Source organism: Kitasatospora sp. NPDC048540 (genome assembly GCF_040651175.1).
Classification (GTDB): Bacteria; Actinomycetota; Actinomycetes; order Streptomycetales; family Streptomycetaceae; genus Kitasatospora.
In genome coordinates this window covers 1-47,733 of the sequence record NZ_JBEZIR010000063.1, presented here as the reverse complement: position 1 = coordinate 47,733, position 47,733 = coordinate 1, and the positions used below count along the sequence as shown (strand labels likewise).

Annotated in this window: 37 protein-coding genes and 1 riboswitch; of the genes, 26 read left to right on the top strand and 11 right to left on the bottom strand. The window is 72.7% G+C overall.

Going from position 1 to position 47,733, the window contains the following annotated elements:
- Positions 1-71: 71 nt before the first annotated feature.
- Positions 72-1,394 (bottom strand): LLM class flavin-dependent oxidoreductase, encoded by a 1,323-nt coding sequence (locus AB0D08_RS23615; RefSeq protein ID WP_359891309.1) that lies wholly within the window; start codon positions 1,392-1,394, stop codon positions 72-74.
- A 121-nt stretch (positions 1,395-1,515) separates the two neighbouring features.
- Positions 1,516-2,718 carry an ROK family transcriptional regulator gene (locus tag AB0D08_RS23610; protein ID WP_051811684.1) on the bottom strand — a complete coding sequence of 401 codons (1,203 nt, stop codon included), beginning with the start codon at positions 2,716-2,718 and terminating at the stop codon, positions 1,516-1,518.
- Between the two features lie 193 nt (positions 2,719-2,911).
- Between AB0D08_RS23610 and AB0D08_RS23605 the strand changes: the two genes are divergently transcribed.
- From AB0D08_RS23605 to AB0D08_RS23590, 4 genes are all read left to right on the top strand, one after another.
- Entirely contained in the window at positions 2,912-5,503 is a 2,592-nt protein-coding gene (locus tag AB0D08_RS23605) for a sensor histidine kinase KdpD (RefSeq protein WP_359891307.1), read from the top strand.
- A complete protein-coding gene (locus AB0D08_RS23600) occupies positions 5,500-6,180 on the top strand; it encodes a response regulator (protein WP_033818075.1) in 681 nt (226 codons plus the stop codon). Before AB0D08_RS23605 ends, AB0D08_RS23600 begins: the two co-directional genes overlap by 4 nt.
- A 62-nt stretch (positions 6,181-6,242) precedes the next feature.
- Positions 6,243-6,653, top strand: a complete 411-nt coding sequence (locus tag AB0D08_RS23595; RefSeq protein WP_033818076.1) for an OB-fold nucleic acid binding domain-containing protein — start codon at positions 6,243-6,245, stop codon at positions 6,651-6,653.
- Entirely contained in the window at positions 6,650-7,432 is a 783-nt protein-coding gene (locus AB0D08_RS23590; RefSeq protein WP_233288895.1) for a DUF3159 domain-containing protein, read from the top strand. The genes AB0D08_RS23595 and AB0D08_RS23590 overlap by 4 nt, the downstream gene beginning before the upstream one ends.
- Before the next feature lie 76 nt (positions 7,433-7,508).
- Here the strand turns inward: AB0D08_RS23590 and AB0D08_RS23585 are convergent, their stop codons facing one another.
- Both AB0D08_RS23585 and AB0D08_RS23580 read right to left on the bottom strand, forming a co-directional pair.
- On the bottom strand, positions 7,509-8,180 hold the full coding sequence (locus tag AB0D08_RS23585; protein ID WP_033818077.1) for a TrkA family potassium uptake protein: 672 nt from the start codon (positions 8,178-8,180) through the stop codon (positions 7,509-7,511).
- A complete protein-coding gene (locus tag AB0D08_RS23580) occupies positions 8,180-8,848 on the bottom strand; it encodes a TrkA family potassium uptake protein (RefSeq protein WP_033818078.1) in 669 nt (222 codons plus the stop codon). Before AB0D08_RS23580 ends, AB0D08_RS23585 begins: the two co-directional genes overlap by 1 nt.
- 256 nt (positions 8,849-9,104) lie before the next feature.
- Between AB0D08_RS23580 and AB0D08_RS23575 the strand changes: the two genes are divergently transcribed.
- From AB0D08_RS23575 to AB0D08_RS23540, 8 genes are all read left to right on the top strand, one after another.
- The gene (locus tag AB0D08_RS23575; protein WP_033818079.1) at positions 9,105-11,168 is read left to right on the top strand and encodes an APC family permease; all 2,064 of its coding nucleotides are present in this window, start codon (positions 9,105-9,107) and stop codon (positions 11,166-11,168) included.
- A gap of 471 nt (positions 11,169-11,639) precedes the next feature.
- Positions 11,640-12,971, top strand: a complete 1,332-nt coding sequence (locus AB0D08_RS23570; protein WP_359891318.1) for a class I SAM-dependent RNA methyltransferase — start codon at positions 11,640-11,642, stop codon at positions 12,969-12,971.
- A gap of 574 nt (positions 12,972-13,545) precedes the next feature.
- Positions 13,546-13,788 (top strand): toxin-antitoxin system HicB family antitoxin, encoded by a 243-nt coding sequence (locus AB0D08_RS23565; RefSeq protein WP_033818080.1) that lies wholly within the window; start codon positions 13,546-13,548, stop codon positions 13,786-13,788.
- Positions 13,785-14,204, top strand: coding sequence for a hypothetical protein (locus AB0D08_RS23560; RefSeq protein ID WP_033818081.1), 420 nt, complete (start codon positions 13,785-13,787; stop codon positions 14,202-14,204). Before AB0D08_RS23565 ends, AB0D08_RS23560 begins: the two co-directional genes overlap by 4 nt.
- A 91-nt stretch (positions 14,205-14,295) precedes the next feature.
- Entirely contained in the window at positions 14,296-15,123 is an 828-nt protein-coding gene (locus AB0D08_RS23555; RefSeq protein WP_033818082.1) for a putative RNA methyltransferase, read from the top strand.
- A gap of 141 nt (positions 15,124-15,264) precedes the next feature.
- Positions 15,265-16,533: an ATP-binding protein gene (locus AB0D08_RS23550; RefSeq protein WP_359891299.1), complete on the top strand. Its 1,269-nt coding sequence runs from the start codon at positions 15,265-15,267 to the stop codon at positions 16,531-16,533.
- Between the two features lie 262 nt (positions 16,534-16,795).
- Positions 16,796-17,194 (top strand): nucleotide pyrophosphohydrolase, encoded by a 399-nt coding sequence (locus AB0D08_RS23545; RefSeq protein ID WP_359891315.1) that lies wholly within the window; start codon positions 16,796-16,798, stop codon positions 17,192-17,194.
- Positions 17,195-17,370: 176 nt separating this feature from the next.
- Complete coding sequence (locus tag AB0D08_RS23540; protein WP_359891297.1) at positions 17,371-18,546, top strand: DUF6099 family protein; 1,176 nt, start codon at positions 17,371-17,373, stop codon at positions 18,544-18,546.
- 355 nt (positions 18,547-18,901) lie between these two features.
- Here AB0D08_RS23540 and dapD read toward each other — a convergent pair whose 3' ends face one another.
- Positions 18,902-19,891: a 2,3,4,5-tetrahydropyridine-2,6-dicarboxylate N-succinyltransferase gene (gene dapD, locus AB0D08_RS23535; protein ID WP_033818101.1), complete on the bottom strand. Its 990-nt coding sequence runs from the start codon at positions 19,889-19,891 to the stop codon at positions 18,902-18,904.
- Positions 19,892-20,083: 192 nt separating this feature from the next.
- Between dapD and AB0D08_RS23530 the strand changes: the two genes are divergently transcribed.
- The 3 genes from AB0D08_RS23530 (at position 20,084) to argF (ending at position 25,872) form a co-directional block, all read left to right on the top strand.
- Entirely contained in the window at positions 20,084-21,691 is a 1,608-nt protein-coding gene (locus AB0D08_RS23530; protein WP_359891294.1) for a 3' terminal RNA ribose 2'-O-methyltransferase Hen1, read from the top strand.
- On the top strand, positions 21,688-24,438 hold the full coding sequence (locus AB0D08_RS23525) for a polynucleotide kinase-phosphatase (protein WP_359891291.1): 2,751 nt from the start codon (positions 21,688-21,690) through the stop codon (positions 24,436-24,438). The genes AB0D08_RS23530 and AB0D08_RS23525 overlap by 4 nt, the downstream gene beginning before the upstream one ends.
- A gap of 435 nt (positions 24,439-24,873) precedes the next feature.
- The gene (gene argF, locus AB0D08_RS23520; protein ID WP_033818085.1) at positions 24,874-25,872 is read left to right on the top strand and encodes an ornithine carbamoyltransferase; all 999 of its coding nucleotides are present in this window, start codon (positions 24,874-24,876) and stop codon (positions 25,870-25,872) included.
- 22 nt (positions 25,873-25,894) lie between these two features.
- Here the strand turns inward: argF and AB0D08_RS23515 are convergent, their stop codons facing one another.
- Positions 25,895-26,482 (bottom strand): superoxide dismutase family protein, encoded by a 588-nt coding sequence (locus AB0D08_RS23515; protein ID WP_359891289.1) that lies wholly within the window; start codon positions 26,480-26,482, stop codon positions 25,895-25,897.
- Between the two features lie 166 nt (positions 26,483-26,648).
- Complete coding sequence (locus AB0D08_RS23510; RefSeq protein WP_033818086.1) at positions 26,649-27,065, bottom strand: type II toxin-antitoxin system VapC family toxin; 417 nt, start codon at positions 27,063-27,065, stop codon at positions 26,649-26,651.
- Positions 27,066-27,375: 310 nt separating this feature from the next.
- On the opposite strand from AB0D08_RS23510, the gene acnA reads away from it, so the two are divergent.
- The 5 genes from acnA (at position 27,376) to AB0D08_RS23485 (ending at position 35,279) form a co-directional block, all read left to right on the top strand.
- The gene (gene acnA / locus AB0D08_RS23505; protein ID WP_359891286.1) at positions 27,376-30,024 is read left to right on the top strand and encodes an aconitate hydratase AcnA; all 2,649 of its coding nucleotides are present in this window, start codon (positions 27,376-27,378) and stop codon (positions 30,022-30,024) included.
- 171 nt (positions 30,025-30,195) lie between these two features.
- A complete protein-coding gene (locus AB0D08_RS23500; protein ID WP_033818104.1) occupies positions 30,196-31,518 on the top strand; it encodes a glycoside hydrolase family 18 protein in 1,323 nt (440 codons plus the stop codon).
- 382 nt (positions 31,519-31,900) lie between these two features.
- Positions 31,901-33,310, top strand: a complete 1,410-nt coding sequence (gene ngcE / locus AB0D08_RS23495; RefSeq protein ID WP_033818088.1) for an N-acetylglucosamine/diacetylchitobiose ABC transporter substrate-binding protein — start codon at positions 31,901-31,903, stop codon at positions 33,308-33,310.
- Between the two features lie 77 nt (positions 33,311-33,387).
- Positions 33,388-34,320 (top strand): sugar ABC transporter permease, encoded by a 933-nt coding sequence (locus tag AB0D08_RS23490; RefSeq protein WP_033818089.1) that lies wholly within the window; start codon positions 33,388-33,390, stop codon positions 34,318-34,320.
- Between the two features lie 14 nt (positions 34,321-34,334).
- Complete coding sequence (locus tag AB0D08_RS23485) at positions 34,335-35,279, top strand: carbohydrate ABC transporter permease (RefSeq protein WP_033818090.1); 945 nt, start codon at positions 34,335-34,337, stop codon at positions 35,277-35,279.
- Positions 35,280-35,348: 69 nt separating this feature from the next.
- Here the strand turns inward: AB0D08_RS23485 and pepN are convergent, their stop codons facing one another.
- The gene (pepN, locus tag AB0D08_RS23480; protein WP_359891283.1) at positions 35,349-37,913 is read right to left on the bottom strand and encodes an aminopeptidase N; all 2,565 of its coding nucleotides are present in this window, start codon (positions 37,911-37,913) and stop codon (positions 35,349-35,351) included.
- A 168-nt stretch (positions 37,914-38,081) separates the two neighbouring features.
- Between pepN and AB0D08_RS23475 the strand changes: the two genes are divergently transcribed.
- Positions 38,082-38,717 carry a DsbA family protein gene (locus AB0D08_RS23475; RefSeq protein WP_033818092.1) on the top strand — a complete coding sequence of 212 codons (636 nt, stop codon included), beginning with the start codon at positions 38,082-38,084 and terminating at the stop codon, positions 38,715-38,717.
- A 129-nt stretch (positions 38,718-38,846) separates the two neighbouring features.
- On the opposite strand, the gene AB0D08_RS23470 is transcribed toward AB0D08_RS23475, so the two are convergent.
- Positions 38,847-40,151: an amino acid permease gene (locus AB0D08_RS23470; protein WP_359891312.1), complete on the bottom strand. Its 1,305-nt coding sequence runs from the start codon at positions 40,149-40,151 to the stop codon at positions 38,847-38,849.
- 419 nt (positions 40,152-40,570) lie between these two features.
- On the opposite strand from AB0D08_RS23470, the gene AB0D08_RS23465 reads away from it, so the two are divergent.
- Positions 40,571-41,170 (top strand): biotin transporter BioY, encoded by a 600-nt coding sequence (locus AB0D08_RS23465; RefSeq protein ID WP_033818093.1) that lies wholly within the window; start codon positions 40,571-40,573, stop codon positions 41,168-41,170.
- 74 nt (positions 41,171-41,244) lie between these two features.
- Positions 41,245-41,730 (top strand): ribose-5-phosphate isomerase, encoded by a 486-nt coding sequence (locus tag AB0D08_RS23460; RefSeq protein WP_359891280.1) that lies wholly within the window; start codon positions 41,245-41,247, stop codon positions 41,728-41,730.
- Positions 41,731-41,783: 53 nt separating this feature from the next.
- Here AB0D08_RS23460 and AB0D08_RS23455 read toward each other — a convergent pair whose 3' ends face one another.
- Entirely contained in the window at positions 41,784-43,034 is a 1,251-nt protein-coding gene (locus AB0D08_RS23455) for a GNAT family N-acetyltransferase (RefSeq protein WP_033821845.1), read from the bottom strand.
- A gap of 339 nt (positions 43,035-43,373) precedes the next feature.
- On the opposite strand from AB0D08_RS23455, the gene AB0D08_RS23450 reads away from it, so the two are divergent.
- Positions 43,374-44,516 carry a PP2C family protein-serine/threonine phosphatase gene (locus AB0D08_RS23450; RefSeq protein ID WP_033821857.1) on the top strand — a complete coding sequence of 381 codons (1,143 nt, stop codon included), beginning with the start codon at positions 43,374-43,376 and terminating at the stop codon, positions 44,514-44,516.
- A gap of 462 nt (positions 44,517-44,978) precedes the next feature.
- Complete coding sequence (locus AB0D08_RS23445; RefSeq protein WP_350640734.1) at positions 44,979-45,173, top strand: hypothetical protein; 195 nt, start codon at positions 44,979-44,981, stop codon at positions 45,171-45,173.
- Between the two features lie 92 nt (positions 45,174-45,265).
- Here AB0D08_RS23445 and AB0D08_RS23440 read toward each other — a convergent pair whose 3' ends face one another.
- Positions 45,266-46,042, bottom strand: a complete 777-nt coding sequence (locus AB0D08_RS23440) for a DUF6348 family protein (protein WP_033821846.1) — start codon at positions 46,040-46,042, stop codon at positions 45,266-45,268.
- A gap of 493 nt (positions 46,043-46,535) precedes the next feature.
- Positions 46,536-46,697, top strand: a riboswitch (cyclic di-AMP (ydaO/yuaA leader).
- 5 nt (positions 46,698-46,702) lie between these two features.
- On the opposite strand from AB0D08_RS23440, the gene AB0D08_RS23435 reads away from it, so the two are divergent.
- Positions 46,703-47,653, top strand: a complete 951-nt coding sequence (locus AB0D08_RS23435) for a LysM peptidoglycan-binding domain-containing M23 family metallopeptidase (protein ID WP_033821847.1) — start codon at positions 46,703-46,705, stop codon at positions 47,651-47,653.
- Positions 47,654-47,733 lie beyond the last annotated feature (80 nt).

Below are 47,733 nucleotides of genomic sequence, written 5' to 3'. Positions count from 1 at the left end.
CCGCCTCCGGTGCCCGAACAGCCCAGGAGCACACGCCAGATGGCGATCCGCAAGTCCACCATGCACGCGGGTCAGCGGGCGTGGCGGCCGGCGGGCCGGGGCAGGCCGTAGTGCTCGCGCAGGGTGCGGCCGGTGTAGCCGTCGCGGAACAGGCCGCGCTCGCGCAGGATCGGCAGGACGTGCTCGGTGAAGTGGGTCAGGCCGTCGGGCAGGATCGGCGGCATGATGTTGAAGCCGTCGGCAGCGCCTTCGGTGAACCACTGTTCGATGTGGTCGGCGAGCTGTTCGGGGGTGCCGACGACGACCTGGTGGCCCCGGCCGCCGCCGAGCCGGCCGACCAGTTGGCGCAGGGTCAGGCGGTCGCGTTCGGCGAGGTCGCGGATCAGCTCGAAGCGGCTCTTGGCGCCGTTGATCTCGGTGACCGGGGGCAGCGGGGGCAGGGGGGCGTCCAGGGGGTGGTCGGTGAGGTCGACGCCGAGGACGGTGGACAGGACGCCGATCGCCCGGGCCGGGTCGATCAGGTCGTCGAGTTCCTGGTCGAGCGCCTTGGCCTCGGCCTCGGTGGAGCCGAGCACCGGGACCACGCCGGGGAGCACCTTGAGGCCGGCCGGGTCGCGGCCGGCGTCGGCAGCCTGCCGCTTGAGGGCGGCGTAGAAGGACTGTCCCTCGGCGAGGGTCTGCTGGGCGGTGAACACGGCCTCGGCCCAGCGCGCCGCGAAGGCGCGGCCGTTGTCGGAGGAGCCGGCCTGCACCAGCAGGGGGTGGCCCTGCGGGCTGCGCGGGATGTTCAGCGGGCCGCGGACCTTGAAGTGCTCGCCGACGTGGTCGATCTCGTGCACCCTGGCGGGGTCGGCGAAGGTGCCGCGTTCGCGGTCGAGCAGCAGCGCGCCGTCCTCCCAGCTGTCCCACAGGGCGGTGGCGACCTGGAGGAACTCGTCGGCGCGCCGGTAGCGGACGGCGTGCTCCTGGTTGGCGTCGCGGCCGAAGTTCTGTGCGGCGCGGTCGCCGGCCGAGGTGACGATGTTCCAGCCGGCCCGGCCGTGGCTGATGTGGTCGAGCGAGGCGAACTGGCGGGCCAGGTTGTACGGCTCGGAGAAGCCGGTGGAGGCGGTGCCGATCAGGCCGATCCGCTCGGTCACCACGGCGAGTGCGGTGAGCAGGGTGAACGGCTCGAAGTGGCTGATCAGGCCCCAGCCGCCGGCGGCGCGGGCCTCGACGCCGTCGGCGAGGAAGACCGAGTCGAAGGAGGCGGCCTCGGCGGCCTGGGCGAGGTGCTGGAAGTGCGCGATGTCGGCGGCCCGGCCGGGGTCGGTCCGCGGGTGGCGCCAGGCGGCCTCGTGGTGGCCGACGCCCATCAGGAACAGGTTGAAGTGCAGCTGGCGGTCTTCGGGCATGGCGAAACGGCTCCGGTTCCGGAGGAGTGAAGGGGTCAGCTGCCATCGTCCAGGCGGTCGGCGGGCCGGACAACGATTCGCCGGGCCGTGGAATTAATGCCGCGTTGACGGTGCGGCAGCATCACAGTGCGCGTGCGGTCCGCAGCTCCATCGGGCGCTGGTACGCGCTGTCCAGGACCCCGGCGCAGGCTGCGACGGCGAGGATGTCCCGGCCGAAGGAGGCGCCGGTGACCAGCGGCGGGGGCTGCGCCCTGGTGTGCCGCAGCACGTGTTCCCTGAGGTGGCCGGTGAGGTCGGGCAGCGTCAGCAGGCCGCCCTCGCTGACCACCAGGACGTCGGGGTTGAGCACGTCGATCAGCAGGGCGGCGGCCGGCGCCGTCCGCTCCAGCCGTTCCTCCAGCAGCCGGCGCGCGCCGCGGTCGCCGGTGGCGGCCAGCCGTAGCAGCAGGTCGAAGTCGGGTGCCGGGATCAGCCCGCCGGTGTGGGCGCGGCGGGCCACGGTGTCCTGCGAGACGGTGGCCTCCAGGCAGCCGGTCCGCCCGCAGGTGCAGGGTTCGGTGGAGCCGGGGACCGGCAGGTGGCCGATGTCGCCGGCCCGGGAGCGGTGGCCGCGCAGGACGGTGCCGCCGGTGGCGATGGCGGCGTCGACCACGTTGCCGACGAACAGCTGGACCAGCCCGGTGGCTCCGGTGCCCGCGCCGAACAGCAGCTCGGCCTGGGCGAGTGCGCGGGCGTGCCCGTCGAGGTGGACGGGCAGCCGGGTGGCCCCGGCCAGCAGGTCGCGGACGGGGACGTCGTGCCAGCCCAGCGGTCCGTGCTCGACCACGGTGCCGCGCTCGGAGTCGACCCAGCCGCCGGTGACCACGCCGAGTCCGAGCAGGGAGCGGCCGGCCGCCCGGCGGGCGACGAAGCCGGGCAGGTGGCCGCGGACGGTGCGCAGCACGGCGGCGGCGTCGCCGCGCCGGGGCACCCGCTCGTGGGCGACCACCCGGCCGCGCAGGTCCAGCAGGCCGAAGGTGAGCCAGGGCACCCCGATGTGGACGCCGGCCGCCAGGTGGTGGCGGGTGTCGATGTCCAGCGGGAGCTGGGGGCGGCCGGCCCGGGGCGGGCCTTCCCGGGGCGGGAGTTCGCGCAGCAGGCCGAGTGCGCTCAGGTCGGCGGTGTGCCGGGAGACGGCGGCCGGGCTGAGGCCGGTGGCCCGGCCGAGGGCGGCCCGGGTGAGCGGTCCGTCGGCCAGGACGGTGCGCAGGACGGCGCCGACGCCGCCGCCCTCTACGGGCAGCGGTGCGCGGCCGGCGGGGACGGGGGCGACCAGGGAGAGCATGCGGTCGATTGTCCCGGCGGGGTGTTGCGCGGCCGTGGCGGCGGCGTGAACCGCCGGCCGGGCCGTCAATAACGTGCTAAAACCGCCGTTGAACCGTATCGAACCAGGGAGATTCACTCGAAAAGCCGTAGTCTCGCAGGTGGCGAACAGTTGTCCGGGGTGATGCCCCCCGGGCCGGACCAGAATGGTGCTCATGGCACGTGGCAGGCTGCGGATCTACCTGGGGGCCGCCCCCGGCGTGGGGAAGACGTACGCCATGCTCTCCGAGGCGCACCGGCGGCAGGACCGCGGCACCGACGTGGTGGCCGGTCTGGTCGAGGACCACGACCGTCCGCTGACGGCCGCGCTGGCCGAGGGCCTGGAGACGGTTCCACGGCGGCTGCTGACCCACCGGGGCGCGCGGTTCGCCGAGCTCGACCTGGACGCGCTGCTGGCCCGCCGCCCGCAGGTGGCCCTGGTGGACGAGCTCGCCCACACCAACGTGCCCGGCAGCCGCAACGCCAAGCGCTGGCAGGACGTCGAGGAGCTGCTGGCGGCCGGCATCGACGTGGTGTCGACCGTCAACATCCAGCACCTGGAGTCGCTCGGCGACGTGGTCGAGGGCATCACGGGCGTGCGGCAGCGCGAGACCGTCCCGGACGAGGTGGTCCGCCGGGCCGACCAGATCGAACTGGTCGACATGTCGCCGCAGGCGCTGCGCCGCCGCCTCGCGCACGGCAACGTGTACGCCCCGGAGAAGATCGACGCCGCGCTGGGCAACTACTTCCGTCCCGGCAACCTGACCGCGCTGCGCGAACTGGCCCTGCTCTGGACGGCCGACCGGGTCGACGAGTACCTCCAGCGCTACCGGGCCGAGCAGGGCATCCAGGGCACCTGGCAGGCCCGCGAGCGGATCGTGGTCGGCCTGACCGGCGGGCCCGAGGGCGCCACCTTGATCCGCCGGGCCGCCCGGATCGCCGACCGCGGGGCCGGCGGCGAACTGCTGGCGGTGCACATCGCCCGTTCGGACGGCCTGTCCGGCGAGGGTTCGCCGCACGCGCTGATCGAGCAGCGGGCGCTGGTGGAGAGCCTCGGCGGCAGCTTCCACACCGTGCTCGGCGACGAACCGGCGGCCGGCCTGCTGGCGTTCGCCCGCGGCGTCAACGCCACCCAGATCGTGCTGGGCAGCAGCCGCCGCCGCCCCTGGCAGTACGTGTACGGCCCCGGGGTCGGCTCGACCGTCACCCGGGACTCCGGCGACATCGACGTCCACATGGTCACCCACGAGCACGCGGCGGCGGGCCGCGGCCGGATCCCGGTCCGGCGGATCACCGACCTCGGACGGACCCGCACGGTCGCGGGCTGGCTGATCGGGGTGGCCGGCCCGCCGCTGCTGGCGCTGCTGCTCACCCAGGTGCACTCCTTCGGGCTGCCCACCGACATGCTGCTGTTCCTGTCGCTGACGGTCTGCGCCGCGCTGGTCGGCGGGCTGCTGCCGGCCGTCGCCTCGGCGCTGATCGGCTCCAGCGCGCTGAACTACTTCTTCACCCCGCCGCTGCACACCTTCTCCATCTCCGAGCCGCAGAACATCCTCGCCGTGGCGATCTTCACGGCGGTCGCCATCGCGGTCGCCTCGGTGGTCGACCTGGCCGCCCGCCGCACCCACCAGGCCGCCCGCAGCCAGGCCGAGGCGCAGACCCTGAGCGCCCTGGCCGGCACCGTGCTGCGCGGCGCGCCCGCCGGGGAGGCGCTACCGGGCGGCGACAGCGTGCTGACCGCCCTGCTCGACCAGGTCCGGGAGACTTTCCAGGCCGAGGCGGCCGCGCTGCTGGAGCGCCCGGACCCGCACGGCCCGTGGCAGAGCCTGGCGGCCAGTGGTGTGCGCTCGCCGGCGCGCCCCGAGCAGGCCGACGTGGACGTACCCGTCGGCGACCGGCTGGCGCTGGTGCTGCGCGGCCGGGTGCTGCCCGCCGAGGACCGCCGGCTGCTCGGCGCCTTCGCCGCCCAGGCCGCGGTGCTGCTGGACCGCCGCAGGCTGGCCGGGGAGGCCGCCGCCGCCCGCCGCGAGGCGGAGGGCAACCGGATCCGTACCGCGCTGCTCGCCGCCGTCTCGCACGACCTGCGCACCCCGCTGGCGGGCATCAAGGCCGCCGTCACCTCGCTGCGCTCGGCGGACGTCGAGTGGGACGAGGAGGACGAGGCCGAGCTGCTGGCCGGTATCGAGACCGGCGCCGACCGGCTCGACCACCTGATCAACAACCTGCTCGACATGAGCCGGCTGCAGACCGGCACGGTGACCCCGCTGATCCAGCCCACCGACCTGGACGAGGTGGTGCCGTACGCGCTCGGCGGGGTGCCGCCCGAGGAGGTCCGGCTGGACGTGCCGGAGACCCTGCCGATGATCCACGCCGACGCCGGGCTGCTGGAGCGGGCGCTCGCCAACCTGATCGAGAACGCCGTCAAGTACAGCCCCGACGGCCAACGGGTGCTGGTCAAGGCGGACGCCCTGAAGCCGGCCGGCGCCGACGGCCGGGTGGAGCTGCGGATCGTCGACCGCGGGCCCGGGGTGCCCGAGGAGGCCCGCGAGCGGATCTTCGCGCCGTTCCAGCGCTACGGTGACGCCCCGCGCGGCGCCGGCGTCGGCCTCGGCCTGGCCGTCGCCCGCGGCTTCGTCGAGGCGATGGGCGGCACCGTGGCCGCCGAGGACACCCCGGGCGGCGGGCTCACCATGGTGGTCACCCTGCCCGCCGTCGACCTGCCCGACCACCAGCCGATGCCGACCGACCGAAAGGCGGAGCCCGTATGACCCGGGTCCTCGTCGTGGACGACGAACCGCAGATCGTCCGCGCCCTGGTGATCAACCTGAAGGCCCGGAAGTACGAGGTGGACGCCGCCCACGACGGTGCGAGCGCCCTCGAACTGGCCGCCGCCCGCCACCCCGACGTGGTGGTGCTCGACCTCGGCCTGCCCGACATGGACGGCGTGGACGTGATCCGCGGGCTGCGCGGCTGGACCAGGGTGCCGATCATCGTGCTGTCCGCCCGGCACGCCTCCGACGAGAAGGTCGAGGCGCTGGACGCCGGCGCCGACGACTACGTCACCAAGCCGTTCGGGATGGACGAGCTGCTGGCCCGGATGCGGGCGGCCGTGCGCCGGGCCGAACCGGTGGCCGGCGAGGACGACTCGGTGGTCACCACCGAGACCTTCACCGTCGACCTGGCCGCCAAGAAGGTCAACCGGGACGGCGTCGACATCCGCCTCACCCCGACCGAGTGGCACCTGGTCGAGGTACTGGTCCGCAACTCCGGCCGGCTGGTCAGCCAGACCCAGCTGCTCCAGGAGGTCTGGGGCCCGGCGTACCACAAGGAGACCAACTACCTGCGGGTCTACCTCGCGCAGCTGCGCCGCAAGCTGGAGGCCGACCCTTCGCACCCGCGGCACTTCATCACCGAGCCGGGCATGGGTTACCGCTTCGAGCCGTGACCGCCCGCGGCGCTGACCTGGAGACCCGCCACCGGGGGCGGCGAAACCGGTACCCTTCCGGCATGAGTGGTGACAACAGCAGCGTGCAGCCGCAGGGCCGGTTCCGGCGGATGCTCAGCCGGCTGACCTCCTCCCCGGAAGAGCTCGAGGCCGAGGAGCTGCGGCAGGACACCGCGGAGTCCGGGTGCACGCCGATCGCCAGCTGCGGCGACCGTGAGGTGGTCACCGTGGCCGGGACCCTGCGCACCGTGACGCTCCGGCCCCGGGCCGGGGTGCCCGCGCTGGAGGCGGAGCTCTTCGACGGCAGCGACGCGCTCGACGTGGTCTGGCTGGGCCGCCGTTCGATCGTCGGCATAGAGCCGGGCCGCCGGCTCATCGCCAGCGGCCGGATCAGCCACGCACGCGGCCGCCGCGTGCTCTTCAACCCTCGGTACGAGCTGCGTCCGGTCGGACACGGGAGCGAATCAGCGTGACCAACCTGCCCGGCGGCGAGCCCGCCGCCCGCACCGCCGCCCCCGGCGACGACCTCGCCGGATACGTCGACCACACGCTGACCGAGACGGTGGTGACGTCGGCCGCCGAGCAGTGGGAGCAGTCCGAGGCCGACCGCAGGGCAGCGGACGAAGCGGCCTCCAAGGAGGCCGCCGACACCGTGATGAAGGCCTTCGGCGGGGTCCGGGGAATGATCGACATGACCCTCCCGGGTCTGGTCTTCATCCTCACCTTCAACATCACCCACCAGGTGGCCGCCGCCGCCTGGGCCGCGCTCGGCCTCAGCGCCCTCTTCGTCGTGGTGCGCCTGGCCCGGCGGGAGACCATCCAGCACGCCTTCAGCGGCGTCTTCGGGGTGGCGATCGGCGCCTGGATCGCGATGAAGACCGGCAAGGCCGAGGACTTCTACCTGCCCGGGCTGCTCTACAACGTCGGCTACTGCCTGGTGCTGGCCGTCTCGGCGCTGGTGCGCTGGCCGCTGGTCGGCCTGATGCTCGGCCCGGTCACCGGCGAGATGTTCACCTGGCGCAAGCAGAACCCCGGCCGGCTGGCCGCGTACACCAAGGCCACCTGGGCCTGGGTGGTGATCATGGGCATCAAGCCGGTGATCCTCTTCCCGCTGTACTTCACCCACAACACCTCGCTGCTGGGCTGGCTCAAGACGGCGCTCGGCATCCCGGCCCTGGCGCTGGCGATGTACGTGACCTGGCGGATCCTGCTCAAGGCCCCGGCGCCGATCAAGGCGGAGATCGAGGACTGAGCGGGCCCGACCGACGCGAGGAGGGGCCGTACCCGACCGGGTACGGCCCCTCCGGCGTGTGCGGGGGCAGCAGGAGCTACTTCGCGCCGGTCTCGGCGGACAGCAGGTCCTCCAGCTCCTCCTCGCGCTCCTGGGCGGCCACGAAGAGCAGCTCGTCGCCGCCCTCCAGGGTGTCGTCCTTGGCGGGCACCAGCACCCGGCCCTCGCGGATGATGCTCACCAGCGCGGTGTCCACCGGCCACTCGACGTCCCCGACCCGGGTACCGACCAGCCGGGCGTCGTCCGCCAGGGTCAGCTCGACCAGGTTGGCGTTGCCCTGGCTGAAGCGCATCAGCCGGACCAGGTCGCCGACGCTGACGGCCTCCTCGACCAGGGCCGACATCAGGCGCGGGGTGGAGACGGCGACGTCCACGCCCCAGGACTCGTTGAAGAGCCACTCGTTCTTCGGGTTGTTCACCCGGGCGACCACCCGCGGCACGCCGTACTCGGTCTTGGCCAGCAGCGAGACGACCAGGTTGACCTTGTCGTCGCCGGTGGCGGCGATCACCACGTGGCAGCGCTGCAGGGCGGCCTCGTCCAGCGAGGTGATCTCGCAGGCGTCCGCGAGCAGCCACTCGGCCATCGGGACCCGCTCCACCGAGATGGAGTTCGGGTTCTTGTCGATCAGCAGGACCTCGTGGCCGTTCTCCAGCAGCTCGCCCGCGATCGAGCGGCCGACCGCACCGGCCCCGGCAATGGCGACTCGCATCAGTGACCCTCCTCCTCGGGGCCCTGCGCGAACGCGGCCTCGACCGACGCCAGCTCGGAGCGGCGCAGCATGACGTGGACCAGGTCGCCCTCCTGGACCACCATCGACGGCGTGGGCAGGGTGCCCTCGCCGAGCCGGGTGACGAACGCGACCCGGACGCCCGCGGCCTCCTCCAGCGCGCTCAGCTTGTGCCCGACCCACTCGTGCGCGAACGCGACCTCGGCCAGCTGCACGCTGCCGCTCGGGTCCTGCCACAGCGGCTCGGCGCCGCTGGGCAGCAGCCGGCGCAGCATCTGGTCGGCGGTCCAGCGGACGGTGGCGACGGTCGGGATCCCCAGGCGCTGGTAGACCTCGGCGCGGCGGGGGTCGTAGATCCGGGCGGCGACGTGCTCGACGCCGAAGTTCTCCCGGGCCACCCGGGCGGCGATGATGTTGGAGTTGTCACCGCTGGAGACGGCGGCGAACGCGCCCGCCTCCTCGATGCCGGCCTCGCGCAGGGTGTCCTGGTCGAAGCCCACGCCGGTCACCCGGCGGCCGTTGAATCCGGCACCCAGCCGCCGGAACGCGGTCGGGTCCTGGTCGACCACGGCGACCGAGTGACCCTGTTTCTCGAGTGCTCTGGCGAGGGCCGAGCCCACGCGGCCGCAACCCATGATGACGATGTGCACGGGACTACCTCACCCTGTCCGTTGGGTTAATGACCTGCGCAAACACCGCTCATCGTCCTTCCGCGCCCTGGTTTCGTGGGCGATCCGTCGGTTCCGCCTTCAAGTGCGCGAACCGGGTCTGTGCAGGGGCAACTGGAGTGCTGCCCGCAACCTCATCATCCGACACGCTAGCCGGTCGGCCGAACGCAGGCTCGACCAAGGGGGCACCGGTCGTCGGCTCCGTTGTCGGCAGCCCCTACGATTCCTTGATGTGCCTATGCCTGCTGACCTTCCGAAACGCATCCTGATCGGGCGCGCGCTGCGCAGCGACAAGCTGGGGGAGACCCTGCTGTCCAAGCGGATCGCGCTGCCCGTGTTCGCCTCGGACGCCCTGTCGTCCGTCGCCTACGCCCCCGAGGAGATCCTGCTCACCCTGTCCCTGGCCGGGGCCTCGGCGATCCACTTCTCCTGGCAGATCGGCGTCGTCGTCGCGATCGTGATGCTGGCGGTGGTCGCGTCGTACCGGCAGAACGTGCACGCGTACCCCAGCGGCGGCGGCGACTACGAGGTCGCCACCGTCAACCACGGCCCGAACTCCGGGCTGGTGGTCGCCAGCGCCCTGCTGGTGGACTACATCCTCACGGTGGCGGTCTCCACCACCTCAGGCGTCGCCAACGTGGTCTCCGCCGTGCCGTCGCTGCGCGGCCACGAGCTGGGACTGTCGGTCGTCGTGGTGATCGTGCTGATGGGCATGAACCTGCGCGGCGTCCGGGAGTCCGGCAGCGCGTTCGCGGTCCCGACGTACGCCTTCATGGTCGGCGTGATCGGCATGGTCGTCTACGGTGCGTTCCGTCACTTCGGGCTCGGCCAGGACATGAACGCCGAGAGCTCCGGCTTCCACCTGGAGGCCACCCCGGGCAACGAGTCGCTGGCCGGCTTCGCGATGGTGTTCCTGCTGCTCAAGGCGTTCTCCTCGGGCTGTGCCGCGCTCACCGGTGTGGAGGCGATCTCCAACGGCGTGCCGGCCTTCCGCAAGCCGAAGAGCAAGAACGCCGCCACCACGCTGCTGATGATGGCCTCCATCGCGGTCGTGATGTTCATGGGCATCATCTGGCTGGCCCGCCTGACCGGCGTCCAGATGGCCGAGAACCCCACCGAGCAGCTGATCGGGGCGCCCGGCGACTACCACCAGAAGACCGCGCTGGCGCAGATCTCCGAGTCGGTCTTCTCCAACTTCACGCCCGGCTTCTACTTCGTCGCCGCCGTCACCGGCCTGATCCTGGTGCTGGCCGCCAACACCGCCTTCAACGGCTTCCCGGTGCTCGGCTCGATCCTCGCCCAGGACCGCTACCTGCCGCGGCAGCTGCACACCCGCGGCGACCGGCTGGCGTTCTCCAACGGCATCATCCTGCTGGCCGGCGCGGCGATCCTGTTCATCGTCGCCTTCGACGCCGACCCGACCCGGCTGATCCAGCTGTACATCGTCGGTGTCTTCGTCTCCTTCAACATGAGCCAGTCCGGCATGATCCGGCACTGGACCAGGCTGCTGCGCACCGAGACCGACCCCAAGAAGCGCTCCCACATGCAGCGCAGCCGGGCGATCAACACCTTCGGCCTGGTGATGACCATGGCGGTGCTGATCGTGGTGCTCGCCACCAAGATCAGCCACGCCTGGATCGCCATCGCCACCATGGTGGTGCTGTTCGTGATGATGAAGGCGATCCGCCGCCACTACGAGCGGGTCTCCGCCGAGCTGGTCGCCGCCGAGGAGCCGGACGACGTGGTGCTGCCCACCCGGGTGCACGCCATCGTGCTGGTCTCCAAGCTGCACAAGCCCGCCCTGCGCGCCCTCGCGTACGCCCGCCTCGCCCGGGCGAGCACGCTGGAGGCCGTCACCGTCAACGTCGACCCGGTCGACACCGCGGCGCTGCGCGGCGAGTGGGACGAGCGCGGCATCGAGGTGCCGCTGAAGGTCCTCGACTCGCCGTACCGCGAGATCACCGGCCCGGTGCTGGAGTACGTCAAGAACCTGCGCCGCTCCAGCCCGCGCGACGTGGTCTCGGTGTACATCCCGGAGTACGTGGTCGGGCACTGGTACGAGCACCTGCTGCACAACCAGAGCGCGCTGCGGCTCAAGGGCCGGCTGCTGTTCAAGCCCGGGGTGATGGTGACTTCCGTACCCTGGCAGTTGGAGTCCTCCGAGCGGCGCAAGCCGCAGAAGGCCTGGTCCGCTCCGGGTGCCGTCCGCCGTGGCGAGCCCCGGCACCGGCCCGCGGCCAGCTCCGACGACCAGCAGAGCGTGGGTTCCGGCCCGCGCGACGACTCCGCACCGCTCGCGTAAGGACGCATGCCAGTGACCCGCAACACCCCGCCCCGCTCCTCCGGCCGGCCGAGCCGGCCCGGCGCCAAGACCGGCGCCAAGACCGGCGGCAAGCCGGGGCAGGTGGCCCACCCGCGGTGGAGCAACCGGCCCGCCAGGCCGTCCGCCACCGACCGCGACGGCTTCACGGCCCAGACCGCGCCGCTGGCGCCCGGCGAGTCCGAGCGGTCCGAGGACCGGCCGACGGCCGTGCCGAAGAGCGCGATGAAGGGCGGCCCGAAGTCCGCCTCGAAGGCGAAGGGCGAGGCCGGCAAGGCCACCCCCGCCAAGGGGTCCGCCGCCGCCAAGGGCGCCGCCAAGGGCGCTGGCGCCGGGAAGCCGGCCCGGGGTGCGGCGGGCGACGGCCAGGACCGCCCGGCGGCGCCCAAGGCCCGCCAGCCGCGCAAGCAGGCCGTGCGGCCGCCGAAGGCGCTGCGCACCGCCGAGACCGTGGTGAAGGCCCCGCCCGGCGAGCCGCTGGTCGGCGAGCGCTACGAGGTCGAGGTCGGCCCGGTGGCGCACGGCGGCGGGCACTGCGTGGCCCGGCACGAGGGCCGGGTGCTGTTCGTCCGGCACACCCTGCCCGGGGAGCGGGTGATCGTCGAGATTACCGAGGGCACCACCAAGTCGCGCTTCCTGCGCGGCGACGCGGTGGAGGTGCTGGAGGCCGCGAAGGAGCGGATCGAGGCGCCGTGCCCGTTCGCCGGCCCCGGCAAGTGCGGCGGCTGCGACTGGCAGCACGTCACCCCGGGCGGCCAGCGCAAGCTCAAGGGCCAGGTGCTCACCGAGCAGCTCGCCAAGCTGGCCGGGCTGACGGCGGCGGAGGCGGGCTGGGACGGCAGCGTCGAGCCGGTCGGCGGCAAGCTGCCGCCCGGCGCGGTGCCGGCCTGGCGCACCCGGGTGCAGTACGTGGTCGACCCGGCCAGCGGGTCGGTCGGGCTGCGCAAGCACCGCTCGCACGACATCCAGCCGGTGGACCGCTGCCTGATCGCCGCCGAGGGCGTCAGCGAGCTGGGCGTCGAGGCGCGCAGCTGGCCCGGCGTCGAGTCGGTGGACGTGATCGCGGCGACGGGGTCCTCGGACCGCCAGGTGGTGCTGGTCCCCGAGGTGGGCGCCCAGCTGCCGATCGTCGAGCTGGACCGGCCGGTGTCGATCTCCCGGATCGACGACCACGACAACTTCCACCGGGTGCACGGCCGCACCTTCGTGCGCGAGGTGGCCGCGGGCCGGACCTGGCGGGTCTCCAACGGCGGCTTCTGGCAGATCCACCCGGAGGCGCCGGACACCCTGGTGTCGGCGGTGCTGGAGGGTCTCGACCCGCAGTGGGGCGAGAGCGCGCTCGACCTGTACTGCGGTGTCGGCCTGTTCGCCGGCGCGCTCGCCGAGCGGGTCGGTGACGACGGCGCGGTGCTCGGCATCGAGTCCGGCAAGCAGGCCGTCCTCGACGCCCGGCACAACCTGGCCGCCCTGGAGAACGTCCGGATCGAGTGCGACAAGGTGGAGACCCTGCTGCCGCGCACCGGGATCACCTCCACCGACCTGATCGTCCTGGACCCGCCGCGCGCGGGCGCGGGCCGGGAGACCATCGCGCACCTGTCCGGCCTGGAGGCCCGCCGGATCGCGTACGTGGCCTGCGACCCGGCCGCGCTCGCCCGCGACCTGGCCTACTTCCGCGAGGGCGGCTACCGGCCGGTCTCGCTGCGGGCCTTCGACCTGTTCCCGATGACCCACCACTTCGAGTGCGTGGCGATCCTGGAGCCGGCGCAGGGCGCCCGTACCGCCTGAGCCCGGGGTGTGAAGCAGTGCCCTTCGGGGCGTCCGACCGGCCCGGTCGAGTCCACGGACTCGACCGGGCCGGTCGTTTCGTGCCGTTGCGGGGCGCGGGGCGCGGGGCGCCGGGTACGCGGGTGCCGGGGGACACCGGGGGCGACTTCTGGACATTCCTGCCGACCGCGCTCCAGTGGCGTGCCCCGCACCTGGTCCGTGCGGACGCGGCATCCTGAGCCGGGACACCGGCGCCCCGCCGCGGGCGGCGGCCGGAGCCCCCGGCGCGGACGGGCCGGAGCGGCCCCCGGCCCGGGTCCGGCCGCGGGCGGGCGACGGCGTACGGCCGAGGCAGTCCGGCGGCCGGACGTGCGGTTTCCGGTGGCTCCCGCCATCCGGTCCCCCGTACCGGGTGGCGTCCGCGGACCCGAGCGGGGCGCAGCCCTGATCACCCTTCAACTCGCCTGCGGGGAAAGCGTAGGAACGGTACGCCCGGTGGCTGGTTTCCGGCCGGGCGTGAGCGGACATCTCAGGGGAGCGGGCGGCGACCCCCGTGCGCCCTTGCCGTGCTAGCACCCCAGCGCTAGCTTGAACTATGGCCAAGAAGCAGCTGAACGTCAGGGTGGATGCGACCACCGCCGAGATGGCCCGTGAGCGGGCCGAGCAGCAGGGGATCAGCATGAACCAGTACATCGAGAAGCTCGTCCAGCAGGACATGGGCGAGGCGGGGCGACTGTTCGTCGACACCGCCGCACAGTTCATGAAGGAGTACGAGACGGCCTTCCTGGCCGAATTCGGCGAGCACGGTCCCGGCGAGTCCCAGGGCGGGCGCCGTTGAACCTCGAGGTCGACCTCTCGTGGCTGCTCATGACCGCTGAGCAGTACACCCCCGGTGATCCGCAGGTCATCGACTACGGATCACTGCTGGCCGCGGTCGCCCGCCACCAGGCCGAGATCTTCGACATCGCGGTCTACCCCGAGCCGCAGGACCGCGCCGCCGCCCTGATGCACCAGCTCATCCGGGTCCCCGCGCTGGAGCGCAGCAACGAGCTGTTCGCCACCGCCGTCGCGTACTCCTACCTGGTGGCCAGCGGCTGCAGCGTCGCCACCACCGCACGCGAGGTGCGCAGCCTGGCCCGGGCCATCCGGGAGGGCAAACTCGGTGTCACCGGGGTGGCCGAACGGCTCTCCGCCTGGGTGGTCGACGAGGCCGAGGGCGAGGAGGTCGGCGGCGAGGAGGAGGACGACGACTGACCGGACGGCCACGGCAGGACGGCCACGGCAGGACCGCGGGCGGGACTGAGTAGGCTGGGGCCCCGCCCCGGACCATGAGGAACGAACCACCTTGCTGCAGGACATCGAGCCCCACCTGGCCTGCCCGCACTGCGCGCAGCACCTCGTCCTGCACGGCCGCACCCTGCGCTGCGAAGCCGGGCACAGCTTCGACCAGGCCAGGCAGGGATACGTCAGCCTGCTGCCGGGCGACGCGCACACCGGGACCGGCGACACCGCCGAGATGGTCGCCGCCCGCGCCGACTTCCTGGCGGCGGGCCACTACCGACCGGTCGCCGACGCGCTCGCCGAGGCCGCCCGCGGCGCCGGCCCCGGCCTGGTCGCCGACCTGGGCGCCGGCACCGGCCACTACCTGGCGCACGTCCTCGACCGCCTCGGCGGCGAACGGCCGGGCGCCGCCCTCGACATCTCCAAGTACGCGCTGCGCCGCGCCGCCAAGGCGCACCCGCGGATCGGCGCGGTGGTCTGCGACGCCTGGCGCCCGCTGCCGCTGCTGGACGGCTGCGCCGAGCTGGTGCTCAACGTGTTCGCCCCGCGCAACGGTCCCGAGCTGCGCCGGGTGCTGCGTCCGGGCGGACGCCTGCTGGTGGTCTCGCCGACCTCCCGGCACCTGCGCGAACTGGTCGGCGGCCTCGGCCTGCTCTCGGTCGACGAGGACAAGGAGCGCCGGATCGACGAGAAGCTCGGACCCTGGTTCGACCGCTCGGACCGGGTGGAGGTCGACTTCCGCCTGCGGCTGTCGCACCAGGACGCGGCGGCGGTGGTCGGGATGGGCCCCAGCGCCTGGCACACCGACCCGGCCAGGCTGGCGGCCGCGCTCGCCGCGCTGCCGGAGCCGGTCGAGGTGACCGGCTCGGTGCTGGTGTCGACCTACCGCTGACCCGCGACCCACTGCCGACCCGCCACCCACCGCTGCCCACGACGACTTACCGCCCACCCCGCCACCCACCGCTGACTCATTGGGGTGAATGGCCGCCGGAGGCACGTTTCTGCTGATCAGGCGCGGGCTAGGGTCCTCTGGGTGACCAGCGAAGCCGTCCAGTGTGCGCCCCGTTCCACTCTCCGTCCGACGGTCGAGGAACTCCGGCTCACCTCCTTCAAGTCCTACCGCAGGGCCATACTCCCGCTCTCGCCGCTGACCGTCCTGCACGGACCCTCGGGCGTCGGGAAGTCCAACGCGCTGGACGCCCTCGCGGTGCTCTCCCGGCTCGCCCTCGGCGAGGAGATCAGGCCCTCGCTGGACGGCACCGGCGCGCTCAGCGGCCCGCTCGCCGCCCCCGTCCGGGGCGGGCTGCTCGGCTGCGTCCCGCACGGCCGGAACGCGATCATCCTCGGCTGTACCGTCCGCTCGTACGCCGGACCGATCCGGCTGGAGGTGGTGGTCCGCACCGACGGCCAGGTCCGGATCGCCCGGGAGTGGCTGACGCTCGGCGGCGAGACCCTGGTCGAGACCGGCGAGCAGGACGTGCCGCACGGCCGGGTCAACGTCACCTGGCACAACGACACCCGCCAGGGTGACATCCGGGCCCCCTTCCCGAGCGGCAGCCTGATCACCGCGCAGATCCCGCTGCGGGTCGCCGGTTCCTCGCCCGGCGAGCAGAAGGTGGTGACCGCCGCCGAGCACCTGCTGACCGCCCTGCGGGAGGTCTTCCCGCTGCACCCCGTCCCCGCCGCGATGCGCGGCTGGACCCGGCCCGACCCCCAGGCCCGGCTGATCGGCACCGCCGCCAACATCTCCGCCGTACTGGCCCGGCTCAAGGCCGAGTGCACGCGTCGCTACGGGCGGCTGCTCAAGGCCGTCCAGGCGGCGGCGCCGCACCCCCTGCTCGGCCTCGACATCGCCTTCCGCGGGAGCGAGGCGCAGGAGCGGCTGCTCGCGGTCTTCGACGAGGGCGTGCTCGGCCGGACCGGCGCCGACCAGGCCTCGGACGGCATGCTGCGGCTGCTCGCGTTCGCGGCCGTGCTGCTCACCGGGGCGGGCGTGATCGACGTCGACCCGGCGGCCGAGATCCCGCCGGCACACCGTCAGCTGACCCTGCTCGCCGAGGACCTGGGCGCCGGCCTCGGCACCGAACAGACGGCCTCGCTGCTGCGGCTGGCCAGCGAGGTGTGCGCCAAGGAGGACATCCGCGTGCTGGGTGCGCTGCAGGAGCCGGCCGCCGCCCGCGAGGTGGCCGGGGTGGAGCTGGTCGAGTGCCGCCGGGACCCGGCGACCGGGCACAGCGTGCTGCAGCGGCCGGAGGCCCTGCGGGTGCCGCCGCAGGGGAGCGCGGACGCGCGGCAGCCCTGACGCTGCGGGTCTGGCGCACCTGGCGGGTCTGGTGCACCTGGCGGGCGTGGTGCGTGCGGCTGGCGGGGCGGGCGTGGTGCGCGTGGCTGGTGGGGATGCTTGGCTCGTGGGGATGCTTGGCTCGTGGGGACGCGGGCTGCGTGGGATGGGGTAGACCTGATGGGTGACCGAACGACAGACCCCGGGCCCGGCCGGGTCCCCCCGTGACTCAGCCGCCGACCCCGCTGACCCTGTTCCCGCAGGTGGCGGCGGGGCGCCCTCGCTGGTGGAACTGCAGGAGCGGCTGGCCGCGTTCGCGGCGGCGCGGGCCTGGCAGCCGTTCCACACCCCGAAGAACCTGGCTGCCGCGCTGAGCGTGGAGGCCGGGGAGTTGCTGGAGATCTTCCAGTGGCTGACACCCGAGCAGGCGGCCACGGTGATGACGGATCCCGCCGAAGCCCACCGGGTACGGGACGAAGTGGCCGACGTCCTGGCCTACCTGCTCCAGTTCTGTACATCGGTGGGCGTCGATCCGCTGGCCGCGTTGGCGGCGAAGATCGACCGGAACGAGCTGCGCTTCCCGGTTCCTGGGGCCCGGGCCGACCGGGCCGACCGGGCCGACGGGACCGATCGGACGGGCGGGGCGGATGGGGCCGACGGGCGGGGTGCCACGGACGGCTGACCCTCCATGAGGCTGCTCCGGTACACCCGTGTGGGGGACCTGAGTTATCCACAGGCCCGAGTTGTCCACAGGAATCCGGTGGGGGGCTGACGGAGTCCGGCCCGGCCAGCAGTCTTGCGTCGTGATCCGCCGCCCCCGACGGCGGCGGTCCGACGTGAGCGAAGGGAGCGGCGGGTATGGACGCGCTGCGACTCATCAAGACCGCCCGGCACGCCCTGGCCGAGGCGAGGACGGTCCCGGACGCCCTGTTGGAGGCCTGGCAGGCCGGTCTGCTGACCGAGGCCGTCGGCGCACGGATCGCCGGGCGGGAGGCCGGCGAGCTGGCCGCGCTCGGGCAGCTGCTGTGCGACGCCGGCAGCCATACGGCGGGCTGCCTGGAGCAGCCGCCCGACGCCGAGGCGGAGTGGTCCGCGCAGGTCGAGGGCGAGTGGTGCGGGCCGGACGAGTGGTCCGCGGAGTGGTCGGGGAACGGCCGGGTCGAGCGGATGAGCGAGCTCGGCGAGCTGGAGCCCGTCCTGCTCGCACTCGGCAGCCTGCTGAACGAGGTCGCCGAGACGCTGGTGGTGCTCGCCTGCGGTGCGGAGGCCGAGAGTGTCTACTGGCGCTGCATCGACGGCGTGGACGCCGGGGCCGAGTGCAAGGACCTGGTCGCCGAGCTGCTCCGGACGGTCCGCCGGGAGTCCGGGGCGCCGCCGGGGGAGCAGGAGGGGTCGGAGGGGCCGGAGGACGTCGATGAGCCGCAGGCCGGGCACCTTGCGGACGGCCTCGTGGACGGCCTTGCCGACGGACTGATGGACGCTTCGGCGGCCGACTCGGCGGACCACCCGACGGACGGCTGGGTGGACGGCTGGGTGGACGACGGGCGCCTGCCGGACGAGCTGGACCTGACTGACGTCCTGGACGGGGCACATGCGGCGGCCCTGCCGCCACTGCCTCCTACGTCCCGGGTGACGGGTACGCCCGGCACCGGGGCCAGGGAGCCGGTGGTGGCGGCGGCCGGGCAGCCGGCCGGGCAACCGCTGCCGATACTGGTCGTCCCGCTCGGGCCGCCCGGCGCCGGTGACTACCGACCGGGGGCGGTGGCCTCGGACGAACCCGCGGCGGCCGGGACACCGGAGACCGAACCCTCGGGAGCGGTGGCCTCGTCGGCAGCCCTGGCTCCGGCCGACTGCAGGTCGGCGTTGAGCCCGGCCAGGTCGGTGCTGATGGAGGCGAGCAACTCCTGCATCTGCTCCAACAGGCTCGTGGGCGCCGTCGGAACGGCGGGGGCGGCAGGCCCCTGCGGCGCGGCGGGCGTCTCGGACCAGGGCTCGGACATGAGGGGGCCCCTCCAGCTCGGTAGTGCGGTGTGATGCGACGGATGTCGGTGCCGCCGGTCCAACGAGCCCCGGCGGCGGCCGGTCACCGCAGACCACCCGATGAGGTCCAACCCCCGTCCGGCGTCAGCCCCAGGGGTGAGCCGGGTTTGCGGTCCGCCGCCCCGCTCGGCTAGCGCGCCGGCCGTCCGGTGCACCACGTCGCGCCCACTACGCCGCACCCACCACGCCGTACCCACCACGCCGTGCCCACCACGTCGTATCCACCGAGGGCTGTGACAGCGCCTGTGGCCGTGGCTGTGGCCGTGACGACGGCAGCGGGCCTGCTCTCCCGCTGTCGTCCGACAGCAGGAGAGCAGGCCCGGGGTGGCACAGGAGACAGGAGAGGAGATCAGTTGTGCGCGTGAAGCTCCGCGTTGAGACCGCCCCAGGAGCCGGAGCGGGCGATGACCTCGACCGCGCCGCTCTGCGAGTTCCGGCGGAACAGCAGGTTGTCCTGGCCGGACAGCTCCACCGCCTTGGCGATCTTGCCGTCAGGGGTGGTCACCCGGGTGCCGGCGGTGACGTACAGACCGGCCTCGACCACGCAGTCGCTGCCGAGCGAGATACCGATGCCGGCGTTGGCACCGAGCAGGCAGCGCTCGCCGACCGAGACGACCTGCTTGCCGCCGCCGGAGAGGGTGCCCATGATCGAGGCGCCGCCGCCGATGTCGCTGTGGTCACCGACCACCACGCCCGCGCTGATCCGGCCCTCGACCATCGAGGTGCCGAGGGTGCCCGCGTTGAAGTTCACGAAGCCCTCGTGCATCACGGTGGTGCCCTCGGCCAGGTGGGCACCGAGCCGGACCCGGTCCGCGTGCGCGATCCGCACGCCAGCCGGCGCGACGTAGTCCGTCATCCGCGGGAACTTGTCGATGCCGTACACGGCGAGCTGGCCGCCCTGCGAGCGGACGGCGAGCCGGGCCTGCTCGACCCGGTCCACCGGCACCGGACCGATGCTGGTCCAGGCGACGTTGGCCAGCAGACCGAAGATGCCGTCCAGGTTCTGGCCGTGCGGCTTGACCAGACGGTGGCTGAGCAGGTGGAGCCGGAGGTAGGCGTCGTGCGCGTCGAGCGGCTTGTCGTCCAGCGAGGAGATCACGGTGCGCACCGCGACGATCTCGACGCCGCGGCGGGCGTCGCCGCGCAGCGCCTCGGAGGCACCCGGGCCGATCGCGGCCTCGGCCTCCTCGGCGGTCAGCCGTACGGTGCCGGCCTGGCCGGGCTCGTCGGCCAGCTCCGGCGCGGGGTACCAGGTGTCGAGGATGGTGCCGTCCGCGGTGACGGTGGCCAGACCGGCGGCGACGGCACCGCGTGCGAGGGAGGAGGTTTCAGCAGTCACACGGTGCACGTTAACCAATCCCGGTCACGGTTGCCGAAAGCGCCCATCGTGCGGACGCCGTGCCGGGCCCCGCCCGAGCATCGCCGGAGCACCCTGCCGGGCCGCGGGCAGCACTCCCGGCGGCGCCCGAGCACCGGCGCACCGGCCAAAACCCGGTGACCGGCGAGGCGCCGCTCCGCGATACTCGGACAGGTGTTCATCTCGATCTCCACCACAGGCACGGCCGAACGGCCCGCCACTGACCTGGGATTTCTGCTCCACAAGCACCCCGACAAGGTGCAGCGGTTCTCGACGTCCCACGGCGTGGCCCATGTCCTCTACCCCGAGGCGACCGAGGCGGCGTGCACGGCAGTGCTGCTCCTCGAGGTCGACCCCGTCGCGTTGGTCCGCCAGGGCCGGGGCAAGGGTCGCGGCGGTTCGCCCGACTTCGCCCTGGCCCAGTACGTCAACGACCGGCCCTACGCGGCGTCCTCGCTGCTCGCGGTGGCGCTGCGGACGGTCTTCCGGTCCGCGATGAAGGGCGTCTGCGAGCTGCGTCCCGGTCTCGCCGGGCATCCGCTGCCGCTGCGGATCTCGCTTCCCGCGGTGCCCGCCAACGGTGCCGGTGACGGTGGTGGCGCGGACCTGGTGACCAGGCTGTTCGAACCGCTCGGCTGGCAGGTCGATGCGGCTCAGCTCCCGCTGGACGAGACCTTCCCCGAGTGGGGCGCCTCCCGCTACGTCCGACTCACCCTGACCGGCACGGTCCGGCTGTCCGACGCGCTCCAGCAGCTGTACGTGCTGCTGCCGGTGCTCGACGGGGCCAAGCACTACTGGGTGGCGCCCGACGAGGTCGACAAGCTGCTCGCCGCGGGCGAGGGCTGGCTGGGTACCCACCCCGAGCTGGCCCTGATCACCCGTCGGTACCTGGCCCGCCGCTGGTCGCTCACCCGGCTGGCGCTGGAACGCCTGGCGCTGGCCCGGCTGGCCGAGGCCGACGACCGAGAGGCGGAGGAGGTGGACAACGCGGTCGATGACCTTCCCGAGGACCAGGAGACCGCCGGCACCATCCAGACGCCGCTCACCGAGACGTCGTCCGCCAAGACGCCGCTCACCGAGGCGTCGTCCGCCGAGGCCACGTCCGTCGAGATGCCGCCCGCCGGGGCCAAGGCCGTCCCGCTCGCGGTCCAGCGCCGCGAGGCGATCGTCGCCGCGCTGCACGAGACCGGGGCCGCCCGGGTGCTCGACCTGGGCTGCGGGCAGGGCGAGCTGGTCGGCGCGCTGCTCAAGGACGTCAGGTTCACCGAGGTGCTCGGGGTGGACGTGTCCTCCCGTGCCCTGGCCGCCGCCGCGCGTAAGCTGCGCCTGGACCGGATGACCGAGCGTCAGTCGGCCCGGGTCAAGCTGGTCCAGGGCGCCCTGACCTACACCGACGCGCGCCTCAAGGGCTACGACGCGGCCGTGCTCTCCGAGGTCATCGAGCACCTCGACCTGCCCCGGCTGCCGGCCCTGGAGTACGCGGTGTTCGGCGCCGCCCGCCCGGCTTCCGTCATCGTCACCACACCCAACGTCGAGTACAACGTCCGCTGGGAGACCCTCCCGGCCGGCCACGTCCGGCACGCGGACCACCGCTTCGAGTGGACCCGCGCGGAGTTCGCCTCCTGGGCCGACGAGGTGGCCCGCAAGTACGGCTACACCGTCGGCCTCCGTCCGGTCGGCCCCTGGGACGACGAGGTCGGCGCGCCGACCCAGCTCGCGCTGTTCCGCATCGGCGGGGCAGCGGACACCACCACTTCGCAGGAAGGGAGCGCGACCCGATGACCACCGACGCAGCACAGCCCGCCGAGGCCGCGCAGCCCGGCAACGCCGAAGCCGTGCCCGAGACCGAGATCGTGACGGCACCGCCCGCAACCACGCCCGACACCGTGCCCGACACCGTGCCCGCCGACGCCGACGCCGACGCCGACGCCGACGCCGACGCCGACGCCGACGCCGACGCCGGCACCCCGGCGCACGAGCCGCGCCGCCTGCCCGTCACCGACGTCTCCCTCGTGGTGCTGATCGGGACCACCGGCGCCGGCAAGTCCAGCTTCGCCCGCAGGCACTTCCGGCCCACCGAGGTCGTCTCCTCGGACTTCTGCCGCGGCCTGGTCGCCGACGACGAGAACGACCAGTCAGCCTCCGCCGACGCCTTCGACGTCCTGCACTACATCGTCGGCAAGCGGCTCGCCGCCGGCCGGCTCACCGTCGTGGACGCCACCAACGTGCAGCAGGAGGCCCGCAAGCAGCTAGTCGCGCTCGCCCGCGAGCACGACGTCCTGCCGATCGCCATCGTGCTCGACATCCCCCCGGCCGTCTGCGCCGAGCGCAACCGGCACCGCCCCGACCGGCAGCTCCCGCCGCACGTCATCCCGCGCCAGCAGCGCGAGCTGCGCCGTTCGCTGCGCGGCCTGGAACGCGAGGGCTTCCGCAAGGTCCACATCCTGCGCGGCGAGGCCGAGGTGGCGGCGGCGGAGATCGTGACCGAGAAGCGGTACAACGACCTCCGGCACCTCACCGGCCCGTTCGACATCGTCGGCGACATCCACGGCTGCCGCTCCGAGCTGGAGACCCTGCTCGGGCGCCTCGGCTACACCCTCACCCGGGACGACCAGGGCCGGCCGGTCGACGCCGTGCACCCCGAGGGCCGTACCGCGGTCTTCGTCGGTGACCTGGTCGACCGCGGTCCGGACACCCCCGGCGTCCTGCGCCTGGTGATGGGCATGGTCCGGGCCGGCCACGCGATCTGCGTGCCCGGGAACCACGAGAACAAGCTCGGCCGGCACATGGCCGGCCGCAAGGTCACCGTCTCGCACGGCCTCCAGGAGTCGCTGGACCAGCTGGCCGCCGAGCCGGAGGAGTTCCGCGCCGAGGTCCGCGCCTTCATGCGCGACCTGGTCAGCCACTACCTCCTGGACGGCGGCGGCCTGGTGGTCTGCCACGCCGGCCTGCCCGAGAAGTACCACGGCCGTAACTCCGGCCGGGTGCGCTCGCACGCCCTCTACGGCGACACCACCGGCGAGACCGACGAGTACGGCCTGCCGGTGCGCTACCCGTGGGCCGAGGAGTACCGCGGCAAGGCGCTGGTGGTCTACGGCCACACGCCGGTGCCCGTCGCGAGCTTCGTCAACAACACCATCTGCCTGGACACCGGCTGCGTCTTCGGCGGCAGCCTCACCGCCCTGCGCTACCCCGAGCGCGAGCTGGTCGGCGTGCCCGCCGAGCAGGAGTGGTACGCCCCGGTCCGTCCGATGCACACGGACGCCCCCGGTTCCCGGGAGGGCCGCCCGCTGGACCTCGGCGACGTGGCCGGCCGCCGGATCGTGGAGACCGCCCACCACGGGCGGGTGTCGATCCGGGAGGAGAACGCGGCGGCGGCGCTGGAGGTGATGAGCCGGTTCGCGCTCGACCCCAGGCTGCTCAGCTACCTGCCGCCGACCATGGCGCCCTGCGCGACCTCGCGCCGCGAGGGTTACCTGGAGCACCCCGAGGAGGCGTTCCTCGCCTACGCGCACGACGGGGTGCGGCAGGTGGTGTGCGAGGAGAAGCACATGGGTTCGCGTGCCGTGGTGCTGGTGGCCCGGGACGACGCCGCGCTGGAGAAGCGGTTCGACCTGGCCGGCCCCGGTGCGATCTGGACCAGGACGGGCCGGGCGTTCCTCGGCGACGAGGAGCTGACCGCGGCCGTCCTCGACCGGGTCCGCGCCGCCGCCGAGCGGGCCGGGCTGTTCGACGAGCTGGAGACCGGCTGGCTGCTGCTCGACGCCGAACTGATGCCCTGGTCGCTCAAGGCCGCCGAGCTGCTGCGTCGCCAGTACGCGGCGGTCGGTGCGGCGGCCGGCGCCGCACTGCCGCAGGTGCTCGCGGCGCTTGAGCTGGCCGCCGGCCGCGGCCTGGAGGTCGCCGAACTGACGGCCCAGCAGCGGCAGCGCGCGGCGGACGCGGAGGCGTTCACCGCCGCCTACCGCCGCTACTGCTGGCCGACCGAGGGGCTCTCCGGCATCCGCCTGGCGCCGTTCCAGGTGCTGGCCGCCGAGGGTGCCAACCTCGCCGTGCGCCCGCACGACGAGCACCTCGGCTGGATCGACCGGCTCGTCGACGCGGACGACCCGGCCGCGCCGATCCTCCGGCGCACCGGCCGCCTGGTGGTGGACACCGCGGACGAGGCCTCGGTCGCGGCCGGTGTGGCCTGGTGGGAGGAGCTCACCGCGGCGGGCGGCGAGGGCATGGTGGTCAAGCCGCTGGCCTCGCTGGTCCGCGGTGGTGCGGACGGCCGACTGGTCCAGCCGGGAGTCAAGGTCCGCGGCCGTGAGTACCTGCGGATCATCTACGGCCCGGACTACACCCAGTACCTGGACCAGCTGCGCCAGCGCTTCCTCGGCCACAAGCGCTCGCTCGCGCTGCGCGAGTACGCCCTCGGCCTGGAGGCACTGGACCGGCTGGCGGCCGGGGAACCGCTGTGGCGGGTGCACGAGCCGGTGTTCGCGGTGCTGGCCCTCGAGTCGGAGCCGGTGGACCCGAGGCTGTAGCCGGGGCCGGGTCGCTCTCCCGTAACGGGCGCCGACCCGACCCCGCTCCCTCCGCAGCCCCGCTACCACCCGGCACCGCCACCCGGCACCGCCACCGCCACCCGGCACCGCCACCGCCACCCGGCACCGCCACCGCCACCCGGCACCGCCACCGCCACCCGGCACCGCCGTCGAGCCCCGCCAACCGTCACCGCTCGGCGGCCGCGGCGCCGTCCGGCACCGCCGTCGAGCCCCGCCAACCGTCACCGCTCGGCGGCCGCGGCGCCGTCCGGCCCCACGGCGAACAGCCGGGGCGCCCCGGGAGTTTCCGGGATGTCCCGCGCGCCGTGGGGCCGCCGCCATCCCCGGGATGCATATAAATTCTGCCAGTCGTATACACTTCCCGTCTCGGTCCGCCGAGTCGCCCCGATCCGCCAGACGACCCAGGAGCCCGGCATGGCCTTCAACCTCCGGAACCGGCACTTGCTCAAGGAGCTGGACCTCACGCCCCAGGAGTTCCGGCACCTGGTGGATCTGGCGGCCCAGCTCAAGGCCGCCAAGTACGCGGGCACCGAGCAGCCCCGGCTGCGCGGGAAGAACATCGCGTTGATCTTCGAGAAGACCTCCACCCGGACCCGGTGCGCCTTCGAGGTCGCCGCCCACGACCAGGGCGCGTCCACCACCTACCTCGACCCGGCCGGCTCGCAGCTCGGCCACAAGGAGTCGATCAAGGACTCGGCCCGGGTGCTCGGCCGGATGTTCGACGGCATCGAGTACCGCGGCTACGGCCAGGAGATCGTCGAGGAGCTGGCCGCGCACGCGGGCGTGCCGGTGTGGAACGGCCTCACCGACGAGTGGCACCCCACCCAGATGCTCGCCGACGTCCTCACCATCAGGGAGCACTCCACCAAGCCGCTCGCCGATGTGACGCTGGTCTACCTCGGCGACGCCCGCTTCAACACCGGCAACTCCCTGCTGGTCACCGGCGCCCTGCTCGGCATGGACATCCGGATCGTCGCCCCGCAGCAGCTCTGGCCGTCCGAGGAGGTCCGCAAGGCCGCCGAGGAGCTGGCCGGGCGGACCGGTGCCCGGATCACCCTCACCGAGGACGTCGCGGCCGGGGTGGCGGGCGCGGACTTCCTCTACACCGACGTCTGGGTGTCGATGGGGGAGCCGAAGGAGGTCTGGGCCGACCGGGTCGCGATGCTGAAGCCGTACCAGGTCTCGATGGACACCGTCCGGGCGACCGGCAACCCGGCGGTGCGGTTCCTGCACTGCCTGCCCGCGTACCACGACCTCGGTACCGAGGTCGGCCGGCAGCTGTACGAGGCGACCGGGATGACCGAGCTGGAGGTCACCGACGAGCTCTTCGAGTCGCACCACTCGGTCGTCTTCGACCAGGCCGAGAACCGCCTCCACACCATCAAGGCCGTCCTGGTCGCGACCCTGGGCTGACCGCGGCCGGCGGCCCCGGCGCTCAGAAGTCGACGTTCACGCAGGCCACCCGCTCCGCCGCGGGGTGCGTCCCGGCCGGGTCTCCCGCGTGCAGCACCAGGGAGTGGGCCGCGTCCGCCCGGAAGGCCCAGGGCACGGCCGTCACGGCGCGGCCGGACCCGGCGGCGTCGGTGCGGACGGTGGCGCGGGCCTCGTTGCGGTCGTTGGCGTAGGCGGGGTCGGTGGACGGCTGCACCGGGTCGGTCCGGTCCTGGTAGTGCGGCCCCGAGGCGGCGGGGTCGGCGCCGCACCGCCCGGTGTGGACGTGGGCCGGGAAGAGGTGTCCGGGGGCGACCCCGGCCAGCTCGACCGTGACCACCGTCCGCCCCGCGCCGCGCTCGACGGTGACCCGCGCGTGTGCGCCGTACGGCACGAGGTCCCGGGCGTAGCTGATCGCCACCGGCGGGACGAACGCCGAGGCCGGGTCGAAGTCCGCGTCCACCACCGTGGGCAGCGCCGCGACCGGCCGCGGGAAGGCCGGCAGTCCGGCGGCGGCCGGTGGCAGCGGTGCCGCGGGCAGCAGGGCGAGCGGTGCCAGGGCGGTGGCCAGGGTGGCGAGCGGGACGGTCATCGGGCTGGACCTTTCGGACGGCGGGCCGGGCACCGCCCACCGTGGCGCCTGGACTCCTCGCGCCGCACGCCGCCGTGCCGACACCCGTCCAAGCTCACCCGTACGAGAGCCGGCCCACCCGCATGAGACCGTAGGCGCGCCGCCGCGCCCGGCCCGCCCCGCCCGGTCAGCCCTTCGGCCCGCCCGCCGGTGCGATGCCCCGGATCTCGCAGCGCGGACCGCTCGCCCGCATCAGCCGCAGGTCGGCGGTGACGAGGGGCGCCCCGAGCTGTTCGGCGACGGCCACGTAGGCGGCGTCGTCCGGCGTCAGGTTGTCCTTGAGCTCCCAGATCCGGCCGAGCAGCGCGGTGACCTCGACCCTGCGGATGGCGATCCGGGGGAGTTCCGCGGCCAGCTCGGCGACCCGGCCGGCGTCGACCTGCCGGGCGAGGTAGAGCCCGCGCAGGGACTGCATCACCTCGATCAGGACGTGTTCGGGCGCCGCCCAGTCGGCATCGGCGGCCAGCGCGGCCCGGGCGGCATCGCCCCGTTCGCCCTCGTCCGCCAGGGCCAGGACCAGTGCTGATGCGTCGACAACTATCACCGGGCCGGCCCCCTGCCTGAAGGATCTTCGAACGCCGTCCACGGTAGCGCGGCCACCGCGCCGTCCGCCGCCTCGGCTGCGGTTGCGGCGGGCGGTCGGCAGGTGAAGTTTGGAGAGGATGCCCGGGCATGCCTGCCTTCGTCCCGTCGACGGGCATGCACTATGGTTTATCTCGACGTCGAGATAACTCCACGCTATGATTTATCTTGACATCAAGATACTTGCCGAGAGGCGCACGCCTTCCATCGTGGCGAGGCGGAGCCTAAGTAAGGCTTACCTTACCACTGGGTGGACCTAGAAGGAGTCAGTCGTGTCCGCGAACAGCTTCGACGCCCGCAGCTCGCTGCAGGTGGGCGACGAGTCGTACGAGATCTTCAAGCTCTCCGCCGTCGAGGGTTCCGAGCGGCTGCCCTACAGCCTCAAGGTCCTGCTGGAGAACCTGCTCCGCACCGAGGACGGCGCGAACATCACCGCCGACCACATCCGCGCCCTCGGCGGCTGGGACCCGACGGCCGAGCCGTCCGAGGAGATCCAGTTCACCCCGGCCCGCGTGATCATGCAGGACTTCACCGGTGTCCCGTGCGTCGTCGACCTCGCCACCATGCGCGAGGCCGTCAAGGACCTCGGCGGCGACCCGGCGAAGATCAACCCGCTGGCCCCGGCCGAGCTGGTCATCGACCACTCCGTCATCGCCGACAAGTTCGGCACCCCGGACGCCTTCGTCCAGAACGTCGAGATCGAGTACGGCCGCAACAAGGAGCGCTACCAGTTCCTGCGCTGGGGCCAGACCGCGTTCGACGAGTTCAAGGTCGTCCCGCCCGGCACCGGCATCGTCCACCAGGTCAACATCGAGCACCTGGCCCGCACCGTCATGGTCCGCGGCGGCCAGGCGTACCCCGACACCTGCGTCGGCACCGACTCGCACACCACCATGGTCAACGGCCTGGGCGTGTTGGGCTGGGGCGTCGGCGGCATCGAGGCCGAGGCCGCGATGCTCGGCCAGCCGGTCTCCATGCTGATCCCGCGCGTGGTCGGCTTCAAGCTGAACGGCCAGCTCCCGGCCGGCACCACCGCCACCGACCTGGTGCTCACCATCACCGAGATGCTGCGCAAGCACGGTGTGGTCGGCAAGTTCGTCGAGTTCTACGGCGAGGGCGTCACCTCGATCCCGCTGGCGAACCGCGCCACCATCGGCAACATGTCGCCGGAGTTCGGCTCGACCTGTGCGATCTTCCCGATCGACGCCGAGACCATCAGCTACCTGAAGCTCACCGGCCGCGACGAGCAGCAGCTCGCCCTGGTCGAGGCGTACGCCAAGGAGCAGGGCCTGTGGCACGACCCGTCGGTCGAGCCGGTCTTCTCCGAGTACCTCGAGCTGGACGTCTCCACCGTCGTCCCGTCGATCTCCGGCCCGAAGCGCCCGCAGGACCGCGTGATCCTCTCCGAGGCCGCGCAGAAGTTCGCCGAGGCGCTGCCGACGTACTCCTCCGAGGCGTCGAAGCCGACCACCGTCACCGCCCCTGACGGCACCTCGTACGCGATCGACAACGGCGCGGTCGTGATCGCCTCGATCACCTCCTGCACCAACACCTCCAACCCCTCCGTCATGCTGGGCGCCGCCCTGCTGGCGAAGAAGGCCGTGGAGAAGGGCCTCACGGTCAAGCCGTGGGTCAAGACCACCCTGGCCCCCGGGTCCAAGGTCGTCATGGACTACTACGAGAAGGCCGGCCTGCTCCCGTACATGGAGAAGCTGGGCTTCAACCTGGTCGGCTACGGCTGCGTCACCTGCATCGGCAACTCGGGCCCGCTGCCCGAGGAGGTCTCGGCCGCCGTCAACGAGTCCGACCTCGCGGTCGTCTCGGTGCTCTCCGGCAACCGCAACTTCGAGGGCCGGATCAACCCGGACGTCAAGATGAACTACCTGGCGTCCCCGCCGCTGGTGGTCGCCTACGCGCTGGCCGGCAACATGAACATCGACATCACCCGGGACGCGCTGGGCCAGGACGCCGACGGCAACGACGTCTTCCTCGCCGACATCTGGCCCACCGAGAAGGAGGTCGCCGACACCGTCGCCGGCTCCATCGACGAGGCCATGTTCGACAAGGGCTACCAGGACGTCTTCGCCGGTGACCACCGCTGGCAGTCGCTCCCGATCCCGACCGGCAACACCTTCGAGTGGGACGCCGAGTCCACCTACGTCCGCAAGCCCCCGTACTTCGAGGGCATGGCGCCCACCCCGAGCCCGGTCAGCGACATCGCCGGCGCCCGTGTGCTCGCCAAGCTGGGCGACTCGGTCACCACCGACCACATCTCCCCGGCCGGCAACATCAAGCCGGGCACCCCGGCGGCGCAGTACCTCACCGAGCACGGTGTGGAGAAGCGTGACTTCAACTCCTACGGCTCGCGCCGTGGCAACCACGAGGTCATGATCCGCGGCACCTTCGCCAACATCCGCCTGCGCAACCAGATCGCGCCGGGCACCGAGGGCGGCTACACCCGCGACTTCACCCAGGCCGACGCGCCGGTGTCGTTCATCTACGACGCCTCGCAGAACTACCAGGCCGCCGGCGTCCCGCTGGTCGTCCTGGCCGGCAAGGAGTACGGCTCCGGCTCGTCCCGCGACTGGGCGGCCAAGGGCACCGCGCTGCTCGGCGTCAAGGCCGTCATCGCCGAGTCCTACGAGCGCATCCACCGCTCCAACCTGATCGGCATGGGCGTGCTGCCGCTGCAGTTCCCGGCCGGCCAGAACGCCGAGACCCTGGGCCTGACCGGCGAGGAGACCTTCTCCTTCACCGGTGTCACCGAGCTGAACGAGGGCCGCACCCCCAAGACCGTCAAGGTCACGGCGGGCGACGTCACCTTCGACGCGGTCGTGCGCATCGACACCCCCGGCGAGGCGGACTACTACCGCAACGGCGGCATCCTGCAGTACGTGCTGCGCAGCCTGATCAACGGCTGACCCGTACCCCGTACGGCGACCGGGCCGCACCCCTTCCACGGGGTGCGGCCCGGTCCGCGTTCCGGCACACCCCTTGTGCGGGGTGCCGCTCGTGGACTAAACCTCTTTGTCAGCTTGGTCCAGACCATTTGACGCTGATTCAGAGAAAGCCACGGGTCTTCTCACATGCGCATGTTCAGTCGTACCGCAGCCGCCCTCGCCGCCGCCACGGTGGCCGCCGCCGTCGCCTCCCCCGCCGCCGCCCAGGCCCAGGACCGCGTCCCGCACCTGCAGGGGCAGCGGGTGGGCTACTTCACCCAGTGGGGCATCTACAGCGGCTTCTCCGCCAGGAAGGTGCAGGACTCCGGCCAGGCCGGCCGGCTCACCGTCCTCAACTACGCCTTCGGCAACGTGTCCGCCGACGGTACCTGCTTCGAGGCCAACGCCGCCGGCGTCGGCGACGCCTGGGCCGACTACCAGCGCCCGGTCGGCGCCGAGGAGTCGGTGGACGGCCGGGCCGACACCGCCGAGCAGCCGCTGAAGGGCAACTTCAACCAGCTGCGCAAGCTCAAGGCCGCCAACCCGCAGCTCAAGGCGGTGGTCTCGCTCGGCGGCTGGTCCTGGTCGAAGTACTTCTCCGACGCGGCCCTCACCGACGCCTCCCGCAAGAAGTTCGTCGCCTCCTGCCTCGACCTCTACCTCAAGGGGAACCTGCCGCAGCTCGGTTCCGCCGAGGGCGGCGCCGGCGCGGGCGCCGGGGTCTTCGACGGCATCGACATCGACTGGGAGTACCCGGGCGGCGGCGGTGACCCGGGCAACGTGGTGCGCCCCGAGGACGGTCACAACTACACCCTGCTGATGCAGGAGTTCCGCCGTCAGCTGGACGCGCTCGGCGCGAAGTCCCGGACGCACTACCTGCTCACCGCCGCGGTGCCCGCCAACGAGGCGCGGGCCGACCAGCTGGAGGTCCGCCAGGTCGCCAGGTCGGTCGACTGGCTGAACCTGATGACCTACGACCTGCACGGCACCTGGGAGGCGCAGGGGCCGACCGACCACAACGCCAACCTCTACTCCGACCGCGCCGACCCGGCCACCGACAACCGGGGCTACAGCGCGGACCGGGTGGTCCGGCACTACCTGGAGAAGGGGCTGCCGGCCCGCCAGGCCGTCCTCGGGGTGCCCTTCTACGGCTACGGCTGGACGGGCGTGCCGGCCGGTCCGAAGGCCGGGCTGTACCAGAGCGCCACCGGTCCGGCGCGTGGCGGGAACCTGCCGTACAACCAGATCAAGGACCTGCCGGGCACGGTGCACTACGACCGGCTGCACGGCGCGACCTGGAAGTACGACGGCACCGAGTTCTGGTCGTACGACACCCCCGAACTGCTGGCCCGCAAGGCCCAGTACGCCCGCTGGAACGGGCTTGGGGGCGTGATGATGTGGGCATTGGACAACGATGACGCCCAGGGCGCGCTGGTCAGGGCCCTGGACCGGGGGCTCGGCGGCAGCGGGCGCTGAGCCGGCGCGCCGGCACGCCGGCGGCCGGGACGCGCGGCTTCGCACATCACAGTTCTGGTTCGGTGATGCGCGAAGCTGCGCGTTTCTATGTTCAAACGCGCATGATCGCGCTACATTCTCGGTCATCGACGGGGCGCGAGCGCAATATGCAGGCTCCCTGCACATTGCACATGCTGCACCGCCGACAACGCTTTGACCGTTACCCGGCACATCGGGCGGTCGGACTATTGCCGCCAGATGAACAGTGGACTATACCTTTGCGCATCGAAGAAAACCGCCTCTGACCGGCACCTTTGCCGCTAGGCGCGCCTGACCGAACAGGAATTGACCCTCCGTCAGACCTGTCTGCTTCTTCTCTGGACACCGAGGGGTTTGGGCACTCATGGGCTCTGCAACCGAGTACAACCGTCGTGACATCTTCAAGCGGGCCGCCGGCATCGCCGTGCTCGCGGCCGGCGGCGGCTCGCTGCTCGCCGCCTGCGCCGGTGGCACCGGCGGCAGCAGTGACAAGGGCTCCAAGGGGGCGGGCGGCTTCAACCTGAGCGACGCCAAGAACCCGTTCGGGGTGAAGGAGGCCGACGGCCTCGAGGTCTTCATCTTCGACGGCGGCTACGGCAACGAGTACGCGAAGGCCTTCGAGGCCATCTACTCGAAGAGCTACCCCGGCGCCAAGATCAACCACCAGACCGACAAGGACGTCACCGGCAAGCTGCAGCCGCGCTTCAACGCCGGCTCCCCGCCGGACGTCATCGACGACTCGGGCGCCAAGCAGATCAAGCTGGACGTGCTCGCCGACTCCAACCAGCTGACCGAGCTCACCCCGCTGCTGGACGCGCCGTACATCGACGACCCGTCGAAGAAGGTCCGCGACGTGCTGATGCCGGGCACCATCGACTCCGGCACCATCAAGGGCAAGGTCTACAACCTGTCCTACGTCTACACCGTGTTCGGCTTCTGGTACTCCAACAAGCTGTTCAAGGACCACGGCTGGACCCCGCCGAAGACCTGGGCCGAGTTCATCGAGCTCTGCGGCAAGATCAAGGCCGCCGGTATCGCCCCGGTCGCCCACCAGGGCAAGTACCCGTACTACATCAACGTCGTCATGATGGACATGATCGCCAAGCAGGGCGGCCTGGACCTCATGAAGCGGATCGACGGCCTGGACGCCGCCGCCTGGGACGACCCGGCCGTCAAGACCGCGGTCGAGGCGTTCTACCAGATCGTCTCCAAGGACTTCCTGCTCCCCGGCACCAACGGCATGACCCACACCGAGTCGCAGACCGCGTGGAACCAGTACAAGGCCGCGTTCATCCCGTCCGGCTCCTGGCTGGAGAACGAGCAGCTCGCCTCCACCCCGGCCGACTTCGACATGGCGTTCCTGCCGATGCCGTCGCTGCCGGGTGACAAGCTGCCGTTCGAGGCGATCCGGGCCGGCGCCGGCGAGCCGTTCATCGTCCCGGCCAAGGCCAAGAACGTCGCGGGCGGCCTGGAGTTCCTGCGGATGATGCTGACCAAGGAGGCCTCGGGCAAGTTCGCCCAGACCGCCAACAGCCTCACCTGTCTCAAGGACGGTGTAGGCCCGGAGGTCAAGCTGAAGCCCGGCACCGCGTCCACCGTGGTGGCCCTCAAGGCGGCCGGCGCCAACACCTTCAACTTCCAGTACCCGAACACCGCCAGCAAGTTCGACGAGGACCTGCAGAACGCCTCGGGTGAGCTGATGGCCGCGCGCATCGATCCCGCCGAGTGGATCAAGCGGGCCAAGGAGTCGGCCACCAAGAACAAGACCGCCTGACCAGCGGAGTTTTCAGAGCGCACCGGGGGCCCCGAACCGCCCCCGGTGCCTCTTGCCCGAGGACAGGAGAAGTGGCGATGCGTCACGGCAAGTACCCCTTCATCGTGGGGTTCCTCTTTCTTCCGATCGTGCTGTACGTGGGACTGGTGCTCTGGCCCTACGCGCAGACCTTCGGATACTCCCTGACCGACTGGTCGGGACAGAGCCAGGAGATGAACTTCGTCGGCCTGGACAACTACGCGAAACTCCTCGATGACGAGGTCTTCCTCGGCGCGATCTGGCACAACCTGCTGCTGCTGATCCTGCTGCCGCTGGTCACCATCCTGATCGCGCTGTTCTTCGCCTTCATGCTCAACGTCGGCGGCAAGGGCGGCACCGGCGGCATCCAGGGCGTGCGCGGGGCCTCCTTCTACAAGGTGGTCTTCTTCTTCCCGCAGGTGCTGTCGATCGCGATCCTCGCGGTGCTGTGGGGCGCGGTCTACCGCACCGACGGCGCGGGCCTGGCCAACGGCGTCCTGATCAAGCTCGGCCTGGCCGACGCGGCCCACCCGGTGCAGTGGCTGTCCGACCCGGACATGGTCATGTGGTGCGTCCTGGCGGTGCTGGTCTGGTCCGGCGTCGGCTTCTACCTGGTGCTGTTCTCGGCCGCCATGCAGGGCATCCCGAAGGACATCTACGAGGCGGCCCTGCTCGACGGCGCCAAGCGCGGCCAGACCTTCCTCAAGATCACCCTGCCGCTGCTGTGGGAGACCGTCCAGACCGCCTGGGTGTACCTCGCGATCGTCGCCATGGACGCCTTCGCCCTGGTCTCCAGCATCACGCCCGGTGCCTACTTCGGCGGCGGCCCTGACCACCACAGCGAGTTGATCTCCACCTACCTGATGCGCAGCTTCCTGCGCAACGGTGAGGCCGGCTACGCCTGCGCCATGGGCGTGGTGATCTTCTTCTTCACGCTGATCCTGTCCGTCGTCTCGCTCTGGGCCACCAAGCGTGACCGGATCGAGTACTGAGCGGGGCCATCGACATGAGCACTAGCACCGACACCAACCCGGCCGTCCCCGCCCAGCGGGCGGCGGGGCGCCCGAAGGCCGACCGGACCACCCGGTTCGGCGAGGGCGGCGGCGTCCTCAACGTCTTCTCGCACGGCTTCCTCGCCGTCTGGGCCCTGCTGATCATCTTCCCGCTGGTCTGGGTCGTCCTCGGCTCCTTCAAGACCGACGCGCAGATCAACGGCAGCGCCTGGTCCTGGCCGGCGAGCTGGGGCTTCGACGCCTTCACCCGGGCCTGGTCCAAGGGCATCGGCGGGTTCTTCCTCAACACCCTGATCGTGCTCGCCGGTTCGCTCACGCTGACCATGCTGCTCGGCGGCATGGCCGCCTACGTGCTGGCCCGCTACGAGTTCAAGGGCAACCGGGCGATCTACTACCTGTTCGTGGCCGGCTCGATGTTCCCGGTCTACCTCGCCCTGGTCCCGCTGTTCTTCATGGTCCGCAACCTGGGCGAGATCACCCCGCTGCTCGGCCTCAACAGCTACCTCGGCCTGATCCTGGTGTACGTGGCGTACTCGCTGCCCTTCACCGTGTTCTTCCTGTACTCGTTCTTCCGCACGCTGCCCACCGCCGTGCACGAGGCGGCGATGCTGGACGGCTGCTCGCACACCCGGGCGTTCTTCCAGATCATGGTGCCGATGGCCAAGCCCGGCCTGGTCAGCGTCGCCATCTTCAACGTGCTCGGCCAGTGGAACCAGTACATCCTGCCGGTCACCCTGATGCAGCCCACCACGGCCGGCGAGGCCGACCACTCGATGCTCGCCCAGGGCCTGGTCAACCTGGCCCTGCAGTCCGGGTACAAGAGCGACGCACCGGCCCTGTTCGCCGGTATGACCATCGCGATGCTCCCGGTGCTGGTGGTCTACCTGTCCTTCCAGCGGCAGGTCCAGGCGGGCCTCACCTCCGCCACCCTCAAGTAGCCCGCGCCCCACGCGCAGACGGACGGCCGCCCGGGAACCCCCGGGCGGCCGTCCGCCGTCACCACCCCGTCAGCCGCGGTCGCGGTCCTGCGCGCGCAGCGCCCGGGCCAGGTTGTCCCGGCACTCCAGCACCAGCCGGCGCAGCGCGGGCGCCGCGTGCGGGTGCGCGTCCAGCCAGGCGTCGGTGGCGTCCAGCGTCGAGCGCTCGGTCTGCAGCCGGGGGAAGAAGCCGCCGACGATCCGCATCGCGATCTCGATGCTGCGCTGCGCCCAGACCTGCTCCAGCAGCGCGAAGTAGATGTCGGTGTACCCGGCCGTCAGCTCCCGCTGACCCGGCTGGGCGAAGCCCGCGATCTGCGCCTCCACCAGCGCGTTGGGCAGTTCGTCGGAGTCCACCACCGCCGCCCAGGCGGCCGCCTTGGCCCCCGGGGTCGGCAGCGCCGCCAGGCACTTGACCGCCCGCTGCTTGCCGCTGGCGGTGTTGTCCCGCCGCAGCTCGCCCTCGATCTCCCCGGCGGTGGCCGACCCGGCCGCGGCCAGCGCGAGCCAGAACTCCCAGCGCAGCTCCTGGTCGACCGCCAGGCCGTCGATCCGGGCGGTGCCGTCCAGCAGCCCGGTGAGCAGCTGCAGGTGCTCCGCGCCCTCGGCGACCGTGGCCAGGAAGCGGGCCCAGGCCAGCTGGTGGTCACTGCCGGGCTCGGCGGCGCGCAGCTCGCGCAGCGCGCACTCGGCCAGCAGCCGGCCGCCCTCGGCCCGCCAGGCGGGGTCGGCGTAGTAGTCGAGCGCTGCCCTGGCCTGCTGGTGCAGTGACTGCAGCACCCCGATGTCGGACTCCTGCCCGGCGAAGCGCAGCACCAGGTCGAGGTAGTCGCGGGCGGGCATCAGCGCGTCCCGGGTCAGGTTCCAGGCCGCGGACCAGGCCAGCGCCCGGGCCAGGGGATCGGTCATCGCGCCGAGACCGGAACGCAGGGTGGCCAGCGACACCTCGTCGAAGCGCACCTTGCAGTACGTCAGGTCCTCGTCGTTGACCAGCACCAGCGCCGGGCGCGGCCGGCCCGCCGGGACCTCCACCACGGTCCGGGCCCCGGCGACGTCGGCCTCCACCCGCCCGGTGCGCACCAGCGCGCCGGTCCCGTCCAGGTCGTACAGGCCGATCGCCACCCGGTGCGGGCGCAGGGTGTCGCCGTCCTGCAGCACCGCCAGCTCGGTGATCCGGCCCTCGGCGTCACAGGTCACCTGCGGGGTCAGCGAGTTGACGCCCGAGGTCTCCAGCCAGGAGGCCGACCAGGACTTCAGGTCGCGGCCGCTGGTCTCCTCCAGCGCGCCCAGCAGGTCGCCGAGGACGGTGTTGCCGTAGGCGTGCCGCTGGAAGTAACGGCGGGCGCCCTCGAAGAAGGCGTCCCGGCCGACGTACGCCACCAGCTGCTTGAGCACCGAGGCGCCCTTGGCGTACGTGATGCCGTCGAAGTTGAGCTTGGCGTCCTCCAGGTCCCGGATGTCCGCCGTGATCGGGTGGGTGGTCGGGTACTGGTCCTGCTGGTACGCCCAGGCCTTGCGGCGGTTGGCGAAGGTGATCCAGGCGGCCCGGTAGCGGGTGCCGGCCCCGATCAGGCCGAACGAGCCCATGAAGTCCGCGAAGGACTCCTTCAGCCACAGGTCGTCCCACCACTTCATGGTGACCAGGTCGCCGAACCACATGTGTGCCATCTCGTGCAGGATGACGTTGGCCCGGCCCTCGTACGCGGCCTCGGTGACCTTCGAGCGGAAGACGAACTCCTCCCGGAAGGTGACGCAGCCCGGGTTCTCCATCGCACCGATGTTGTACTCGGGGACGAAGCACTGGTCGTACTTGCCGAACGGGTACGGGTAGTCGAACTCCTGGTGGAAGAAGTCCAGCCCCTGCTTGGTGACGGTGAGGATCTCGTCCGCGTCGAAGTGCTCGGCCAGCGACCGGCGGCAGGTCGCCGCCAGCGGGATCTCCAGGGTGGTGCCGTCGGGCAGCTCCCGGCGGTAGTGGTCGCGCACCACGTGGTACGGGCCGGCGACCACCGCGGTCAGGTAGGTGGAGATCGGCCGGGTGGGGGCGAACCGCCAGACCCGGGCCGCGCCCTGCTCCTGCACCGACTCGTGGACCGCGTTGGCGTACACGTCCCAGGCGGCCGGCGCGGTGACCGTGAAGGAGAACGGCGCCTTCAGGTCGGGCTGCTCGAAGTTGGCGAACACCCGGCGGGCGTCGGCCGGCTCGAAGTGGGTGTACAGGTAGGTCTCGCCGTCGACCGGGTCGGTGAAGCGGTGCAGGCCCTCACCGGTCCGGCTGTAGGCGCAGTCCGCGTCCACCACCAGCACGTTGTGCGCGGCCAGGTCCGGCAGTGCGACCCGGGTGCCGTCGAAGACCTCCGCAGGATCCAGCGTCCGGCCGTTCAGGGTCACCGAGCGCATGCCCGGCGCCAGCAGGTCGGCGAAGCTGTCCGCGCCCGGGGTGGCGGCACGGAAGGTCAGCGTGGTGGTGGAACGGAAGGTCGCGGACGCGGGATCCGGTGCGGAGGCCAGGTCCAGGTGGACGCGGTAGCTCTCCACCTCGATCAGACCGGCCCGCTTCTGGGCTTCCTCGCGGCTCAGGTTCTTGCCCGGCACGGTGGTACTCCTGTCCGTATGAGCCCGGTGGGGCTGGGGTGCCGGGCGCATCCTTTCATGCTCGGCGCCACGTACCATTGCACAGCTCGGGCGGAATCAGCCGCCGATCCGCGGTGTTGAGCGCTAGGTCAGAGCGACCCCGCACCCGTTGACCGAAGGGCACCGTCCGTGACGACCGCAGACTCCCGCAAGATCGCCGACTTCTGGTTCGACCCGATCTGCCCCTGGGCCTGGATGACCTCCCGCTGGATGCTGGAGGTCGAGCAGCTGCGCCCGGTGGACACCAAGTGGCACGTGATGAGCCTCTCGGTGCTCAACGAGAACCGCGACGAGCTGCCGCAGCAGTACAAGGACCTGCTGGCCAAGGGCTGGGGCCCGGTCCGGGTCCTGATCGCCGCCGCCCAGCTCCACGGTGACAAGGTGCTCGGCCCGCTCTACACCGAGCTCGGCACCCGCTTCCACAACCAGGGCCTGCCGAACGAGCGCGCCACCATCGAGGCCGCGCTGGTCGCCGCCGGCCTGCCGGCCGAGCTGGCCGACGCCGCCGACACCGACGCCTACGACGAGGCGCTGCGCGCCTCCCACCAGGAGGGCATCTCGCTGGTGGGCGAGGACGTCGGCACCCCGGTGATCGCGGTGGACGGCCCGGACGGCGACCGGGTCGCCTTCTTCGGCCCGGTGGTCACCCCCACCCCGCGCGGCGAGGCCGCGGCCCGGCTCTGGGACGGCACCATCCTGGTCGCCTCCACCCCCGGGTTCTACGAGATCAAGCGCACCCGGACGGCGGGCCCGTCCTTCGAGTGACGACTCCGCCCGGGGGCCGGCTCTCCCGAGCAGCGCCGAGGGGCCCGGTACGCGTGGTGCGTACCGGGCCCCTCGGCCTCTGTCGTCCGCCGTTCCCGACCGTCGTCCGGCCGTGGTCGAGCCGCCGGCTCAGGCGGTGCGCGGCGCCTTGCGGACCGCGCCGACCAGCGCCAGCACGGCCGTCAGCCCGAGCGTGAACCACAGCTGCACCCGGTTGCCGCTGTCCAGCGTCATCAGGGCGAGCACCGCGACGATGCCGCCGAGCGCCAGCCAGGTCAGGTACGGGAAGGCCCACATCCGCACGGTCAGCTGCTCGGGCGCCTCACGCTCCAGCCGGCGGCGCATCCGCAGCTGGGCGACGGCGATGAAGGCCCAGACCACCAGGACGGCCGCGCCGACCATGTTGAGCAGCCAGCTGAACACGGTGGTCGGCCACCAGTAGCTGAGCAGCACCGCGAGGAAGCCGAAGGCCGAGGAGGCCAGCACCGCCGTCCGCGGCACCCCGCCGGAGACCTTGGCCAGCGCCTTGGGGCCCTGGCCGCGGCTGACCAGCGAGTAGGCCATCCGGGAGGAGCCGTAGATGTTGGCGTTCATCGCCGACAGCAGGGCGATCAGCACGACCACCCGCATCAGGTCGCCGGAGTGCGGGATGCCGATCCGGTTGAGCACCGCGACGTACGGGCCGGACCCGGTGACCGCCGGGTCGTTCCACGGCACCAGGGTGACCACCACGGCCATCGAGCCGACGTAGAACACGGCGATCCGCCACATCGCGGTGCGCACGGCGGTGGCGACGCTGCGCCGGGGGTCCTTCGACTCGGCGGCCGCGATGGTCACCGTCTCCAGGCCGCCGTACGCGAAGACCGAGGCCAGCAGACCGGTGATCAGGCCGGTGGTGCCGTGCGGGAAGAAGCCGCCCGCGCCGGTCAGGTTGGCCGTCCCCGGGGACGGCGTGCCGGGCAGCACCCCGGTGATCGCCAGGACGCCGATCACCAGGAAGGCGGCGATGGCCGCCACCTTCACGGCGGCGAACCAGAACTCGAACTCGCCGAAGTTCTTCACGGCGGACAGGTTGGCCGCGCAGAAGAAGCTCATGAAGATGGCCACCCAGACCCAGGACGCCACCCCGGGCAGCCAGTGCGCCATGATCCCGGCCGCGCCGATCGCCTCCGCGGCGACGCCGACGCACAGCAGGGTCCAGAACAGCCAGCCCACGGTGAGCCCGGCCCACCGGCCGATCTCCCGTTCGGCGTGCACCGAGAACGAGCCGCTGGCGGGGTGGGCCGCCGACATCTCGCCCAGCATCCGCATCACCAGCATGACCAGCAGGCCGGAGAGGGCGAAGGCCAGCACGATGGACGGGCCGGCGGCGGCGATGCCGGCGCCCGAGCCGACGAACAGCCCGGCGCCGATCACCCCGCCGAGCGCGATCATCGACAGGTGGCGCTGCTTGAGGCCGTGCGAGAGCCGGCCCTCGGTGGCGGGGGCGGCCGTGGTGGTGGTGGGGGAGGAGGCGACGGGAACGTCGGACCGGTCCTGGGCGGGCGGTCGGGTGGGGGTCGACATCGGGTCGGATCCAGACTGTTCGGATAGCGGAGGATTCGCCCCACTATTCGGTACAGCGACCGGACCGGCCAAGATTTGCGGCAAAACAGCCGCTATCCGGACAGTGATGTGACCGAAAGTGCATGCACAACTGCGCAGATGTGACAGATCGGGGTTGGAGTCAGGCCGAATCCGACAAGCAGGGCCCTGACGGTTTGTCGGTTGCCGACGCCCTCCCCGGCCGCCCCCGGCGCATAGGTTCACAACTGTTCACCCGTCCCACCGTGTTCGAACGGAAGTCCCCGCCCATGGCCACCGCCACCCCCGCACCCTCCGCCACCGTCCTCGCCGACCTGCTCCCGCAGGCCGCGACCCGGCTCGGCGCCCAGGCCCGCGACCTGGCCCTGGTGGCCGGCGGCGCCGCGTTGACCGGCCTGGCCGCGCAGTTCTCGGTCAACGTCCCCGGCTCCCCGGTCCCGGTCACCGGCCAGACCTTCGCCGCCCTGCTGGTCGGCACCGCCCTCGGTGCCCGCCGCGGCATCGCCTCGCTCGGCCTCTACCTGCTCGCCGGCATGGCCGGCCTGCCCTGGTTCGCCCAGGGCAGCTCCGGCTGGGCCATGCCCAGCCTCGGCTACGTCATCGGCTTCGTGCTGGCGGCCGGCCTGACCGGCGCGCTGGCCCGCCGCGGCGCCGACCGCAGCCCGCTGCGCACCGCCGCCGCGATGGTGCTGGGGAACCTCGCGATCTACGCCGTCGGCGTCCCCTACCTCGCCCTCGCCCTGCACCTGCCGCTCGCCCGCGCCGCCGAACTGGGCCTCTACCCCTACCTGGTGGGCGACGCGCTGAAGGCCGCGCTGGCCGTCGGCGCGCTGCCGCTCACCTGGAAGCTGCTCGGCCGCCGCGGCTGACGGCACCGGACCGCCGCGAGCTCTCCCGGGCCCGCTGCCGGGCCCGGGTGCACGCGCATGCCACACTCATACCCATGCGCGTGTACCTGGGCTCCGACCATGCCGGATACGAACTCAAGAACCACCTCGTGGAGTGGCTGAAGGAGGCCGGCCACGAGCCGGTCGACTGCGGCCCGCACATCTACGACGCCGAGGACGACTACCCGCCGTTCTGCCTGCGGGCCGCCGAGCGGACCGCGGCCGACCCGGAGGCGCTGGGCGTGGTGATCGGCGGCTCCGGCAACGGCGAGGCGATCGCGGCCAACAAGGTCAAGGGCGTCCGTGCGGCGCTGGCCTGGAGCGAGCAGACCGCCGCCCTCGGCCGGGAGCACAACAACGCCAACGTGATCAGCGTCGGCGGCCGGATGCACACCCTCGACGAGGCCACCAAGTTCGTCGAGATCTTCCTCAACACCCCGTACAGCGGCGAGGCCCGGCACACCCGCCGGATCGAGATGCTGAGCGAGTACGAGACCACCGGCGAGCTCCCGCCGATCCCGGCCCACCACCCCCAGGGCTGATCCCGCACCACCCCACCCCACCCCGCCCACCCTCCCGTCCTGCCGCACGGGCGTCAGAACCCGTGCGGCAGCCAGGGTGCGAGCTCCCCGGCGAACGCCCGCGAGGCCTCCGCCAGCGCCCCCTCGCGCAGTTCGGTCACCCGCCCGGCCGCCGCCAGCGCGGCGAGCGTCACCCCGCCGAGGTAGGCCGAGCCCAACGCCCGGACGTCCAGTGCCAGATCGGCGGGCCGGTCGGTCCGCGCGCAGTCCGCGCCCTTGCCGGGGCCCTCCGAGCGCAGCCGCCAACTCCCCGCGTTCCACGGGCAGAAATCGTCCGTCACCGCCAGCACCAGGTCCACCGGCAGTGCGTAGCCGCGCTGTCCGAGCGCGGCGCCGACCTCCACCAGCCGGACGAACAGCGAGTCCTCCAGCTGCGGCTCCAGCCGGCGCGGATCCGAGACCAGGTACAGCAGCGGATCGTCGACCGGCCGGTTGCGGGCCACCACCCGCTCGGTCAGGTCCAGTTCCAGCAGGTACGACCAGAGCGCCGCGTACACCTGCGGCGTCAGCGCCTCGACGTCCCGCACCCGGACCGTGCCGGCCGCGTTGTTCCCCGCCCACTCGCCCTTCACCGCGTAGCGCGCGTACCCGAGCAGCCGCCCGCCGTCCCGCTCCTCGACGAGCACGCACTGCAGCGGCGAGGCGCCGTCCCGCGCGGCGGGGGCGTCCAGCAGCGGCAGCTGCTGCCAGCCCGGGCGGCGCTCCAGCAGGCCCGGCCGGCCCGGCACCAGCCGGGCGTACAGCTCCTCGCAGGCCGCCGAGGCCACCACCGGGTCGGCCAGCCGCAGGCGCAGCGCGGGCCCCGGCAGCGCCGGTACCGAGACCTTGGCGCTCGGCAGCGTCACCGCCATCCGCCAGCTCCCCAGCCCGTAGCCGAACCGGCCGTAGATGGCCGGCTCCGACGCGGTCAGCACCGCCAGCGCCTCGCCGCGGGCCCGGACGTCGCCCAGCTGGCGGCGCATCAGCGCGGTCAGCGCCCCGCGCCGGCGGTGCGTCGGCAGCACACCGACCATGGTGACCCCCGCCGCCGGCAGCACCGCGCCGCCGGGCACCGCCATCGCGAAGCTGAACGCACTGGCCCCGCCGACGATCGCGGTGCCGTCACAGACCGCCAGCGAGCGGTCGACCTCGGTCAGTTCCCGCCACAGCGCACGTTCCTCCGGTGGCTCCTCCTCACCGCCGAAGGCGATCTCCAGCCCGCGGTACCAGGTGTCCCACTCCCCGGCGACCAGCGGGCGGACGGTCAGGGCCCCGGATGCGGTCATGTCGGCAGTCATACCTCACAGCTATCAGGCCCGCGGTCGGCACGCGACCGACTTTTGCGACATGTCCGGTCGAATCCGTAGGCCCGCCGACAGCGCACCCGGCCCCGCCGCACGCTCCCGGGCGCCCGCCGGGCGCCCCCGCCCGGCGCCCCCGCCGGCGGCCGAAACGCGCCGGACCGGGACCGGGACACCCGGGCCGGCCCGGCCCACCCCGTCGACGGGGGCCCCGGGCGGTGGATAAGGTCGGACCCCATGGCTGGCAGAGAGCCGGGCGCACCGCCCCAGACACCCACGACGGGCCCGACCGCGACGGCGGCCGCCGAGCCCGCCGTGGCCCAGGTGCGCGCCAAGCTCTACCGGGCCCGCCGCCGGGTCCGCCGGGCCGGTGTCGACTACTTCCGCGGCGACGGCGCCGACTGGCTCGCCTTCACGGCCTTCCTGCTCGCCATCCCGCTGCTGGTCCTGCTCAACGTGGCCGTCCCCGACTGGGTCCCGCCCACCGCCCTGGTGCTCCCGATCCTGGCCGGGGCCATGCTGCTGCGGCCCGGCACCCTGGTCCTGCTCTACGGCGCCGCCGCGCTCGGCCTGTCCACCGAATCCCTGATCCACACCGGTGAGCGGGTCGGCAGCAGCCACCCCGAGCAGTACGTCTACGGGGTGACCCCCGGCGCCGCGCTGGTGGTCGGCGCGGTCGGGGTGGCCGGCCTGCTGGTCGCCCAGTTCCGCAGCCGGGTCGGCGTGCCGTGGCGCGGCGGCGGCTCGATGCTCTTCGACCTGCGCGAACGGATCCGGGTCCAGGGCCGCCTCCCGGCCCTGCCCGACGGCTGGCAGGCAGACATGGCGCTGCGCCCGGCCGGCGGCCAGTCCTTCTCCGGGGACTTCGTGGTCGCCGCCCGCACCGGTCCGGGCCGCCGGGTGCTGGAGGCGGTGCTGGCGGACGTCTCCGGCAAGGGCATGGACGCCGGCTCCCGGGCGCTGCTGCTGTCCGGCGCGTTCGGCGGGCTGCTCGGATCGCTGCCGGCCCACGAGTTCCTGCCCGCGGCCAACGGCTACCTGCTCCGGCAGGACTGGGACGAGGGCTTCGCCACCGCCGTCCACCTGGTGCTCGACCTCGACACCGGTGAGTACGAGCTGCTCTCGGCCGGGCACCTGCCCGGGATGCAGCGGCTCGCCGGGGCCGGCCGCTGGGAGGTGCAGGAGGCCGAGGGCCCGCTGCTCGGGGTCTACGACGGCGCCAAGTTCGACGGCGTGCGGGGGCGGCTCGGCCACGGCGACGTGCTGCTGCTGTGCACCGACGGCATGGTCGAGGTGCCCGGCCGGGACCTCACCGAGGGCATGGACCGGTTGATGGGGGAGGCCGACCGGCTGGTGGCCGGCGGTCAGTTCGGCGTCGGCAGCCGCGGTGCGGCCGGCCGGCTGATCGAGACGGTCGCCAAGGACGTCAACGACGACCGGGCCGTGCTGCTGCTCTGGCGGCGGTGAAACGGCGGTGAACCGGCGCCCTCGGGCGCGGGCGACGGCGCCGGCGGGTGGTGTCAACACGCAGTGGTGATCTTCGGCCATTCCGGCACCGGGTGGGCGCAGTGGATCTCCTCGCAGGCCGACCGCCGGATTCCGCCGTCCGGGGCCGGTTCCCGGGGCCCTGCCGACGGCCCGTCAGAAGGGCTCCGCTATCGTCGCGGACGGCGGAAATTCGTCCCACATCCCGGGATCTTCGTCCCCGGCTTCCGGCAAGTCCTTTACGGAGTCCGCACGAGCGACCACACTGAGTCCGGGTGGGCTGGTCGAGACTCGGGGGATGGGGGGCGGATCGTGCGCCACGCAGCTGTCATCGGGGGGCTCCGGCTGCTCCGCGGCACTCCGGTCGCGGCGGGACGGCCTGTCCGCCAGGGGCCGTCCGGTCCCGTCCCGAAACCCCGCCATGAAATGAGGAAGTGAGTCCGGGTGGCCTTCTCTGTCTCCGCGCTGGTGCTGTTCGGCATCATCGTCGTCATCTTCATCCGCAACAAGCAGCTGAAGACCAGCCACGCGATCATCGCGGCGCTGTTCGGGTTCATGGTGAGCCAGTCCACGGCCGCCAAGCCGATCCAGGACTTCCTCACCCAGCTGGCCTCGACGATCTCCTCCGTCGCGGGCTGATCCTCCGCCCCGGCGGTCGAGCCGGTCGGCCAGGGCCGTCCGGCGCTTCGTCCTGCCCCGGCCCGGCCCCGCCGGGCCCGGACCGGTCCTACCTACCCGCGCTGCGGCCTGGCACGCCGCCAGCGGCCGAGCAGCCCCGTCCGGCGGCCCGGCGCGGCCGTCACGGCGGCGGACGCGGGGCGGGCGGCGACGGCCGGCGGCTCGGGGGCCTCGGCCACCAGCAGCACGAACAGCCGGGCCCAGCAGAGGCGTTCGCCACGCGGCCAGTCCAGCGCGCGCAGTACGGCGGAGGCGCGGTCGGAGACGACCCCGTTGATCCGGACCTCGGCGACGTCCTCCCCGGCCCGGCCGCCGAGGAACAGCTTCACGCCGTTCACCTGCGGGCCGGTCAGCTCCGGACGGAGCGCCTCGGCCAGTGCCGGCAGCGGCTGGTGGTCCGCCAGCCAGTCGGCCAACTGCCGCGAGCCGAAGCCGAACACGGCCGCCGGGCCCTGTACCGCGTGCCAGCCGGGCAGCTCCGGCGAGCGGTAGTGGTCACCGTGCTCGCCCCGCCGGTCCAGCAGTTCGACCACGGCGCTGGCGGTGGTGGTGGCCCACATCCGTACCGCGTTGTCGAGTTGCTCCTCCTCGGTCCGCCCGAGACCGGCCGCGCAGTCCCAGACCACCGGCCCGTCCGCCCGGCCAAGCTGCAGGACGTAGCCGAGGTCGACATGGCCGGATCCGCCGTCGCCGGGGTGCTCGCGGACCGCCAGCGCGGTGGTGCCGGGCCCGCGCAGGACCTCGCCGTCGACGGTGAAGTGCCGTCCGAGGCGCGCCATTTCGCGGATCACACTGCGCTGGATGACGTCCAGTCGGTGCTGCGGGCGCACGGGCCGGCTCCTTGCTCGAACGGTGGGGCGGAATCGAACGCGTGTGAGGCTATCGGCCCTCGCCCACGCGCGGGAAACCGCGCCGGGGCCGAGCCGGCCGGTGCCGGACCCCTCCGGTACGGGCGGGAACGCGGGCGGCAGGGGCCCCCGAGGACGCCCGGAGCAGGGTGCGGCCACCCCGGGGGCCGGTGCGGGGGTGACCGGAGTCACCAGCAACCCGGGCCTGCGGTGACCACCGGTGACCGGGCGAACGCGCGGGGTCGCAACGGCAACGCTCCGTCGCATGCGAATCAGCCCGTCGTGAGCGCCTCGGCTGCGGTGGGCCCCAGGTCCGCAGCGGAGCGTGACCTTCGGCCCGGTTGATCTTATCCGGCCTTGATTTTCTTACGGGCCGTCACTTGCTACGTATACGCCTCATGGGTTTTGCTTCGTGACCTGCCCGGCAAACGCCGGGTGGGGCCACCGGGCGGAACGCCGAGTCCTGCCGCTGCCCGGGGCCGACGCACCTCATCCGTGCACGGCAGGAGCGGGGGACCCAAGGTAAGTGCCGTTTCCGGTGTTCCGGGACGGCTTGGGGTGAAGCCGCGTCTTCTCGCGGCCGGGCGATCTCCCGTCCGAACCCGACAGCTCACCTCGCAGGCGTCGGAGAGGAACCGCTCAATGTCCGCTAAGGGCAAGCACCGTCGTCCCCGTCTGTCCCGACTGACCCGCATCGCCGTCGCCACCGGTGTCGTCACCGCTGCCGTCGCGCTCCCGGCCACCGCCGCCCAGGCGCACACCGCTGCTGACGCCCACGGCACCGTCTCCGCGTCGGCCGCCGCCGCCGACCAGGCCGCGCCCGCCGCCGCCGAGGCCGCTCCGGCCGCCGACCACAGCTACCAGGTGGTCCACGGCGACACCCTGTCCAAGATCGCCGACGCTCAGCACGTCGACGGTGGCTGGCAGAAGCTGTACCAGGACAACCGCCAGGTCGTCGGCGACAACCCGAACCTCATCTACCCGGGCCAGAAGCTGACCGTGGGCGGCCAGCAGGCCGAGGCCCCGGCCAAGGCCTCGCGCTCCGAGCACCGCGCCCCGGTCGCCCCGGCCCCGCAGGCCGCCGCCCCGAAGGCCGCGGCGCCCAAGGCCGAGACCGCCAAGCCGGCCGCGCCGAAGACCGCCGCCCCGAAGACCGCCGAGACCCCGGCCGCCGCCACCCCGGCGACCTCGGGTTACGTCGCCCCGGTCAACGGCCCGCTCGGCACCCCGTACCACCAGGCCGGCTCCAACTGGTCGTCCGGCTACCACACCGGCGTCGACTTCGTCGTCGGCACCGGCACCTCCGTGAAGGCCATCACGGCCGGCACCGTGGTCTCCGCCGGCAACGGCGGCGCCTACGGCAACGAGGTCGTCATCAAGCACGCCGACGGCAAGTACTCGGAGTACGCCCACCTCTCCTCGATCGGCGTCTCGGTCGGCCAGACCGTCACCGCCGGCCAGCAGATCGGCCTCTCCGGCGCCACCGGCAACGTGACCGGCCCGCACCTGCACTTCGAGGTGCGCACCGGCCCGGCCTACGGCTCGGACATCGACCCGGTGGCGTACCTCGCCGCCCACGGCGTCAAGGTCTGATCCTCCTCGGACCGACCAGGGGTTTCGGCCCGAACAGTGGCTGAACAGCAGTCGAATTCCGGCAACTCCGTTGACAGAAC

Bases quoted from the DNA above. Each gene is read 5' to 3' on its own strand.
- AB0D08_RS23615 (WP_359891309.1), bottom strand. From the start codon at position 1,394: ATGCCCGAAGACCGCCAGCTGCACTTCAACCTGTTCCTGATGGGCGTC.
- AB0D08_RS23610 (WP_051811684.1), bottom strand. From the start codon at position 2,718: ATGCTCTCCCTGGTCGCCCCCGTCCCCGCCGGCCGCGCACCGCTGCCC.
- AB0D08_RS23605 (WP_359891307.1), top strand. From the start codon at position 2,912: ATGGCACGTGGCAGGCTGCGGATCTACCTGGGGGCCGCCCCCGGCGTG.
- AB0D08_RS23600 (WP_033818075.1), top strand. From the start codon at position 5,500: ATGACCCGGGTCCTCGTCGTGGACGACGAACCGCAGATCGTCCGCGCC.
- AB0D08_RS23595 (WP_033818076.1), top strand. From the start codon at position 6,243: ATGAGTGGTGACAACAGCAGCGTGCAGCCGCAGGGCCGGTTCCGGCGG.
- AB0D08_RS23585 (WP_033818077.1), bottom strand. From the start codon at position 8,180: ATGCGAGTCGCCATTGCCGGGGCCGGTGCGGTCGGCCGCTCGATCGCG.
- AB0D08_RS23575 (WP_033818079.1), top strand. From the start codon at position 9,105: ATGCCTGCTGACCTTCCGAAACGCATCCTGATCGGGCGCGCGCTGCGC.
- AB0D08_RS23565 (WP_033818080.1), top strand. From the start codon at position 13,546: ATGGCCAAGAAGCAGCTGAACGTCAGGGTGGATGCGACCACCGCCGAG.
- AB0D08_RS23540 (WP_359891297.1), top strand. From the start codon at position 17,371: ATGGACGCGCTGCGACTCATCAAGACCGCCCGGCACGCCCTGGCCGAG.
- AB0D08_RS23525 (WP_359891291.1), top strand. From the start codon at position 21,688: ATGACCACCGACGCAGCACAGCCCGCCGAGGCCGCGCAGCCCGGCAAC.
- argF (WP_033818085.1), top strand. From the start codon at position 24,874: ATGGCCTTCAACCTCCGGAACCGGCACTTGCTCAAGGAGCTGGACCTC.
- AB0D08_RS23515 (WP_359891289.1), bottom strand. From the start codon at position 26,482: ATGACCGTCCCGCTCGCCACCCTGGCCACCGCCCTGGCACCGCTCGCC.
- AB0D08_RS23500 (WP_033818104.1), top strand. From the start codon at position 30,196: ATGTTCAGTCGTACCGCAGCCGCCCTCGCCGCCGCCACGGTGGCCGCC.
- ngcE (WP_033818088.1), top strand. From the start codon at position 31,901: ATGGGCTCTGCAACCGAGTACAACCGTCGTGACATCTTCAAGCGGGCC.
- AB0D08_RS23490 (WP_033818089.1), top strand. From the start codon at position 33,388: ATGCGTCACGGCAAGTACCCCTTCATCGTGGGGTTCCTCTTTCTTCCG.
- AB0D08_RS23485 (WP_033818090.1), top strand. From the start codon at position 34,335: ATGAGCACTAGCACCGACACCAACCCGGCCGTCCCCGCCCAGCGGGCG.
- AB0D08_RS23470 (WP_359891312.1), bottom strand. From the start codon at position 40,151: ATGATCGCGCTCGGCGGGGTGATCGGCGCCGGGCTGTTCGTCGGCTCG.
- AB0D08_RS23465 (WP_033818093.1), top strand. From the start codon at position 40,571: ATGGCCACCGCCACCCCCGCACCCTCCGCCACCGTCCTCGCCGACCTG.
- AB0D08_RS23460 (WP_359891280.1), top strand. From the start codon at position 41,245: ATGCGCGTGTACCTGGGCTCCGACCATGCCGGATACGAACTCAAGAAC.
- AB0D08_RS23455 (WP_033821845.1), bottom strand. From the start codon at position 43,034: ATGACCGCATCCGGGGCCCTGACCGTCCGCCCGCTGGTCGCCGGGGAG.
- AB0D08_RS23435 (WP_033821847.1), top strand. From the start codon at position 46,703: ATGTCCGCTAAGGGCAAGCACCGTCGTCCCCGTCTGTCCCGACTGACC.